This is a genomic window from Bacillus sp. FSL E2-8887 (assembly GCF_038007205.1).
In the GTDB taxonomy this organism is placed as follows: domain Bacteria; phylum Bacillota; class Bacilli; order Bacillales; family Bacillaceae_G; genus Bacillus_A; species Bacillus_A mycoides.
Genome location: NZ_JBBOWS010000001.1, coordinates 749,728 through 807,398, shown reverse-complemented (window position 1 = coordinate 807,398; position 57,671 = coordinate 749,728). Strand labels below are relative to the sequence as shown.

Genomic DNA, 57,671 nt, shown 5'->3' with positions numbered 1-57,671 from the left:
AGCATTTTTGCTAAATCGATATAGTCTCGGTATTCTGTTTGGAACTTTTCCCAGTCCATATGATTTTCTTCTTCTGTATCCCACGTTTCAATCGCTTTCCATACTTCTTTTCGGTGATCGTCACTTGAAAAAGCAAGTTGGAAAACGTGAAGAATAAAAAGGCGCTCTTCTTTTTTACTCGTATCAAATCCGTACAATGTTGCTGCATCAAATAAAAATTTTATTTTAATAGTAAGTAATAACGGGAAATCGGCAAGGCCAAGGAGAATACCACCTGCTCCTGTTCCTGCCCCTTCTGCCGCTGCGACTTTTTTGTACTCATCCATTTTTTTACGTACTTCATCGTCTCGTCTTTGCAGTGACCAGTTCGTTTCTTTTAGCTTCGGTTTTATGAAGTTTGATCCAGCACTAATTGTTTGCACCATCATCCGAATCGTTTCTGTTAGTACCTTTTGCACTTTCGCGGGCACTAGTTGTTGCACTTTCACCTGCACTTTTTTAGAGAACCGTGTCATCATAGAAGAATCTTTCATGAATGTAGCTTTCCACTGCTCCAATTCTTTTATAACCTTCTCTTCATATGTAATCATAGGTTCATTCCTTTCAGTTTAAACGCTCAATGCGCTTTGCACCGTATTGATAAACGAAACCAATACTAAATAATATGCTTACTACAAATAAAATGCCGGTCATTATGAAATCTTTCGTCGCAAGTGCAAATATAACTGTAAATACAACGCTGCCGATAATAAGAATCGCATTTAATAAAGTAAGGAAATCTCTCTTCTTCTCGCCTCCCCCTACCGGATATAAATCAAGCCAAACTTTCATACGGTGATGTTTCCAAAGGGTTAAGAGCTGGTAGCCGATTAAGTATAAGAAAACAAGGCTTACGATAAAACGTCCATATAAAAATGGGATAAAGTAAAGAATAATTCCCCCAAGAACGAGTAAACGCATATATAATCCGAAATAGTTACCCGATCTTAAAAATGTTCTCGTATATAAGTATAAATATGTACGTTTCTCACCAATCATCGAAAGAATGAAATCAAGCCATTTCCTACGTGATACTCTCTCTTTTAACGCTGGTACATCAACGAACATATTCGCAATGCGGTACAGCAGCATCATTTTTTTACCTTCTTCAGAAATTAAATACTCCCAGTTTAGCGGCTTTCCTTTCACCTTTTGATGCATAACAGCAAGGTATAGTGCCATAAGAAAGACAATTACACCGGTAAAAATGAATGAAGTACGTTCTACAAGGACGTACACAAATAAGCCGTTTAAAATAAAGCGAATGAACCAATCTGCTTTTTGAACGCTTTGATCTGTTAAAAATGATTTTTCCCACGCTACGAATAAATTCCACGCTTTTACAATGACAAACGCGATCACAATCCATATGTAATTGGCACCTGTTTGTTTCATTTGCTGGAAATATAACGGGGCAAGCGCAGCTGCTACCATTGCGATTATGTATAACTGAATCATAAACGTAAAGAGAAATGCCTTCGTAAAGTAAGGCTTTAACTTTTCTTCAACTGGAAGCAAATACACGAGATCCGCTTCTTTTAATAACGTTTGGATGGACCCAGCTGTTAATACGAGGCCAAGTAAGACTGCCATAACAAACGCTGTCGGAAACGAAGGTGTTAACGTTTGTAACCATTGCTGGTAATAATACGCTCCTGCGCCGATGATAAATACGAAAATAAATTTCAAATGATCATTAAATACGTATTTACTATATGTACGAACTTCTTTTAGAAAGTGCCGAAATCGTTCTTTCCATAACGCTGTGCTATTCATAATCTTCTTCCTTCGTTAACGCAATATAAATATCATCAAGCGTTGCACCAGGCATATTAAACCCGGATTGAAGTTCTGATAATGTTCCCATCGCTCTCACTTCACCTTGATGCAAAATAATGAATGAATCACAATAGCGCTCTGCTGTCGCTAAAATATGTGTACTCATTAAGATGCCCGCACCACTCTTTTTCATTTGATCCATCATTTGAAGAAGTGATTGAATCGCTAACGGATCAAGCCCAACGAAAGGTTCGTCCACAATGTAAAGTGATGGTTCAACTAAAAATGCACTCATAATCATCACTTTTTGTTTCATCCCTTTTGAGAAATGAGACGGAAACCATTTCAAACGATTTTTCATGCGAAACTCTTGTAATAGTTGTCCTACGCGTTCTTCATATTGTTTTTCATCTACACCGTACGCCATCGCTGTTAATTTCAAATGCTCTTCTAACGTTAACTCATCATATAATACTGGCGTTTCTGGAATGAAGGAGAAACTAGAACGGTACGCTGTCATATCATCACGAATTGTTTTCCCATTAATTGTGACAGTTCCTTTTTTCGGCTCCATTAAACCGATGATATGTTTAATTGTCGTACTTTTCCCGGCTCCATTTAAACCGATCAAGCCAACAAGTTCGCCTTTATTAACAGAGAACGAAACATTTTGCAGTACAGGTCGTTTCGTATATCCTCCTGTAACATTTTCTACACGCAATAACTCGCTCATACGACACCACTTTCTTCATTTATATTCATTCACTTTTGTAAGAAATGTATATATTCATCTTACCAAAAATCATGGTGCACTACATAGTATCGATGCCTTCAAAAAAAATTTTAAATTTCTTGGCATATATTTTTACGAAAGCGGACATCATAATTAGTGAAGAAGGAACACATTGAAAAAGCAACCACCAATTGATGAGTACAACAACATAGTGAAGTCATCATGAAATGGGGTGTCCAAGTTGGACAATGAAATTTACACATAACCAGATAATTTGTTTCATTTTCGAAACGGGGTGTCTCCGAAAGAGCATATACTGTTTTAAAAAATAAACAATTTCATTTTAAAAAAAGATTGCAATTCATTTCACTTGAAAATGGGGTGTCTACGGCAGAAACTTTAGCCGATTTACCGTGCATTTCTTAAATAAATGAGGTGTCTGCGAACCGTAAATTATAAAAAATGCTTTTTCAATCCCTCTTCAGAAAACAGGAAGCTGAGTCAGCTTCCTGTTTTTCGTGTTTGTTCTCCTATGTAATTATGGTAAAATACGGCTAAGACTATTTGAAAGGATGAGATCGATGAATCATACAGCGGACAATTGTATTTTTTGTAAAATCATTGACGGGCAAATTCCTTGCTCAAAAGTATACGAAGATGAACATGTACTTGCATTTTTAGATATTAGTCAAGTAACAAAAGGACATACTCTTGTTATTCCGAAAGTTCACAAACAAGACATTTTTGCGTTAACGCCAGAAATCGCATCACATATTTTTGCGGTCGTTCCAAAAATCGCAAATGCAATGAAAGCAGAATTTAATCCAGTTGGTTTCAACCTACTTAACAATAACGGCGAGAAAGCTGGACAAACTGTATTCCACTTCCACCTTCATTTAATTCCACGCTACGGTGAAAACGATGGTTTCGGTGCTGTTTGGAAATCACACCAAAATGAATACACAATGGAAAATTTACAAAACATCGCAAGTACAATTGCAAATAGTGTGAAATAGTGCCACTATAATAAGAAGTAATACATAATAAGCCGATTCCTCTGGCATTTATTGTATGGCTTCTTTCTTCACAAAAAATGCCGGGGGTATGATTTTTTGTGCATAGCATGTACAAGAGAGAAAAGCTCACTTTTCTTCCCCTTGTCTTAAAGATATGCACACTTTTATACATCATGAATACGAACGAAAAATAAGGAGGTTTCCTTTTATGTCAAAAGCTAAATCCTTTATTACAGGTGTACTTTGCGGCGGAGCAGTTGCTGGACTAGCCGTTCTTTTCTCAACTCCTTCTTCTGGTAAAGCTATGCGCGGTAAGCTGAAAGAAAAAGGGACTGATATAAAAAAGACTTTAGCTGATATTACAGCTGATACAAAGTTATTAAAGCGTCAAATCGTTGAAACTGCTTCAGAAGGTAAAGAAGTATTCCAAGAACTAAAAGACGATATGCATGACACGCTTTCTAACTGGAAACAAGATATTTCTCAAAACAAACGACATATTGAAAAAGAAATTTTAGACATTCAAAAGTCAATTGAGAAACTACAAGAAGCCGTTCCAGAAAAAGCGTAAACATATTCCTGCTTAGTTTTTTGCATATAACAAATATTTTTCATACGAATTGACCTTAACACGGCATATCACATAGATATGCCGTGTTTTTATGCATTTACAATATATGTTATCCCTTAACATGTAAAGACAACACATGTATTCTTGACTCATAAAACGCTTCCATAGTTATGCATGATTTGTATAGAATGTTGTTTTTCCGAAAAATTTTCACAATTCTCACAAAAAGACTTTATTAATTTTTATTTTACTGGCATAATAGATAATAATGAAAAAAGAATGTTAAAGTGGGTGAGTAAATGAAAAGTGGAGAAAAAAATTACTCGGTAAAAGAAGCGATGATTTTCAGCCAACGTATTGCTCAATTATCGAAAGCGTTATGGAAATGCGTAGAGAAAGATTGGCAACAGTGGATTAAACCTTACGATTTAAACATTAACGAGCATCACATTTTAACCATCGCTTATCATTTAAAAGGGGCTTCTATTTCTGAGATTGCTAAGTTTGGAGTCATGCACGTATCAACGGCGTTTAACTTCTCTAAAAAGCTTGAAGAACGCGGCTATCTTGTATTCTCAAAAAAAGAAGATGATAAACGAAATACGTACATTGAAATTACAGACAAAGGGGAAGAATTACTACTTCGCTTAATGGAGGAGTATGATCCTGAAAATAATTCTGTTTTTAATGGGGCACTTGAACTTCGTAATTTTTACGGTAAGTTCCCAGAAAATATCGAACTGATTGCAATCCTGCGTAATATTTACGGACAAGACTTCATCGATATTTTTGAGAAATCATTAGAAGATATCGAGGAGAACTTTACGGAATCCGATCAAAAGTTAGTTAAGAAATAATCTATTTATTTTTTCGCAATCATGCGTAAGAATTCATTCATAAGTGGCTTAAATAAACCTTGTTTTGCTAGCGCTTCCGCAGTTTCGTGTACTTCGAGCTGATGTGGAAGCGCTTTTTCAAATTGATCTAATAGCGCATCAAACAATAGAAGGCCTTCTGCTTTCTCCACTACATATTGTTCGTTCAGCTTTTCACAAAGTTTTAGTATACGTTCAATGTCTTTTTTACGAGCTTTTTTCTTTATGATTAAAGAATAAAATGGACACTTTTCTTCATCAATCATTTTAAATAGTAGGTCTACGTAGTATTCAGCTTGTTCTAGTCTTCTTACAACGTCCATTTTCTCCCTCGCTTCCTAACACAAAGTCTTCTATTTCTGAATTTTGTAACACGAACAAAATATCGTATGATACAATATATAAAGTATATGTATTTTAGCCAAAAGGAGGTCTCGCCTCATGACTCTTATAACCGTTGTTTTTGTTGCATTCGCACTTCTTGTTATATTTTACACGAATTTCATGACACATACACTGTGTGAGCGAAAACAAATATCTGCGAGCCGCCAGCCCGGTGTCTTTCGAGTTATTAATGTATGTATTACCATTCTATTAATTTCTAGTTATGTAGAAATTATATTTCATGGAAAGTGAGGAAGGAAGCCCCTTCCTCATTTTTTTCCTCTATAAGCAAATTATACCTACTATAACTAATAAAATAAACAGTACAAGTAATAAAATAAGTTTTGAATTCATCCCCCATCCCCTCCTCTTTTCTGTATATGCGACATCCGCCCAATATGGTACCCTTTCAAAATCTGACACAAACTGGTTAAAATTTCTTTATCAATAGGAAAACCCGTCGAAATATGATATATTAAATTTTGTACATATTGCTTATACTATGAAATAAACGACACGCATCTAAACTTTATCCTAAAGCCTCGGTAAGCCCTGTTAAGCGTGCTTTTACATATAAAAAAAGCAAAGACATCAGTGAGACTTAATCAGGTTCTTATGAACGAAAATAACCTATCATAAGGCGTTTCTTCATTCGTATGGGATAAATTAAAAATACATAATAGTAGGAGTGTTTATTGAATGAAGAAAGCTATGCTTGCCTTAGCCGCAACAAGTGTAATCGCATTATCAGCATGTGGAACATCATCATCAGACAAAATTGTTACATCTAAAGCTGGTGACATCACTAAAGAAGAGTTCTACAATCAAATGAAGACACAAGCTGGTAAACAAGTACTAAATAACATGGTTATGGAAAAAGTACTTATTAAAAACTACAAAGTCGATGAAAAAGAAGTAGACAAAAAGTTCGATGAAATGAAAAAGCAAGTCGGTGACCAATTCGATACACTAATGAAACAACAAGGCCTTAAAGAAGAAACAGTTAAAAATGGCGTTCGCGCTTCATTAGCTCAAGAACAAGCGATTGAAAAAGCAATTACTGATAAAGACTTAAAAGCAAAATTTGAGGACTATAAGCAAGAAATTAAAGCAAGCCATATTCTTGTAAAAGATGAAGAGACTGCTAAAAAAGTGAAAGAAGAACTTGCACAAGGTAAATCTTTCGAAGAGTTAGCGAAAAAGTACTCTGAAGATCCAGGTTCAAAAGAAAAAGGTGGCGACTTAGGATTCTTCGGACCAGATAAAATGGTAAAAGAATTCGATGAAGCTGCTCGTAAGCTGAAAAAAGATGAAGTAAGTGAACCAGTAAAAACACAGCATGGTTACCATATCATTAAAGTAACTGAGACTCATGCTGACGCAACTTTCGATAAAGCAAAAGCTGACATCAAAAAAGAAGTAGTTCAAGAAAAAACACAAGATGCTCAATTTATGAATGATCTTATGATGAAAGAAATCAAAAAAGCTGACGTAAAAGTTGACGATAAAGATTTGAAAGATCTTTTCGAAGAGCCAAAAGCTGACGCTAAAAAAGACGAAAAGAAATAATGAAGTGAAAAAAGCTTGGGTAGCCCCAAGCTTTTTTATTTTGTAGTAGTTTTTTACCGATAAATCGATATACTCCCCCATCTTACTCCATTCAACACAAAAAAACCTTGATTTCGTACAGCACGAAACCAAGGTTTATCTTATTATCATTGATTAAATTAAAAAACTATGTTAAATTAGTACAGAAACGCATTCGCTAAAAATAAAAGAATGTATTTATCCGTATCTTAATTGTACACCAAAACACATCTTCAGTCAACCTCTATTTTTCACTTTTAAAGGAGTGCTTACGTATGAACAAAAAACTTGATCAAGAGCAAAAACGATTGGATAACGTAATAGAAACGATTACGGAGCAAATTGATAAACTGGAAAGCGAAACTGGCAGACGCCGGGCAGAAGTAATTAACATTCGTAAACACTTTTGGGATGATGTAAAAGTTAATACTGATACTTTTGACGATTATCTTGAAACAGTTATCAACTTAAGACAACAAGCTCAGTCACTAGCCGTAACACAAATTACCCATAAGCACACCTTTAATCGACTTGCCGCACTACGCCGTATGCATAAAGCACCTTACTTCGGACGAATTGATTTCAAAGAAGAAGGAGAAATTGGTGCAGAACAAATTTATATCGGCGTTGCTACACTTACCGATGCAAGCGGAGAAAACTTTCTTATATACGATTGGCGCGCACCAATTTCAAGTGTTTACTACGATTATCCACCAGGACCGGCTGAATACAGCACACCAGGAGGCGTAATCTGCGGTAATGTGGAGAAGAAATTACAATATATAATTCAGAATGGCGAGATTGATTCAATGTTCGATACGAGCCTCACAATTGGCGATGAAATTCTGCAACAAGCGCTCGGAAAAGGAACAAACAAACATATGCAAAGTATCGTTGCTACTATTCAGCGCGAGCAAAATGAAATTATCCGTCACGATGAAGGGCGACTACTTATCGTTCAAGGAGCTGCTGGTAGCGGTAAAACGTCAGCTGCCCTGCAGCGAATCGCCTACTTACTATATAAATATCGCGAATGGCTAAAAGCAGATCAAATCATTCTCTTCTCCCCTAACTCCATGTTCAACAGCTACGTATCTAACGTACTGCCAGAACTCGGTGAAGAGAATATGCAGCAAGTTACATTCCAAGAATATTTAAACCATAGACTAAGTAAGTCATTTGACGTTGAGGATCCTTACGAGCAATTAGAATATATGCTAACTGAAACGAATAGCGCAAATTATAAAACTCGAAATGCGAGCATTCGATTTAAAGCATCTACTCAATTTTTCGAGATGATTAGAGCGTACAGACAATCTCTTGAATCTTCAGGCATGCTATTTAGAGGAATGAAATTTAGAGGAAAACTGATTGCCTCTGCTAAAGAAATTACAGAGCAATTTTATAATACTGATTCCTCCCTCCGCTTCCATAATAGAATCGAGAAGTTAACGGATTGGCTAAATAAACAAATAGACACAATTGAAAAAACAGAACTGAAAAAGCCTTGGGTAGAAGAAGAAATTGAACTACTTAGTAAAGATGAGTATCAAAAAGCTTATAAATACTTACAGAAAAAAGGCGAGTTTGATGACAACTCCTTTAATGATTATGAAAAAGAAACGAAAGTACTCGGTCGTATGATTGTCCGTAAAAAATTAAAACCGTTACGTAAAGGCGTTCAAACACTACGTTTTATCAATTTTACAGGCATATATAAACAACTCTTCACAGATGCATCATGGGTTACTGGAGAAAAGCCTAAAGAATGGGACGAAATTTGCTCATTAACTGTGAACATGCTTGATGAAGGAAAGCTACATTACGAGGATGCGACTCCATTTTTACTTTTAAAAGAATTAATTGAAGGCTTCCAAACGAACAGATCAATTAAACACGTACTCGTAGACGAAGCACAAGATTATTCTCCGTTTCAGTTCGAGTTTTTAAAACGTCTCTTCCCTGCCGCAAAAATGACAGTGCTCGGAGACTTTAACCAAGCAATATTTGCCCATGCGAGTGAAGCAGTGAATTTCAATACACTTACTAGCTTATACGGACCAGATGAAACAAACGGCATCAACTTAACTCGTAGCTATCGCTCAACAAAACCGATTATTGAATTCACACGCTATCTCGTACCGGAAGGAAAGAATATTAACGCCTTTGAACGTGACGGCGAGAAACCTACAGTGACTAAAGTTTCTGATTACAGCGAACTGCATGATCGTATCACTTCTAAAGTTGCTGAACTACAAAAACAACAGCACAATACGATCGCAATTATATGTAAATCCGCAGCTGAAAGTGCCGCTGCATACGAGGCACTCAGTCATATCGAGAATATTAAACTTGTGAAAAGTAACTCAGCCGAGTACGAGCAAGGCATCGTCGTTATCCCTGCTTATTTAGCAAAGGGTATCGAATTTGATGCTGTCATTATTTACGATGCTTCTAAAGATGTGTACAGTGATGAAAGCCTACGTAGATTGTTCTACACTGCTTGTACGCGCGCGATGCATGATTTACAGCTTTATAGCGTTGGTGAGGTTAGTCCTTTTGTAACAGGGGCTGCTTCGGAAAGTTTTGAACTTGTAACGAAAACACCTTGATCATCATCAAGGTGTTTTTTTCATTCTAAATGACATATCTTTACGTCGATATACACTCAGCACAATCCCCATTAAAAGCGCATGAAATAAAGTTGGTGTTAATCCATAACTAATAAAAGGTAATGATATAGAAGCAATCGGTAATAATCCTATGATCATGCCAACGTTATAAATGAACTGGACTACAAAAAGAGTCACTCCGCCAACGAGAAGCAATTTACCATAACCATCATTTATTTTATAAGATATGACCATTATCCTTGCTACAAAAAGAGAAAGAATCAAGACAAGGATTAGCGCAAGCACATATCCATAATAATAAGTCAAACTAGCAAATACAAAATCAGTATGTGCAGCAGGGATAGACTTTACATTTCCATATGTACCAAACCAACCTGCTGACGACATTACCTCTTTTAAACGCATATACATAAATCCTGGACCATCCGCATTACGCTCTGGACTTAAATACCCTAAAATTCTGGCCATCCGGTATTCTTTTACTGAGGACCAGGAATAGAATACTCTGATAATAAATAAACAAATTGGTACAATTGTAATAATCAATGCCTTTTTCTTTCCTAACTTACTCCACCAAAGCATAACGAATACCATCGTGACATAGATGAAAATTGGCGCAAGAACCGATACAGTTAAAAATAAATACAAAGAAAATAAGTACAAAATCAGAAGGTGCCTTACCTTTAATCTACTGTTATTAAAAAAAGAAGCCCAAGCTAACAGAAAGAATGGTACTGCCATTAAACATCCAATTTTGATGGGACCAATTTGTATTAACGCTTCTCCATTCATGAAAGCATTCGGAAAACATTTTATCATTAACAGAATAAGTGCTCCGATTGTATAAAACAGCCATCCAAGTCTCTCTAATTTCCGATAATCAATCAGCATCATCCCAAAAGCTGTTGCAATGCCGAGAATAACAAAAATCACCTTTTTTATTAGTAAATCATTCGTATGTCCAAGAGCTACTAGTGGCAAAAACCCTAATCCCATAGCAATCACTAATAAACTAATAATGAACCAATCAATCTTCGGCTTATGAAGTTTGTTAAGTTCCCTGCCAAGCTTGATCGGACTTCCCATTTGTTCAACAGCCTTATTTTCAGCAACTTCCTCACTTAATCCTTTTTCTGTCCATGTGTTCTTCGCCTGTTTTAAGTGAAAGTCTAGTTCAGTTGCTACAAAGCTCTTTGCTTCTTTTGATTTAATATGATTCGTAACTTCGCTTACAAAACGCTCCCCTTTTTTATTCAATTTCGCCTCACTCCTGTACTAAGCCTTTTAATATAAATTGTACCTTCGTAGCATTTTTTTCTGCCTTTCGCAGCATCTTTCTTCCCTTATCATTTAATTGATAATATTTCGCTCCAGAATGATCCCAACTTGATTGGATAAAACGATTCTGTTCTAGACGATGTAATACGGTATATAAAAACCCTTCATTTCCTTCGAATTTCCGAATCCCTCTCCCTCTTAGTAACTGTGACAATTCGTATCCTGTTTTTTCATGACTGAGGAGTTGTAAAATCGCTAAAGAGATGTCCTCTTCCTTTTCGTTTGAAGCATTGATTTTTTCTCGCACCTGCTTTCGATGTTGATCAGAAAAACTCAAATGTTTAAACGTTGTATTCTCCATTGATTTTCGCAGGCCTTTTAATTGATCTTCCATTTGATTATTCCTCCAATCCTTTCTTCAAAAGCTCCTTCGCTTTTTTCAGTCTCGTTTTTATCGTGTTTTCTTTCACTTCTATTACAATAGCAATCTCTTTAATTGATAGTTCTTCATAATAAAATAGATAAATGACTTCTCGATATTTTATCGGTAAATTCATTACTGCAGAAGCCAGTTCACGGTCCTTCGCATTTTGAATAACAGTTTGTTCGACACTATCATTTTGAACCCTAATATAAGCAGCTTCATCCTCTGTCACGATCACCTTTTTGTTATACCAACTTTTTATGTGGTCCTTACATTGATTAATCGCAATTCTCCATAACCACGTTTTCACATTCGATTTCCCTTTGTATGTATGAAGAGATTTATAACATTTCACAAATATATCTTGCGTTAAATCCTCAGCGACTTCTTTATTATTCACATATGAATACACAAGCTGTAAGACTTCTTGTCCATACTTGTTCATTATTTCATCGATAAGGAGTTCCTTATCTTCTATTTCAAACGCTTCTACCGTTAATTCATCCACATCATTTCCTCCTTCCCATTTATTAGACGACGCACTGTATGGAAAAGTTTTATAAATTCATAAAAAAAACGGTTGGAAATGTCCATACCGTTTTGTTCATCCTCTACTATTTAATTTTTTCTAAAACAAAACTTTTAATATTCCCCGCACTTTTTATAGCTTGCGATACGTCTGTTTTATTAAGTTCTTCAAAATAAGGATATCTGACTTCAATCGCATAACTATTTAACTCTGCACAATCATCTATTAAATCATTGAACTCCATATTAAATTCAGCACATTCCTTTACTAACAGCAATGAATTATGCGTTTTAGACGGATGAGTTCCTTTAAACGTTAAATACCCCTTTAGATATTTCTCAGCACACTGTTGACAATGATAACAGATAATTGCAAAATTAATAGGTATTAAAGACAATAAATGATTAGAAGCTCTAAGATCTGAATCTGCAATTTCAAACCATAAATTTGCCTCACTGAAATTTTTCATACAATACCTTACCTTCTTCAGCAATCTTGTATTCCATTGTTACAGGATTACCAGAACGCTCATTAAATTCTTCAGAACCGTAAACAAGTAAATCGACTGGTGTTTTCATTACATCGAATATACTTAAATTCAATTTCTTTAAGGCTTCTCTTTTCCTCTTACCAATACCATCAACCACTACACACAAATCAAAATCACTATCCTCATTAGGCATACCGTAAGCATGAGACCCAAATAAAATAATTTTATTAACATCAGAAAGAGAGGAAGTCATTTTATCTACTAATTGATTTAACTCTTTTTGAACATTAGTATTCATTCCATTCACCTCTTTAAATTAATCCTGCTCAATAAATCCTAACTGTAGAAGCAAATTAATAAATTGATTCATTTCAACTCCAATACACTACTACAATTGTTAAGTTATTCAAACGGTATAATAATACTTATTATACCTTTCGTATTCATATCCTGTTAAGCAACAAAAATCTACACTCAGTTAATTTCAGTACACTCTATACAAATATAATAAAACAAAAAACCGCACGAGGGCTCTCCCTCACGCGGTTTATTTTTAAGCTAACGCAGCTGCCTGCTCTTGTTGATCTACAGGAATTACAGCGTCTGTTAATGCTTTTTCTAATTCAGCTGTGTATTTCATTTGCTCTTCTTTGCTCCAGCCTAGTTTCGCAGCCATGTAGTTGATTACTGCTTCTTTCCACTCATATACCCAGTGGATGTTGAAGAATACAGCGCCTCTGCGGCGTACGAAGAAGTCAACTGGTTTCGCTGTCATTTCGTAATCCATTGCGTATACAAGCGGGATTAGAACGTCTAGCGGCATGTTGTATTCTTTCGCTTCGTCTTTATGTTTTTTCGCTAAGTCAAACAGTACGTCAACGTTAGAGCCGTAGAATTTCGCGAATTTTTCCGCTTGTGCTGTCGTTAAACCATATTTCGTACCTTCGCCTGCTTTTTTCGCAACAAATGCTGGGAATCCGTGTGAACCACTTACATGACCACCAGAGATTGGCATATGTTTCGTATCGCTCTTCTTATATGCGCTATGGCCTTCTTTTTGTAATAGATTCGTTACGTAGTCTACTACCATTTCAGCCATTTTGCGGTATCCTGTTAATTTACCGCCCGCGATTGTAATTAAACCAGATTCAGAAGTCCAAATTTCATCTTTACGAGAAATTTCAGATGCATTCTTACCTTCTTCATAAATTAGCGGACGTACACCCGCCCAGCTTGATTCCACATCTTTTTCTGTAATTTTCACGCTTGGGAACATGTAATTAATCGCATTAATGATATATGTGCGATCTTCTGTTGTCATGTGCGGTACAGCTGCGTCTTTATCATAGAACGTATCTGTTGTACCTACGTACGTTTTTCCTTCGCGAGGAATCGCGAACACCATACGTTTATCTGGTGTATCAAAGTAAATTGCTTGCCCTAATGGGAAACGTTTTTGGTCAATTACTAAATGCACACCTTTTGATAACTGAAGTACTTTCCCTTTTTTAGAGTTATCTTTTTCACGAAGTGTATCTACCCAAGGACCAGCTGCGTTTACAATTTTCTTACCGTAAACTTCATACACTTCTCCGTCTAGTAAATCGATTACACGTACACCGCATACTTTTCCATCTTTATATAAGAAACTGTCTACTTTTGCGTAGTTAACAGCTTTCGCACCATGTTCAATCGCTTCTTTCATTACTTCAATTGTAAGACGCGCATCGTCTGTACGATATTCTACGTAGTAACCGCCGCCTTTTAATCCTTCTTGTTTTACAAGAGGCTCTTTATTTAGCGTTTCTTCACGGTTAAACATCTTTCTGCGCTCGCTTCGTTTTACACCTGCTAGAAAGTCGTATACACGAAGACCAATTGATGTACTGAATGACCCGAACGTGCCGCCTGTATGGAACGGAAGTAACATCCACTCCGGTGTTGTTACATGGGGACCGTTCTCATATACGATCGCACGCTCTTTCCCCACCTCTGCTACCATTTTCACTTCAAGTTGTTTTAAATAACGTAAACCACCGTGTACAAGTTTCGTTGAACGACTTGATGTACCTGCTGCAAAGTCCTGCATTTCAAACACAATCGTTGATAAACCGCGTGTTGCCCCATCTAATGCAATACCAGAACCAGTAATACCTCCACCAATTACGATCACATCTAACTCTTGTTTATTTACTCCATTTAATACGTCTTTACGTTGTTTACTTGAAAATTTCATGGTAATTCCTCCCTTTGATAACGAAAAAAGAGACCACAAGCTCCGCTATAGATTTCGCCTCTATAGCGTGTTGTGGTCTCTCCAAATCTCCTACCGAATTATTAACTTGTCATCATTATAACACTGTTTATGATTATTTGAAAGCTTTAGTTGCTTCAATTGCTTTTTTCCATCCAGCATATAGCTCTTCGCTTGTTTCCGCTTCCATCGTTGGTTCAAAGCGTTTGTCCATATGCCACTGTGCTTTAATTTCATCTTGGTTTTTCCAGTATCCAACCGCAAGACCAGCTAAGTATGCTGCACCTAAAGCTGTCGTTTCATTGATCACTGGACGCTCTACAGGAACGTCTAAAATATCACTTTGGAACTTCATTAAGAAGTTATTCTTAACTGCCCCGCCATCAACGCGTAATGTATTTAGTTCAATACCTGAATCTGCTTCCATTGCGCATAGTACATCTTTCGTTTGGTATGCTAAAGATTCTAGCGTTGCACGAATGAAATGCTCTTTCGTCGTACCGCGTGTTACACCAAACATAGCGCCGCGTACTTCACTATCCCAATACGGTGTACCTAGTCCTACGAATGCCGGTACTATGTATACACCTTCAGTTGATTCAACACGGCTAGCGTACACTTCGCTCTCGCTCGCATCTTTAAACATACGCAGTCCGTCACGTAACCACTGAATTGCAGAACCAGCTACGAAAATACTTCCTTCTAATGCGTAATTCACTTTACCATCTAAACCCCATGCAATTGTTGTTAATAGGCCATGCTCAGAAGCTACTGCTTTTTCGCCTGTGTTCATTAACATGAAACAACCAGTTCCGTAAGTGTTCTTCGCCATACCTTCACCGAAACAAGCTTGTCCAAATAATGCTGCTTGCTGGTCACCAGCTACACCTGCGATCGGTACATTTTGACCGAAGAAGTGATAATCAATTGTTTCTCCATATATTTCAGATGATTGACGTACTTCTGGAAGCATGCTCTTTGGTACTGTTAACATGTCTAGAAGCTCATCATCCCACTGTAAGTCGTGAATGTTAAACATTAATGTGCGTGATGCATTTGAGTAATCTGTTATGTGTGCTTTCCCGCCAGACAATTTCCATACAAGCCATGTATCAATTGTTCCGAATAATAACTCGCCGTTTTCTGCTTTTTCTCTTGCACCTTCAACGTTATCTAAAATCCATTTTACTTTCGTACCAGAGAAGTATGCATCAATTAAAAGACCTGTTTTTTCGCGAACCATCTCGCTATAACCTTTTTCTTTTAACTCATCACAAATTTCAACTGTTTGACGAGATTGCCATACGATTGCGTTATAAATTGGTTTTCCAGTCGTTTTATCCCATACAACCGCTGTTTCACGTTGGTTCGTAATACCGATACCAGCGATTTGTTCTGGCTTCACATCTGCTTCGCTTAAGCAAGTTGCGATAACTGCTAAAATAGATCCCCAAATTTCTTGTGCATTATGCTCAACCCAGCCTGGCTTTGGAAAATGTTGTGTAAACTCTTTTTGAGCTGAATGAACGATTTTTCCTTCTTTATTGAAAAGAATTGCGCGTGAGCTTGTTGTTCCTTGGTCTAATGAAAGAATATATTTTTTCATATCAGTTTCCCCCTATGCTACTTTTCTACTATTTGTAGTAGCTTCACTTTTTTTACTTGTCATATAAGAGATTGCTAGTACAATCACAGTTGTAATAATCACATAAATAAGTGCTGAATTTTGTTTTCCTTCAAATACAACTTGATGGAATAATCCTGCAAGTGATCCACCTAAAATTGGACCAACTACTGGGATCCATGCATACTTCCAGTTTGAACCGCCCTTTCCTGCAATCGGAAGGAAGAAGTGTGCAATACGCGGACCTAAATCACGAGCTGGGTTGATTGCGTATCCTGTTGTTCCACCTAATGATAAACCAATACTTACAATTAAGAAACCAACGATAAATGGATTTAAACCATCTGCAAATTTATTTGCTCCAATTGCTAATATACCAAATACTAAAACGAATGTTCCAATCATTTCACTTAAAAGGTTTGTAAATGTGTTCGGAATTGCTGGACCTGTTGCAAATACACCTAACTTTGTTCCTGGATCTTCTGTTTCTTTCCAGTGTGGTAAGTAATGTAAATATACAAGAACTGCCCCGATAATTGCCCCAATCATTTGTGCTGCGATATACATAGGTACATCACTCCATGGGAACGCTCCCTTAAACGCAAGTCCTATCGTTAAAGCCGGATTCAAATGTGCCCCACTAATTGATCCAACTGCATACGCTGCCATAGCAACCGCTAGACCCCAACCCATTGTAATTACAATCCAACCAGAATCTTTCGCAAACGATTTCTTTAAACTTACACCAGCGCAAACACCGCCACCAAGTAAGATTAACAATGCAGTCCCTATTAATTCCCCTAAAAATGCTGACATAAAATCCCTCCACAATCAATTTAAATGCTTTCGAAAAGTGATAGAGGTAAAATGAATGGCCATTCGTTTTTTTCAAAAGAAAAAGATCCACAGCTTACATGCTTCTATATAATATATATAGAAACAATAAAATGTGGATCTCTTCTTTTCTCCGTCACGTTTATTAACTTGTCTATAATGTTAACCCTTAATGAAAGCGGTGTCAACAGAATTTTTTCACATTTTCGTCACTTTTTTTGGTAATGTTTCCATAGTTCTTTTTTCGATGTCGTAATTGCTGTCGCACCAGCATTTAACGCTCTTTCAACGTCTTCTACCGTTCGAATAAAACCACCTGCTAAAATTGGTACACCTGTACGCTCTTTCACCTCAGCAATGACACCCGTTAACGCACCAGGAAGCACCTCTATATAATCCGGCTTCGTCTTTTCTAGCAAATTACAGCTCTTTTCCATTGCGCTAGAATCAATTAAAAAGATGCGTTGAATGGAGACGACACCTTTTTGCTTCGCCTTCATAATTACGCTCGCCTTTGTCGATAATAACCCGTACGGTTTATATTCTTGGCATAAAAACTCCGTCGCATGCCCATCACTTTGTAATCCATGGATCAAATCCACATGTAAAAATACTTTTTTATTATGCTGCTTCGCGAGCGACACAACACTCTTCAATTGACCGACATGAATATCTAAAATAACAATATACTCATACGAACTATGTAATAGCTTCTCCAAATCTTTAATTTGCCTCACTGCCGGCAAAATCTTTTGCTCATGAAATTCCATTCTAAACGTCCCCTTCCTATCTATCCTTTATAGTACACAATTTGGGTGAAAAGAACAGCTAGTGTAGGGGATTTCTTACAAATCTTTCTCTTATCTATATATTTTCTTCAACTTATCAGAAACCGTACCACCTATAATCATTAATAGGAGCGGTAAAAAATTCATTACATATGGTGCATCTGCGACAATTGTAATGCTTGCTCCTGCAAACTTATTTAACGCCCATACAACGATTTTTGTAATAAATAAAAATACGCCCATCATAAATAGACTATCGAAAAACACCTTCCATTTCGGATACGCTAATTGCTTACTATCCTCAATTACTTTTTGCGTCAACTCTTCATCACTCCTCAATAACTCATCAATTGTAATACCGAACAGATCACTTAAATGAATAATAATTTCAATGCTCGGATAGTTCTTTCCCGTCTCCCATTTCGAAACAGACTGCCTACTTACATGAATTTTTTCAGCCAAATCATTTTGCGACCAATTTCTTTTTTCCCTTTCTTCTTTTAAACGTTCACTAAAAATCATACTGTGTTTATCACCTCTCTATGTCTAGTATGGTCAAATAAATGATGAAGAGTAAAGCTAGTTATCGTTGCATAGGTTGTGCAACTTGTGCGTTACATCTAAAAATGACGCTATGTATCATGTCGATTTCATATGCTTTTCTTCTATAATAATTTCCCGAACAATAATCGTGCTTCTTAACATTGTCGCTTTGTGTCAGTAAGTCGATATATTGAAAAAATCGTTGATATATTTTAGGAAATAAAAAAAGTGGATAACAATACGTTATCCACTCTCCCCTAATTATAATAAAACCGAATCCTTATCATTCTCCAAAAAGAAAATCGTTTTGTTGATTTCTCAACTTATACTAATATGGATAGCGCCAGGGAAATTAATGAAGAAATACAATTAGAACTAACAAAAAACCCTGTAAAATTTATTACAGAGTTTTTTGCCAACTATTTATTGTTTTGCATAACGAATACGAACGTTATCGTCCATATGATAAATTTGTAATGTGTTTCCATCATAGTTTTGTAATTTATACATCATACTATCATTTGTTAGCTTTACTTCTTGACCGTCTTTAACTGCTTTTGTTACTTTTAAAGATAACTGGAATGATGGAACATCTACCGCATATGTTCCTGTTAAGTAGTTATCTTTATTCGGATAAGAACCGTTCGCATAGGACTCAAATGTTTTATCACCTTTTAGTACTAACGTAGTTTTTATGCCACTACCGTAATCAATACCCCAGTTACCAATAATCTCAGTCCCATCTTTGATGTTCTTCTCCATGTTTCCATAACTAATTCCTAACTCTTCACTTGTACCAACTGTACCTACAAATACCCCCGTTTTAGCTTGGCTTTTATCTGTTTGAGCCTGACTATCAGTAGTTGGGTTTGTCGATATAGAACTACTTGTTGTACTAGTAGATTTTTCTGTGGCTGTATCACCTTTTATCTCGGATCTTAACTTATCGAATGTAGGTTTCCAAATACGTTTTGCTTCCTCTAGTTTTGCATTTGCTTTATTTAAGATTTCCTTATCGGTCTCTAAGCTGAAGCCTTTATCGTTGAATAACTTCTCTATTTCACCGAATGTTTCTCTTAGTTTACCTGTCGCTTTTTCAATCTCTTTTTGTTCTTCTTTATGTTTTTGCGGTGCGTAAATCTTCTCTATCTTATCAAATACTTTATAGATGTCTTTAATACTATCTAATACCTCAGCTTTTGATTTACTTCCATTTCTCAAATCTCTTACAGAAGCATCATAGTAATCAAATCGTCTTAACATATCCTGTTCAATATCTAATAAATATTGTGCATAATCTTCATCTAAAACTCGAACCTTTTGAACATCTTTACTTTCTTCTTTCGAATTAGTTGATTTTTCTTTCGTTTCAGCAGCCTTAGATTTACTTGTTTCTTCTGTCTTTTCTTCTTTATTTTCTTCTTTATTTTCCGAATCTTTTACTGTAACACAACCACTTAATAATATGGCAACTGGAACTGCAGCAGCTATTAGTTTTTTCACTTTCATACCTCATACCCCTTTAAGTAATTTATTCTTAGTTAGTTTTGCTACCGATACTCTTCGCTGCTTCTTCAAACAGTTTTGAGCCTTCTTGTGCTTTACTTAATGATTGATGCATTTTACTCTCGTCTTCTTGGTCTAATGCATCAAAGAGAAGTTGAAAACAATCCGCATACAGTTCCATCGACTGCTTTATCTTCGCCTGTTCTCCTTGTAACTCAGGAGGTGCTTGTAGATTCTTCAATTTCGTTGCGGTTGCCTTTGCTCCACCTAAACTCAGTTGTACTTCACTTTTCTTTTGTTTGTATGATTTTACGTCTGAATCTGCTATTCCTTCAATTAATTTCATTGTATCTTCAATTTGAGTGGCACTGTTTATAATATCTGCCTTGTACCTTTCAACATCTGAACCAGTTACCTTACCAGTTGAAGAATTAGAAGAAGTAGAATTATTTGAAGAAGAACTTTGTTGACTACTTGATGAACTACTGTTTGTATCTTCACCTTTCGCTACAGATAAGCTATCCTCTTTCTTGCTATCCGTTGACTTACTCTCTTTTTCAGCAGCCTTACTCTCTCTCTCTACCTTTTGCGTTTCTTCTTTCTTTGGTTCAGCTTTCTTACCATCAGTTTCAATTGTAATACAACCACTCAATAACATAACTGGTAACGCTAAACTTACTAATTTCTTTGCTTTCATGATTACTAATACCCCTTTATGTGTAAAATTCAGTGCAAACAAGTTAATATACTTAACTAATAAATCCCCCCGAATAATTTATTAGAATCTACTATCCATAGATTTCCTGTATATTCATAATCTTTCCATATATATCATTTTACAGAGAATTACATATTTGGTCAAAGGGATTTATGTAGTCTTTGAAGGGAAATTTACTAAATGAAAAGAAATTTTATTCACAAAGAAAAGAAGCTAACAATAAATTGTTAACTTCTCAGCTGAAAGTAAAATATTATCTTTCCTTATCTTCTAATATCTAGGTTGGGATTGAATATTTGTAAGATGAACATCAAACATATCAATTATTTCAAGAAATCTATCAGCTTCACGGAAAACATGGTCTGCTAATAATGGATGAATGATACTCTTTATTTTACATTGCTCAATTAAATCACGTGCTGTTTTCTTAAAATCCCGAAGAGATGTAACCGACACACGATTTTGATCTAAAAATTGATCTAAAAGAGGGACTGTTTGGGATTGTGGTTTCATAGATTCTAAGTCAATTGCTTGATACATCAATTCATCAAAATCATTGCTAAAATTCCGTGCTGTGTCTACAAGCTTTCTTTCCGATGGATCAAGAAGATGACCAATAAATTTAGCATGGTCTGCCATAATCCTTAAAAAGAAAACATTTTCTTTAATAATAGCATCAGGAAGAGCATCTAATTTACCTTCATTTAATTGTATTAAACGTTTTCTAAAATAATCAGCTTCCCTACTTGTATGGTCAACTAAAAGCGGAAAGTTATTTTGTCCTGGCAATTTACATGTGAGAATTAATCCTAAAATTTTTCGTTTAAATCCCCAAATATTAGTTGCGGCTTGTTGTACTTCTGAATTAAATCTTTTTATTTGCTCAGGATCTGTTTCATTTGTATAGGAATGCGCTATTTGTTCGATATGTTCAAACAATCGATAAAATTGATTAGCCTCTTCAATTAGTTGAGTATCCTCACATCTAAACCCTAAGCGAAGAAAAAAAGAATGCTCCTTCATGATTCTAGACCAAAAACGAATTTCATTTAATGAACGCTCAACAAACATTACAGATGTAACACCTGTATCAGGATGTAATGATGTTTCATCCCTATGCATTGTTAATCCCCCCCAGTAAATACTGCGCTAGTTCCATTCTTATGAGTAAAAATATATATAAATACCATCAATAAAAGTTCATGATGAATATTGTATACATGTAAAATTCAACTTGTATAAGCTTAGCTTGATGAACATATACTGCTCCTCCAGCAAAAAAGGCTACCAGCTAGATGTAAAGTTCTACTAGTTGGTAGCCTGTCAAAATTTCTATTAAAGCAATACCGAATCTTTATCACTATCCTGATTCCGTTTCTCTCGCTCTTCTTCTAAACGCTTCATATATACTTCGCCTTCTTTTTCGATAAAATCATTATCCATCTCTTGCTCTTTTTTCGAAGTATATAAAACCATGTAGCCACTCAATACGATCCCAATGATTACAAGATAAATCCACCATGGTAAAGTTTCCACTTTCGTTCATCCCTTTCCTTAGACAAGCCTTATTAGTTTCACTTTATGAGGAAAGAAGTGGATTTATGCTTAAAATTTTATTGTGGATTCTTCGCGAAGAACGCTTGTACATATTCCATAAACTCTATTGGTTCCTGGCGAAACGGTGCGTGGTATCCTTTTTCAATGATATGGAACGTACTATTTGCAAATAGCTCGTGATACAGTTCACCATTTTTCCAAGAAACACTCTTGTCGTGTCGTCCCCATATAATTAAAGTCGGTACCTTAATTTTATCGGCTTCCATCGCAATGCGGCGCTCTCTCATTTTCGTAAGCTGATCATAATGCTCTTTATCATCGCGACTATTTTTCACTTCATTTTTATTATAATCCGTAATCTCTGTTACAGTTTGTAAGTCTGTCGATAGTGGCGGCACTTCATAACTTTCTTTTTGCTGGAAAGACTCTATTCCTGTAGAATCCGCTAAAACGAGATGCGTTACTGCATCCGGATATAAATATGCTAAATTTAGAGACATCTCTCCGCCCATCGAATGACCAAGTACTGCGAATTGATCGTATCCGAGTTTCTTCATTAACTTATAATATAAATTCACTTGCGTGGGAAACGAATACTGAAAATCAATTGGTTTAGAAGAACGCCCAAACCCTAAAATATCAACCGCAATAATCGTATGATCCTTTACAAGTTCCGGATAAATATCATTAAACCCATCTGAAGAACCACCGAACCCGTGAAGCATAAGTAAAGGCGGTTTCCCCTCACCAATTTGCTTAAAATAAATCGTCTGCCCATCAATCTGCGCCATACTCTCTTTCGTATTCATCCTCATCATCACAGTATCTTTCACTTCTCCAACCTTCGCAATCGGCTTATCAACAAAGTTACATACGATTAACAAAACGAGCACAATACCGCTAATGAAATAAAATTTAAACCGTTTCAAAATTCCCGTCTCCTTTCTCTTGTTGCTATTTAAAGTTTTTACATTTTTTGGTTGTTTTATGATTGTTTTTAATTGTAACCAATACAGTTACAATTATGTTAAAAAAATATTACTCACTGCCATTATTAACTGTTACTTTGTAACTATTATAGTTACACATTTAAAGTAAGTCAATTCTTTTCTCTACATGTCCTAATAACAAAGAAAGGGACTTCAACATGAAGTCCCTTTCTTTGTTATTAGAGTTGGCTTACTCCGCCGTCGCCTTTATTATCTGCAGGTGCTCCACCTGTATCACCAATATTAACGTAGTCTGGTCTTGCTGGTGCTCCTCCCGTGTCCCCTATATTAACGTAGTCTGGTCTTGCTGGTGCTCCGCCTGTTTCTCCTATATTTAATGCTTGATTTGTAAATGAACTATTAGCTCCAATTGATAACGCACCTACTAATGCAATCCCCAACATTCCAAAGTGAATCTTTTTCATTATTTTAGCGCCCCTTTTTTTAATAATTTTTTTTGAGCTTTATGACTCATGTAAAAATAATGACTTGCTTTATCGTGATTCTCTTCTTTATAAAACCTTAAGGCTAACATTTCAGCGTATTCCTGTATACACTCCCATAGCTCTTCTTTTTCAAAATAAGAAATACCTTCTAAAACTACTTGCTCTAAGCTTAATGTAGGTGATTTGTCATTTACACTTTTCAAAATCATAAAACGATATTGAAACTCTTCCTTATTTAACTCTTTACAAATATCCAAACCTTTTTCAATCAAATCTGCCACCAATTGATATTGTCCTAATTTATAACATTCACGAGCTTCAACAAATAGCGCTTTAAAGAATTTCGGCTGTTTTTTTGTAACTTCGGATGCATGACGAACTGCAAGTTCCGATAAATCTTGACTGGCATACAAAAAGGCTAAATTATGACGCACCATTAAAATATATTTTTCATAATTTACCTTTTGGAAAATATCCATAGCAGCATTAAAGCTTTCTTCCGCGAGTTCGTAATTTTTCAAATCAATACAACACAGACCAAAAGCATTTTCACATAGCGCTATATTTATTTCGCAACCTATATGTTTTTTGAACTCCTCTTTTGCTTTTCTCAAATAATCAATTGCATTAACTTGTTGATACGTCTGATAGTAAAAATTACCCATACGATAATCAAACTCAGCATTCTCTAAAGAGTGCGAAACGTATTTCAGTAGTATATTTGCCTTTTCATAACTTTCCTTTGCATCATTATATTTAGACATTGAAGTACAATATATCCCTTTAAAAAAATGATAATAATATGCTAAAAATCCTTCAGTTGGAACTTCAAAAGATTCTATTCTTTCAAAACTATTTTCTTTTATATTTAACCAATCCGTCAGCATTTTATATCTAAAATCTAATAACGTAAAATACAAAGATAATTCCTGATCCACGTCCAACCCACTAATCGTACTATCAATTTCTTCTTTCATTTCCGTTGCTTTCTCTATGTTTTGCTGCAACATTACACGATACCAATTATCTAAAGAATGTTTCATTTGCTCCTTCGTTACTACATCTGTTCCCATACCTTCGCATCCCCTTTTCTCCAAATTCAAAAAATTAGAATTTTTATACAATTATCCAAATTGTATATTACCACCTCTTTTCTATGTATTGAAAAATAATTGTCAGAAAATTTATAATTTAAATGAATTATACCAAATATTTCTATTTTAAAAACTTGAGAAACATTTTTCAGAAAACTTTATAAACCAAATAAAAAAAGCAAGCAATTCCAGCTATCAACTAAAACTACTTGCTCTTCTACTTATTATTTCTACCTTTACTCTTTAATAAATTCCTTCGTACTTCTCACTGTATCAATCGGACGAACTAATTTTTCGATTTCTTCACGCTTTGGCTCTAAGAACGGAGGTAAAGATAATTTCTCTCCAAGCGTTTCATAAGGCTCATCTCCCATAAAACCAGGGCCATCTGTTGCAAACTCGAATAAAATTTGCGGCGCAACTCTTGCATATAATGACTCAAAGAAGTGACGATTTACATAACCAGATGAAGGGAGTCCAACTCGACTTAGTCGCTCAATCCACTCTTCTAATACAGCGCGATCCTCTACACGGAATGCTGCATGATGCACTGTACCAAAACCTTGTTGCGCTTCTGGAAGAACTGTATTATGTTCTACAATGACTGAGGCACCATTTCCACCTTCGTTTACTTCAAACAAGTAGAATTCTCCTTCTTGAGCAATCTCTTTAAATAATAGAACTTTTTCTAGTACTTCTTTGAAATAACTGAAATTCGCGATACGGATAAATACAGGTCCTAAGCCAGTAATTGCATATTCTAATGGAACTGGCCCGTCTTGCCAAGGTGTACCTGATTCCACCCCTTTATCAAATTCATCTGAGATTAATTGATAGTGTTGATCATCAAAATCAGCGAAAGAAAGAGTTTTCTTACCAAATTGCTCTTTAATTCCTGTATGTTCTACTTCAAGACGGTCAAAACGTTTCACCCAATACTCTAGTGCTGCGTCAGTCGGAACGCGGAATGAAGTTTTTGAAATTTCATTTGTACCGTGTACTCCTTTTGGAACACCTGGGAAGTCAAAGAATGTCATATCTGTTCCTGCACTACCTTTATCATCTGCAAAGAATAAATGATACGTTTGAATATCATCTTGGTTTACTGTTTTTTTAACTAAACGCATTCCTAAAACGTGAGTGAAAAATTCATAGTTCTTTTCTGCACTACTTGTAATTGCTGTAACGTGGTGTATTCCTTTTAATTGGTTCATTTTATATTCCTCCAATGGTTTTAAATTTTATATTTTCTCTTCTATTATTTCTCTTCAATAGGTGCTAATTTCGCTTCAATTTCTGCTCGCTGTTCTTCTAAGAACGGCGGTAAATCAAGTTTTTCTCCTAAATGCTCTACATCTCCATCAACTGTAAATCCTGGTCCATCTGTCGCAATTTCAAATAGGATTCCGTTTGATTCACGGAAGTATAAGCTTTTAAAGTAGAAACGGTCGATAATGCCTGAAGAATGGAAACCTTTTTGTATCACCTGTTCTTCCCAGTAAGCAAGCTCTGCATCGTTCTTTACACGAATTGCTAAATGATGGATGCTACCGCGGCCTGGCTTTTCAGTAGGACCATCTAAATATTTCACAACGATTTCTCCGAAGGCTTCTCCTTTAATGGACTGGAAAATCGCTTCTTCGTCGCTTCGGCTAACTTCTGTATAACCAAATATATCTGTTAATGTATTCGCCAGTTTATCAAGTCTACGCACTGTCATTTCCACTGAACCCATTCCTTGAATTTGATGTTCAGCTGGAACTTCGGATTTCTCCCACGTTTCCCAGTGCTCCACTTTTTCTCCGTTTGAAACGAGTAGCACGAGACGAAGACCTTCCGCATCCTCAAATTGCAAAGCAGGACGATTTGCATATGTTGTCATTTCACTATGTTTCACATCAAATTTCTCAAATCGTTCTTTCCAGTAATGTAAGCTTTCCTCTGAAGGAACGAGTAATCCGATTCGCGTAATTGCATTCGTACCACGGTATGTTTTTCCTACTAAAGGAATTTCGAAAAACGATAGCTCCGTACCTGGACTTCCTGTTTTATCTCCATAAAATAAGTGATACATTGACGGATCATCTTGGTTTACCGTCATTTTCACACGGCGTAAACCAAGTACGTTTTTATAAAAATGATTATTCTCACTTCCGTTTTTTGTAACCATTGAAATGTGATGATGCCCTTTAATTTCATACATTGATAATTCCTCCGTTTCATTTTACTAGTCAAGTGATACATAAAAAATAATATTTCCAACAAATAATATGGTTATTAACTTTTCAATTTATGCTCATTATGTTTTTATAGCTTAGTCGTATTTTTTTACTGAATAAGCTGCACTGAATCCATTTATAAATTACTTTGTTTTGTATACCGAAAGCAACTGAGTGTATGTTTTTCATATGACTCAATCGCTTTCGTTACTATCACTTTACACCTCAAGTGATTAGAAAGCAAGTGAAAAATCTCGAATTTGAGATATTTTTTAGTTGAATAACATTTTTGGCTAGAGAATGGTTTGGTAAATATAAAAAACATTAGTGGAGAAAAGAACCGTCAATCTTGATTAAAGTTGCAACGTCATCAGCAAAACATCATCAAGCCAGGAGCTTTCTCACCTATGAAATATCAGATGGGCAAATTAATGAAATGAAAGGGTACCTTGATCGTAGTGGTTGGTGATATGAGGTTAAGTAAAATACCAGCTGTCATGTTCGACGACTTTTTTTATGTTCGTTTAATTATGCTTCATACGCCATGCTATCTGGAAATTCTTCGTTCTTTCTAAGACATCGTACAATCCTAGTACACGCACAATTAAAATAATGTTCTCTCATATTTAATGAATCCACTGGAGCTTGCTCTAGGTCATAAAACATTCGTTCCTTTTTATTATAGTGCATCTTACCTATTTTAGCGGGTGATTCAGAAGGATAGTATTGATAAACAACTATCTCTTCATCCTCAAATTCTTTAGTCATTAATAAACATATTGCCATAAATAAGACCCCCTTTATTTATATTGAATTTCATGTTTGGAGTTGTCTGAGAAAAATAATTTCCTGATTTCTAGTTTGAAGTTGTTGAAAATGACTAGCCTTCTTTTAAAAATTCAATGTTGATTCTATCAACTTCAATTTCAACATACTTGTTAAAGTATTCACTGTGTTCCGGGAATATTTCATCTTCGTCTGTAATAATAATCCCTGCATCAATAAACTCATGATTTAATATCCCACTGATACGATACTTGAAAGAATTATCCACTCTCTTTAAATTTTTCACTCCATCTATTCCTTCATTTATTTCAATATTATCAAAAACTGTAATGTCGAGAATAACAGGATAATTTTTTCCTTCTTCAATTTTATATGGACAAACAGTGGAGAAACCCGTAAATACTACACCGTTAATATTTATTGTAACTTCCTCTTCGATTAGCTTATTGGTTTTTTCTACATACGCTATATATTTCATGTTTTTTCCTCCCTTTCCCAATTGAAATTATGAGATAAAAAAATGTAAATATATACAATTCAGATTATATCGAGGGGCATTTATATAAAATAAAACCTGTCTAACAACAAATAAAGCCAATTTTTATGTGAAATAGTAAACAAAACCACCTATCAAAAAGGTGGCTTTGTTTATTTTCATACTTTAGATTTTCGTTAATCCCCACATACTGAATTCGTAATAATATTCCGTTCTCTCAATACATACGCCGAATTCTAAATCATCACCAACTAATACAAAATCCGTATAACCAGTTAGAAATCTTGATATGGTTGATAACTCTTCTAAATTATCAAATACTTCAGCAATGTTCAGCTTAACTGCTTCAATTTTACCACCCTTAGAGAAAAAGAGTCTCCCTTGATTAACTGGAAATTTAATAGTTTTAGCTGTTTCTTTTAACAGTGCTATTGATAGTCTTCTGTTTTCTTCATAATCAGTGCTACCAAAATTTTTTATGTTTGAATTTTGTTCTAGCATATTAAATAGTTCTTTACAAAATAAATCATTAGATTCTGCATCCATAAATGAGTCCATAGAAATCGTAACAATATTAGAAAGTTCGTCTATAAGTTCTTTTCTACTAGTATTTCTTTTTGCTTTCATTTTTAGAATTTCGATTCGGCTTTTATTCATATTACTCAAAAATGTTCACACCTTTAGTTTCTTATTTTTTTCCTTTTTTCTTGTATCCTTCAAAATCTTCCGGATAATGTCCAGGGTGTTGATTATATCTTCCTTTTTCCAGTGGGCTTCCTTTTTCATTCTTGATATTAGAATATTCTTCTACCCACCTATGTTCACTAGTTCCATCAAAGATTTGAGTAGGTTTTTGGCGTGGAGTAGAGTTGGGGATTCCAGCGTTACGTCTAGCTTTACGATATGCGCCATTACTAGTTAATAATTTGTCCTGTCTCTCAAGATGAGCTTTATAATTTTCAGTAGCCCTAGCAGTTTTAGCAGCTTTAGTAGCTTGAGCTGCATCTGCAGTCATTTTCACACCTTTTCCAACCTTAGCGAGTTTTCCAAGAGGTGTGATTCCAGCTACTGCCATTCCTCCTTCGAAGATTCTATCCCAAGTGGAGAGTTTTTCTCCAGTAGAGGGGTCAATACCGTCCCAAGCACGTTTAATATCGTATTCACCCGTCAATTCTCCGGCTATATCACGAGCTAATTTTCCACCATCAAATTCTTTTTTTCCGAGGAAGATCTACCACACATTGCGCCTTCTTCCAATGTAACATCTTGATTATCTGCATTACGGAATTTTTCGGCAATTCGTTTCAGATCTTCTTCTACTTGTATAATTGAATTGACAGATGTAAAAGCTTTTGGTCTCGCATCATTGAACATTTGAACGAATTATTGATTAGAGGCACCAATCCATTGAAAACACAAATGATCAATTTCATTACATAAATTATTATGTATAGATTCTAATGCGATTCGGGTATTACTTGCACGATTAGCAACTTCTTCTAGCATTTCAGGTGTCACTTTGATTTGAACCATTTCTTTCCTCCCTTTCCCCAATTAAAATCATGAGATAAAAAGAAAAAAATGTAAATACAGAAACTTTAGATTAGTATAATAATGTGTATGTAAAATAAAATCTGCTTAATTGCAAATAGAACCTATGTGTATGTGAAATAAAGTTAATAAAATAAAAGAGCATCCCCAAACGGAAATGCCCTTTTATTTCAGGTTTAAATTACACCCATTCCTTTTAACATCTCAATTAAACTAGTATAGAAGTATTCACATGCTTCTGTCTCAGAATTAAATGTCTTAAGATTACTCTTTGTTCCTCGCTCACTATAATATTTTATATTCTTTTCGAAGATATTTAATGAAATCACACTTGGTAAATTTACATCTCCTCGAACCATTTTACCTTGTTGTCTTTAGATTTTCGTATTCTCATCAAACTTCTTTACCAGTTAAATTATCAACAAATCTTATTTTTCCATTTTCAGAAACTAATTGTAAATCACTACCTATTGGTAGTTCGTATATTCCCAGAATGGCCGGTTCAATATTTGCTACAGTATTAAAATCACATACTACTAAATTATCAGGATTATTAATATAATCATCATCATCAATTTCTGAAAAGAATCTCCAACCATTATCTACCGCATCTATTGATTGCTCTCTCAATATCCATTTCAATTTTCCTGTTTCATTTATTATATTTTTTGAAACAATACAGGCCCCAGCTTTTTCAATAAATTCAATAGGCTCTTTTTTATTCATATTTTTCCATCCTTTCAATTAAACTTGCTCCATATGGGAATTTTCTAGCGTATTCAATAGCTGAAAATCCTGTACTATCTTTAGAAGTTAAATCTAAGTTTGGTTGAGAAAACCACAAATTATATAACTTTTCTAATACTTCATCCAATTTCTTTTCTATTTGCGATTTTTCTTCTTTTGAAAGAAACGAATCAATTTCTCTATTACACCATCTCGAACTTGATCATAAGACCATTTTTGCACCTGTATTTTTTCTCTTATAGCTTTTAATTCTTCTATATTTTCCTTCGAGTATCTCGGATATCCTTCCTGACTTCGCTCTGTTTGACCATACTTTAAGCAAATCGAGAGTCACCCCTAAATGATCCGCAATAATTTTCGGTGTATACATTTCCGATTTTAGTTCCAATTTTCATTTCACCCCTGTTCTCAAACATAAATCTTCATAAAACACCCTATATGTCTTCTATACATCTAGATAAAACAAAAAGAGCATATCCCTTTCGGAATTGCCCTCTCAACTTAAAAAATAATATCAATTTCCTTTTAAAATTTGATCAATCTCTTTCTCATTTTCACTTATTAAATCATAAAATCCTACATGAATATCTTCTTCATACAACCAACATAAATCAGTACCATAAGGAGCATCAAAAATTTCTAACATAACTGGAGCTATTTCTAATATAGAGCTTGCTCCTAATACTTGAAAATTACTAGAATCATTTACATATTCATCATCATCTTCCGAAGAATAAATAGTCCACCCATTTAATTGAGGAATTTCTGATTTTTCCCTAAATGTATAACGTATTGATTTTCCAGCTACAACATTTTTAGAAACAATAAAGCCCCCGTAATCAGAATTATTTACTTTCATATTAACACTCCTCAATAATAGTTAATAAATCATTTCTCCAAGAATACTCTTTAGCATAATCTACACATGATTTTCCAGATTGATCTTTCAAATTATAGTTTGAACCATTTTTAATAAGTAATTTATACATGTCTTTATTGTCTTCTGTAGACAATTTATTTATCGTAATAGCATACTTCAAAGGAATAGCATTATATTTATCCAAAGCATTTATATTAATTTCATTATCAATAAGTAATCTTGTTATCTCTAATTCATATTCTATTGTTGGGCGTAAAACACAAAAATAAAACATATGCAATGCATTCCTTTTATCTTTAGCTGTAGTGTAATTAATATCAATACCCTCTTCTAGTAAAAATTTTATAATTTTAAGTTTTTCACTAGAATTTTTATTATTAGTCATAGCCATGCACAATAAATTAATATCTAAATCACTATCAATTTGATTAATATCACCATCATAAAATTTTTTGAAATCTTCAAAAGTTCCTTCTCTAACTGCATCAAAAACATTTAATATTTTCATTCCATCATCTTCCTAACTACTCATATTTATGACTTCTATTTACAGAGGGCTTTTCTAATCTGAAATTATCCGAATTAAACTGAAATTCTTTTAACTCTTTAAGAGTAATCTCACGATTTTTATATTTCTCAAACATATTCTTATAAGTATTTCCTTCTGTATGACCAAAATCTACTTTATTTTTTCGTGCCTGTCCAGGTTTCCAGTCAAGTACCTCACTAGTATTAGGATCCCGTAAAATCCCATCTGGGTCTATCTGTTTATCAAAAACATCTTTTTCAAATTCATATTTCTTTTTACCAGATAACTGTGGTCTACCATTAGGCTTTCCGTTTTTAATATAGGGACCATTTTCTAAAGCTTTATCTGAACCCTTAACTTTTTTAGCTGTATTTACAGCCTCAGTAGCCTTAGCAGTCATTTTAACTCCTTTTCCTACTTTAGCTATCTTTCCAAAGGGTGTAAGGCCGGCTACAGCCATGACACCTGCCCCAGCACGTTCCCACCCCGAAAGTTTTTCGCCAGTAGATGGATCAATACCATCCCAAACACGACGAACATCATACTCACCACTTATTTCTCCAGCTATATCCCTGGCTAATTTTCCACCATCAAATCCTTTTTCCTCCGAAGAAGGTTTACCACACATTGCCCCTTCTTCCATTGTAACATCTTGATTATCTGTGTTACGGAATTTTTCGGCAATTCGTTTCAAATCTTCTTCTACTTTTATAATCGAATTGATAGATGTAAAAGCTTTTGGTCTCGCATCATTGAACATTTGAACGAATTGTTGATTAGAGGCACCAATCCACTGAAAACACAAATGATCAATTTCATTACATAAATTATTATGTATAGATTCTAATGCGATTCGGGTATTACTTGCACGATTAGCAACTTCTTCTAGCATTTCAGGTGTCACTTTGATTTGAACCATTTCTTTCCTCCCTCTCCCAATTAAAATTATGAGATAAAAAGAAAAAATGTAAATACAGAAACTTTAGATTAGTATAATAATGTGTATGTAAAATAAAATCTGCTTAATTGCAAATAGAACCTATGTGTATGTGAAATAAAGTTAATAAAATAAAAGAGCATCCCCAAACGGAAATGCCCTTTTATTTCAGGTTTAAATTACATCCATTTCTTTTAACATATCAATTAAACTAGTATAGAAGTATTCACATGCTTCTGTCTCAGAATTAAATGTCTTAAGATTACTCTTTGTTCCTCGCTCACTATAATATACTTCCCATACTCTATTCTGTTCATTTAAACAATACGATTCGTTTGGTAATCCACCCTTTAAACTATATAAATCCTTTGGCACCTCTTCTTGTAATAATTTCTGTTCTAACTCATTTTTTCGCATGTTTAGAACCTACCCTTTTCAATAATTCTTCTTCAATTATTTCCTTTTAACTATTTCATTTCATTTTTAATAAAAAAACAGCCCCACTAAGCTTATTAACACTTAATGAGGCCATTCTATTCACAATCTTAATTATGGAACGTCGGCTTATAGAACGAACGGTTATCAAGCGCAAAGACACGCTCAGTGTATTCACCTGGTTTTGTGCGTCCTAATGCGCGGTCCATCATGTTCATTTTTGCATCTAAGTTATCGATGTAGTGCAGAATTTCTGCTTCTTTCACTAATGGTGGTTTTGGGCTACCCCATTCTGCTTTTCCGTGATGGGAAAGGACGATGTGCTGAAGGATTAATACTTCCTCTGCATCGATTTGTAGTTCCTCTGCTGCTTTACCAATTTCGTTCACCATGATAGAAATGTGGCCTAGTAAATTTCCTTCTAACGTATACGTCGTAGAAATTGGTCCAGATAGCTCAAATACTTTACCAAGATCGTGTAAAATAACGCCCGCATATAGTAAGTCTTTATCTAACGATGGATACAGAGCCGAGATAGCTTTCGCTAAATCTAACATTGATACAACATGGTAAGCTAGTCCAGATACGAACTCATGATGATTTTTCGTCGCTGCTGGATATTCTAAAAATTCGTTTTGATGCTTATTTAACAAATGTCTTGTTAGACGCTGTATGTTCGGGTTTCTCATTTCAAATATGTATTGCGTAATTTTCTCAACCATATCTTCTTTTTTTATTGGAGCTTTTTCTACAAAGTCTGAGATGTCTGTTACTTCATTTTCATTCGCAACACGAATTTGTTTCACACGTAATTGAATACGTCCTTTATAGTTTAGAATATCTCCAGCTACTTTAACGATTGTTTCCGCTACATATTGTTTCTCAACTTCTGGCGACACGTCCCATAGCTTTGCTTCAATATCTCCACTTGGATCTTGTAAGATTACTGTTAAAAACGGCTTGCCATTGCTTGCGAGACCTTTTGTCGCTGTTTTAATTAACAAGAAAACATCGACTTGTTCACCAACTTCATATTCTACAATTTTCTTTTTCATTCGAATTCCTCCACCAAATCAGTTACTTTTAGTATAGCATACTACAACTCATTTTCTTTACGCTTACGTGTTAATTTTATAATCTCATTTTCTGTAAAATACGTTAATAAATGCGCATGGCATGTAAAGAAGATAACTTGTCTATCTTTCGCAATTTCTTTTATAAGTTCAATCGTTCGATTCGTCCTTACCGCGTCAAAATGTACGAAGCTATCATCAATAATAAATGGATAATCATGCTCAAACGTTTTCGCTAGCGCGAATCGCAATGATAAATATAACTGCTCCGCTGTCGCTTGGCTTAGTTCATGACTGTAAAAACGCATACCATCGTTACGTTCGACAATGAAAGGTTCCGCTTCTGACGGTGAGAATATTTTACTATATCTCCCGCCTGTTAAATACACGAAATACTCTTCGGATTTTTGTAAAATACGCGGAAGATGCACTTCATGATAATACTGCTTCGTTTTCGTTAATACTGTCTTTGCGGCCGCATATGCAGCCCACTTCTTCACTTGTTCACGCACTTGCGCTTTTTTCATTTCCCACTCATGTAGTAAATCACCATACGTACTGCCTTCTTCTAAATTCGCAATTTCTATTCGATGCTTCGCAATACGCTCTGTCAGTTCTTTCTCTTGCGCCAGACAGCTTTGCGCGGCTGTAATTTCTTGCTTTAATTTTTCATCATAACCGTCAGCCTCATAATGCTCAGCTAATGACAAACTCGTTAAGCGCTGTTCTAACAAATCAATTTGAGGTAATAAACGCCCCACTTGCTTATCCGCGTCTTCACGTTTCTCTGCCAATTTTCCTGCTTCTAAAAACATCTCTTCATCTGTAGATTCTGCGATATGCCATAACCCATCTCGCTCTACTAGTAGTTGTTTTAATTGCTCTTGCATGAACTCATATTCTTCTTGCCATTCCGCCAGCTTCTCTTTCAGCTGCTTACAAGTTTGGCGCTTCTCTTTTTCATTTTGCATACGACTTTGCGCCTCATGCAAATTGCTATACTCCGTGCTACCGATAACAGTTTCTAGTTTATGCTCAAAGTGCGAAATCATTTCATACAATGAAGATTTCCGCTTACTTTGCTTCTCTAAATCACGATATAATTGCTGCATTTTTTCAATACGCTCAAACGCTGGCAATATGTGCGCATACGTATAAAATTCTGGGAACATATAGCGCGTTTTATACGCATCTACTTGTTCTCCTATTTGGAACGTTTCTCTCTCCCATTCCTCATAAGATGAAACGACTTTATCATATGTACGTTCCATTTGCTGTAATTTATACGACTCTCGCTCAAATAATTTTCGAATCTCTTCATCCTTTTCTAACCTATAGCGAACCGACATCACTTCTTCACTTTGACGTCCGCCAGCACTTTGCTGAAGAGTAAGAAGCTCTTCTTGTAATCCACCTGATGGATCTTTATATAAAACAAGAGCAAGGACAATCCCTACAAAAACAATCACACTAATAAATAACAGCACGCGGTTATCTATAAATAGACTCGTGAATAAAACAAGCGTGTTAATAAGAAGTAACAGAAGACAAACTCTTTGCCACTGTTTTTTCTTTTGCATAGCCGCTCCTGCTTTTTCCTCATACTTGCGCTTCATTCTTTCTGCGCCCATACCTAAAAATGCAGCATCTTGAAATGATTTTTCTTTCTCAACTAACGTATTTCGTTCTTCATCAGCTAACATTTGCTGACTTATTTGTCTTATGTTTTCTTCTTGCTCTTCTAATTGCTCTTGAGCCGTTTTAAAACGTTCATCTAGTTGTGCTTTTTGCGTTTCTAACTCTCTCGCCTTTTGCACAGTTTGCGTAATTAATTCTTTCGTCGCTAAACTTATATCAAATGAAAGAACAGTCTCTTGTTCAAAAGTAGCGCCAATTTGTTGCTCTAATTCTGCGATTTCTTCTTTTATATTCGCAATACTTCCCGTCATATCACGCATTTCTTGGCGTGCATTTTCATAAGACATATGCTGCATACGAAGTTCTTCTACATAACTTTCTTTTTGTAAAAATGCTTCATCTATTTCTGTGGAATCAATTTCTGATTGCACTGTTTCTATCTTTTTTTGAAGTGAATCTACTTGTACTTGCAGCGGCTCCATCTTTGCCTTTACCGCTTCATAGCGCGCCATCCCGTTTACAGGAAACTGCCCGTGCTCGTTTTCTAACACTTTCTCGTGCGCACTCTTTTCAATAACGAGAGGTTCAAGCGCTGCTAATATTTCATAGTCTTGCTTTCGTCTTTCGGCTGACTCTTTTTCCGCACGAACAAAAGTAAGTTTCTCTTCACTTTCTTTTAACTGCTCGACCTGTTTTTCATACGTGCCAATTTTCCCTTGCCACTCTTTCATCTTTTCCTCAATTTTCTTCATCTCTTGCAGTGACACGTTAATTTCAGGATTACGACCACTTGGCTTAAAACGCTGATTCATTTCTTTTTCTAATTTTTTATCTAACTGCAATAACGCATCACTTCCGACTGCGCTGGCCGAAAATAAATAATTGCCGATATCCGCTTCGCCGAGCTGATGAATATTTTGCAAACCATGCATATCAAATGAAAAAACAGAATCAAATAAGCTTTCATTCACACCGCTTAATATATCGTTTAAAATATCTTCGCCGCCAGTTTTCCCGCCTTCAAAATAAACGGTCACCGCGCCTACTGCCGTCTTTGGCAATCGTTCAATTTTCAAACGGCCGTACTTTTCTGTTTGAACAGTAACTGCTCCGCCATACTTCCCGCCTTCTTTCGGCTCATAACGGCGCTGTCCTCTCGTCGGAAAACCGAATAAAATACTTTTCATAAACGAGCGAATTGTCGATTTTCCCGCTTCATTTTCACCGTACAACACCGTCAGCATTGACAGATCCATTTCCACATTTTCTAGTTTTCCATAGCCATAAATATGGAGTTTTTCAATTCTCATTTTTTATCCCTCTCTTGCTGGAATAATTGCTCTAAAATAATATTTTCCGCTTCCTTTTGAATCTCTTTCTTCTCTTCTTCCGTAAAAGCTTCAATGCTATTACGTGCTACAGGAGATGTCCAAATGGTGCGCAATACTCCGTCCATATTTGTGAAAGCTTCTAACTCTTTCAGCACACTACCGACGAAATGATTTTCTTCTTTCAAACGTTCAATTTCCGCAAAAGAAACCGTCTCATTTTTCCACTTCATCGCATACACAAAGTCTTTTCGCTCTTCGCCAGCTGCTACAATATGAAAAATCTCTTCCACACGCTTGTCTTCACGTAAATAAGGAGAAAGTGGTCCCTGCCCTGTAAATACGACAGTTAAAAGCGTGCCTTCCTCTTCTCTTCTGCATTCATTCATCGCACTTGACGCGCTCGTCATAAGATCATCAACAGTTTCAAGTCCATCGATACTAACTTCAATCTCATCCCACACAACATCCGCCGTATGGAAAAATGAACAATGCGTTCCTTGTTTCGTAAGTTCAATCAGGTACGCACCTTTCTCCCCTGTTTCCTTACGATGACGCCCTTGTATATTACCCGGATAAATAATGCACGGCTCTTCTGATAAAATTTCACGTTTATGTATATGACCAAGAGCCCAATAATCAAACTGCTTTTCTTTCAGCTCACGAATTTGAAACGGTGCATAACGATTATGCTCTGCATCCCCTTCCACACTTCCGTGAAGCATTCCAATATGGAAAGGCGCATCACTCATTTTCGTATACTGCGCTGTCATATTATCCGTTACCGCTTGCTGCAAATAACTAAACCCGTAAATAGAAGCTACAAGCTCACCATTTTTATAAAATGACTTCTCTTCCACATAAGGCTCCGTAAACACGTGAACATTTTCCGGAAACTCAATTGCTGCCCAGCTTCCCCCTAAATGATCATGGTTACCGTGAATAATAAAAACAGGGATATCATACTGCGAAAGTCTCTTCATTTGCTCACGCACAAACACTTGCGCTCTCAAACTTCTCGTCTCCGCATCATACAAATCCCCGGCTAGCAATACGAAATCAACGCGCTCTTGAATAGCTTTATCAACAATACGCTCGAACGATTCAAACGTACTCTGCTTCATTCTCTCCCAAACAGACTGTGCAACATTCATCTCCATCCCTTTAAACGGACTATCCAAATGCAAATCAGCCGCATGTATAAACTTCACTTGTTTCACAAATAACGATCCTTTCTATAGTTCAAAAGTTTCATCTTATCCGCATGAACACAAACAATAAATGCTCAATTGTTGAAAACTAGTAATAAGCAGGAAATAAAAAACCCCCCACTAATTAAAGTTTCACTTTACCCCGTATTAACGGGCAGTAGGCAAAGAAGCCAATCTGAAAGTAAACTGCCCATAAATACCCGATTGGTTCAACTAATAACTAGTGGGGATGAAAAGACTCCCCACTAGTTAAAGTTTCACTTTACCCCGTATTAACGGGCAGTAGGCAAAGGAGCCAATCTGAAAGTAAACTGCCCATAAATACCCGATTGGTTCAACTAATAACTAGTGGGGATGAAAAGACTCCCCACTAGTTAAAGTTTCACTTTATTGTAACACGCAATGTCATATATTTCTTTGCATATTCTAGTGATTTATGACAAAATAGTTATAAGATTCTGATTTTAATTATTGGAGGGAATTTTCATGGGAGTATACGTTCTAACAGTCTTTGAAAAAGATGGTTCAAAAGCATTAGACGAATCATTCGAGGCAGCAACTGAAAAAGAAGCGAAAGCAAAAGGTGAATCTATTTTACAAGAAAAAGGATTGTACGAAAAAACACATCGTTGCACATCTTCTGCAGGTAAGCTCGTTTTATTCCAGCGCTAAAAAAAGAAGCGTCATCCGCTTCTTTTTCACTCTACTATATCTTCGTCACACCACGTAAACGCCACATCTAGAATACGATTACCGATACGTACGCGCTTATTCCATTTTCCTGTTTGGATCTGATGTTGCAATTCCGCTTTCATCTTTTCCGTCCAGTCGTGAATCGTGTCACTACGGTCGTACGGATATACGCCTGGAAACTCTTCCTGCAGAAGATGCAAGCTCTCTGCATCAAAATGAAAATGGAAGAAGTAGTTTGCTGTAAGCGATGGTTCTTGCAATCGTAAAAAATGATCATCCACTTGCTTTCTATTTCTATAGAAAGTAAAGATATTCACTTTACCGCTCGTAATTTGGTCAATTTGAATTTCGTGCTTCTCTATAATCACGTCTTGCCCACCTCGTTATATACTACCCTTAGTATATATGTCTTTTGCAACAAAGTTAACCATTTTCGCGCGAAATTCATTTCCTTCATTATATTACCCGTACCTCCAAGTACAATCAGGACAAATAAACAAAGTTGAAGGGGAGCGATCACATGTATTTCGGAAGCAAAGGTTGGTATGTAAAAGAACTTAAAAAATTAGGGATTCGTACTTACGAAGGTAAAAAACTAGAATCTTATCGTACACATATTTTATCTAGTTTACTTGAGAGAATGAAGAAAGCTTCGGCTTAATAGATGTAGGAAGCGACTACGGTTGCTTCCTTTTTATTTACTAAATAAAAAGGAAATCATCATACCTTAACTTTACCGTTATACTTCCTTGATAGAAACCGCCCATTATCAACTGAATTTCTAGTACCAAATACTCTTCCAGATAATCATTTGTATATATTTTAAATTCTCCATACTTATTAACTCGTCCGCTTCCAACATACATATCACTACTTGTTATGACAATTGTTGAATGGGGTTCTGCACGGCCCAATATACGATTATTACTATAGTCCAAAGCATCCACATTTATTTTTTGATGAATATTATTAACTGAATCTCTACATTTATTTTCACACAAATTAACATTGCTTTCTTCAGCCCTCGATAGCGCTCGATTCCTACTAGTCTTTTCTGAAGAGAAAGCAACATTCCCCAGCCAACTAAACCTATCAAATGTAGTAATAAGTAGAAACATCTACGTTAACTCCCCCATTCTTCCAATACTTCCATCTCATTTTTTATCAACTACGGTCTTTTAATGAACTTACAGCAATACGTTTTATGTTGAGGTAAAAGAAAATAGCTTTGGTTTTCCATTCAATTTCGCACTGTTAATTTGTACAGAACACATAGCATACTGTTTTTCACCCCAGATGTAATGACAACACCACACAAAAGAAACCACGATCCATTAAATGTAAATCCACCTTCAAATATATTAATAATAATTATGTTGCCAATTATTAAGAGAATCCATGAAATGGAATACTGTTTTCCATTTGTAATATATAAAATTCCATCCTCATAACAGACTGTAATTCCCCCACCTTGCCAAACACCAATAGCGAAAGAAATAAGCGTAACTGCCAGTAACTCTGCTTGTAAATCCCTAGTCATTTGTTGCGGCGCCGTATAAGTAATAATCCCTATCATCATGAGAAAAGTTATAATATCTATCCAGTTTAATTTTCTTTGTTTGCTTTGCAGCCAAATAAAGAAAATTAATACAGGAATTAAAAGCAAAGTTTCCATTTAATTATTCTTCTTCCTTTCCTACATTAGAAACGTCTATAATTGTAATGCAATTAGATTGTTCTTAAATCTCTCATACTTTCTGAAGCATAACATGAGAAAGAAATAAAAAAATCGTACAAAAGGGCAAGCCTATAATGTACGATTGGGCATATATAATGTTTTAAAAATGAATTAACTTCCTTTCAATAGATACAGCTACTGCTTCTGACCGTGAATTAACACCTAATTTATTGTATATATTTGTTAAATATGCTTTTACCGTTCGCTCAGCTATTCCCATATCAAATGCAATTTCTTTATTCTTATATCCGCGCGCAATAGCTTTCAGCACAAACAATTCTTTAACCGTTAAGTTATTTTCTGCAACCTTATCAGCATGTACTTCTTTCCTTTTATACTTCACTATCTTTTCCATAATATTTGGTTGTAGTAAAATCTCACCTCGAATAGCCGCTTCCAATGTTCGAAACAAATTCTCTCGATCCGTATCTTTTAGCAAATATCCTTTTGCCCCTAACTCAATTCCCTTTAACATTAATTCATCTTCGTTATAAGTAGTTAATATAATAATCGGCGTATGATTTTGTTTTTTATTTAAAGCCTCAATTGTTTCTAAGCCACTCATTTTAGGCATATTTAAATCCATTAAAATGACATCAGGTTTCTTTTTTTCTATGAAAGAAAGAGCTTCTTCTCCGTTTGCAGCCTCACCTATAATTTGAAATGAATCACTCGTTTCTATTATTAATTTCAGACCTTCTCTTACAACGAAATGATCATCTACAATTAATACGTTATGTTTCATGGCTATCTCCTTCTTTATTTATAGGCACTTGAATATACACTTTCGTACCTTTCATCTTTTCACTCAATATATGTATTTCTCCCTTAATCAATCGAACACGCTCATTTAGACCAATTAAACCATAATGTCCAGGATTCTTACCGATATATCTAGTGTCAAAACCAATTCCATTATCTTCAACTTCAATAGTAAGTTTTTCAAGATCATCGATATATTCAACATTTAAATTTACATCTGCTGCCTGTGAATGTTTTGCGATATTCGTTAAACATTCACTAATTACATATAAGCAGTGCTCTTTTACTACGCTTGAAATATACGGTGGACTTTGGATAGTAAATCTCACATTTATAGACGTAGCTTCAGAAAAACGTTGAATCTCTTCTTTTACTGCTCCATTAAATGAATTAGTAGTATGACGCAAATCATCAATATAAAGTTTGTCTCGCTCTTATCATAGTTTGTTTCATAATCTCTTGAGATCGTCCTGTATTCCCTTTTTGCATATGGGCATCTATCGCTTCCAATTGCATAATTAAGCTTGCTAAACCTTGCGCTAACGTATCATGTAAATCTCTTGCCATACGCTGCCTTTCATTAGCTAATGTCAATTCTTCCACTCTCATATATGCAGACTCTAACTCTTGAATATAGCTCTGTATACGATTACGTGCATCAAATTGCTGCTTATTAATATAAGAAAAAGGAATAATAATTGCTAACACTAAAAGAAACATAGAGATAAGAATAGCTAATTTATTCACACCATAATTGATACTAATTGCAGCACAAAATATTGCATACATAAGAGTAAAAACTGCCATTACTTTAAATATATTGTTATAAACATATAAACTTTGGGCGATTAAAATAGGAGTTAATCCAACAAAAATCGCTATCGAAGCATTTGTTGCAATAAACGCAGCCAAAAACACAATGAAAAGTTGTACAAAAAAGAAGTACAACAATTGCCTATTTTTTAATGAACTCGCATACCAATGAAAAATAGTATGAATAACAATGACTATTGTAAAGAAAAAACTATCCATAGAGAAAATATTATTACGAAATTCTAAAAGTACTGAAGCTATATATACGAGTGTAATCCATAAAATAATAAACCTTCTTGGAATAAATACCACTTCCAATACATTTGTATCCAAATCTATATTTAAACTTATTTTTTTCATATCTGACCTCCACCATTACATTATACAAGATGCAACTTACATTTTGATAAAGTGAAGGCTTTTACATACAGCCCGACTCCCACAAATAGCGGGATAAGTTACTTATTCCTCTTCATCCTCATTACCAAATACAAATATGAAATATTGTATATCGAAATGCATTGATGTTTATGTAAGATTATTATTCAGCAATCCATACAATGCTACATAATTAATGTATATTTTAAAAGTTTGCACAATCAAAATCTCCTCAAAGTATAAACGACGACTTTCTGTTCCCTTTTATTTAGTGCTAATGAAATAATCATTTAAACTGAAAATGCTATAATAAACCCAATCAAACTAAGGGGGAACAACTATCTTGCACGGAAAACACATTCAATTTCATGAGTTTGGTAACCCAAAAGATGTATTACAAATTGAATATAAAAATATAGAACCATTAATAGATAATGAAGTTTTCGTTCGTATGTTAGTTAGGCCGATTAATCCATCTGACTTAATTCCAATAACCGGAGCGTACGCTCATAGAATTCCTTTACCTAACATACCTGGTTATGAAGGTGTCGGCATTGTAGAAGATGTTGGCGCGGGCGTTACTAGAGACCTTATCGGTAAACGTGTTTTACCGTTACGCGGGGAAGGTACTTGGCAAGAATATGTGAAGACATCAGCTGATTTTGTAGTCCCTATCCCTGATTCCATCGATGATTTTACAGCGGCACAAATGTATATTAATCCCCTTACGGCGTGGGTCACATGCACAGAAACGCTAAACTTAAAACAGAATGATATTTTATTAGTAAATGCTTGTGGATCCGCTATTGGTCATCTTTTTGCTCAGTTATCACAAATTTTAAACTTCCGATTAATTGCAGTTACGAGAAATAATAAGCATACAGAAGAATTACTGCGCCTCGGTGCCGAATATGTAATAGATACTTCCACTGCCCCGCTTTATGAAACAGTTATGGAGTTAACAAACGGGCTTGGTGCAGATGCAGCGATTGATTCTATCGGGGGATCGGATGGAAATGAATTAGCTTTCTCCTTACGTCCAAATGGGCGCTTTTTAACGATCGGCCTTCTATCAGGAATACAAGTTAACTGGGCAGAGATTGTCACGAAAGCAAAGGTGCACGCGAATATATTTCATTTACGACATTGGAATAAAGAAGTATCACCATATAAATGGCAAGAAACGTTTCGTCACTTAATTCGCCTAGTGGAAAATGAGCAATTACGTTTCATGACAGTCCATTCTACATATGACTTAGCAGATGTGAAAAGTGCGGTTGATATTGTGCAGTCTGCTGAGAAAACGAAGGGGAAAGTATTTTTGACGAGTTATTAAATGCTATTGAAAGATCTATTTTGATTGATTTTTTCAAAATAGATTTTTTTATGTCTTATAAACCCTATTTTAGTATCACGGCTTCAACTACCTAAAAAATAACATTGTCAACAGAACTTAAATTGGTTATCATAAAAGCGAATATAACAGGAGATGAGCAGATGAATATAAACGAAAAGAAATCTTTTTCAAAAGTTTCTCGGCGGAAATTAGTCGATGAGGTGTTGGAACGTTTACAAGAAAAAATCTTTTCTGGCGAGTATGAAGTTGGTGATCGCCTCCCTACAGAGCCGCAATTAATGGAAGAGTTAGGTGTAGGGCGTTCGACGCTGCGAGAAAGTATAAAGATATTAGTACATGCCGGCATATTAGAAGTTCGACAAGGACAAGGTACTCGTATTGTCTCACTAAATACAACACAAGATTCATTTGAAAAACGATTGCAAGCAGCTAATATTAATCATGTGTATGAAGCAAGAAATATGTTAGATAAAGAAGTAGCTATGTTAGCGGCACAGCGCCGAAGTGAAGAGGATCTTTTATATTTAAAAGGACATTTGAATAAACGAAAAAATGCCCTTCAAGAAGGAAATTATGTAGCATACATAGATGCAGACATTCAGTTTCATCTAGCAATTGCAAAGGCGAGCAAAAACGAAGTTCTACTTGATTTGTATCAATCTTTCGTACCTGCCCTTCGCCACATTTTAAGCCAATTAATATTAAATACAGTGAACTATGAAGATAACTCTGAAATTCATGAAAAATTATTCCAAGCTATTTTAAAACAAAATGCCGAAGAGGCACGAACATACGCCGTTCAAAATTTGGAGCTGAAATAAGCTCCTTATATATTACACTTAAACATCAGATGATATACTCAATAACATCTGATGTTTATGAGAGGAGAAAATCAAATTGAAACATCAAGGACGAACTTATTTGTATATACTAGCACTATTTTTTGTTTCCATTAATTTACGTATCGGAATTACATCTATTTCACCTTTATTAGAAACCATCCGACAAGACTTAAATATAAGCAATTTTTCCGTTAGTTTTTTAACAGCTATTCCTGTTTTTTGTATGGGGACATTCGCCTTACTGACTGGGAAGGTAATTAGGAAATACGGGGCAGAAAAATCAATTATGGCTTGTCTTATTTTAATTGGCTTTGCTACATGTATGAGGGCTTTTACCTCTTCCATTTCCACATTATTCACGAGCTCTTTATTTATCGGCATTGGAATTGCACTTGCAGGTCCGTTACTATCAGGTTTTATTAAAGAAAAATTCCCTACGAAAATCGGCTTAATGATTGGAATATATTCAGTAGGCATGGGAACTGGCGCTTCTTTAAGTGCAGGATTAACGATTCCTTTACAACATGTATTAAAAGACGATTGGAATATGGCACTCGCTTTTTGGGGTGTACTTACTATAATCGCTATTATATTTTGGTATCCGGTTATGAAACGAAAAAAGAATACGAGCACACAAGATAAAAAGAATAATAGTTTACCTTTAAGAAATAAAAAAGCATGGTTGTTCACAATCTTTTTCGGACTACAATCAGGAATCTTTTATTCCATTACGACTTGGCTTGCGCCGGCAAATCAAAGTATGGGTGTGAGTAGCGAACAAGCGGGTACTCTTATAACTGTTTTTACAGTGATTCAAATGATATGCAGCTTTTTAATTCCAACATTAGCGGATATTTATAAAAACCGCGCACTTTGGTTATTAGGGAGTATATGCTTCGTACTCGCAGGTTTATCGCTTATGATTTATCCACTAACTACACCATGGATCCCTTCTATTTTACTAGGTATCGGGCTCGGCGGCGTATTTCCACTCGCTCTTATGCTACCGCTATATGAAACAAAAACTTCAGAAGATGCGAGTGCATGGACTGCTATGATGCAGTCAGGAGGATATATTATGGGCGGATTCATTCCTGTCCTAGCAGGAATCGCTCGTGATTATTTTGATGGTTATACGCAAGTTTTTATTATAATGGCACTTTTAAGCTTCATTTTATTCCTATTAACTTTAGTCATGAAGAAAAGGAAAAGAAATGCAGAAGATCTTGTCTCAGCTTAAATTCAAAATGTTAATATATGGTATAATTTAATTAAAAACGAAAGGAGCTTCTAACATGTGGTTCATTTCGGCAATCGCGCCTGTTGTAATAGTTGGTGGAATTGTAGTATTTGTAATTAAAAGATTGGAACATAAATATAAGAACGGAAAATTAGGTAAGAAAAAATCTCAAAAAGCTCAACTGTTATTAGATAGTTTAATACCTATGGGAATGCTTGTTGGCTGTATGATTGGTTTGATTTTCGGTATGTTTTTTCCGGATTCCTCACTACTTTCCATTAGTTTAGGATCTGGAATAGGCTATTTATTTGGTTATTTCGCCTATGAAATTTATAGCAAGACAGGTAATGATTTTTCATAATCCAAAAGAAATAAGTGAGGACAGTACATAGTAGCCATATACAATATGTACTGTCCTTTATTTTTGCATCAACACTATCACCTTCCCTTTCATATCCTATACACCTTTTGTATTGATTTCCCTCTCCTTATCTCAAATAACAATTTTATTATTTATCATAAAGTTAACACTCTCGTTAAACATATATAAAGATTGTTGTATTTCTTACTTTTCTCCTTGAAAACAATATATACTACATTTGAAATAAGCGGGTACGTCTGCTTATTATCTAAATTCCCGTGCAATACCCCCTCACGAAATGCTAGGAGAAATCCTAGCATTTTTTACAATAACGTTTGACGAAAAAGTTTTGGCACTTTAAACATATGTAAATTATAGTTTCTTTTCAACTTTATCACTTAAACCGTTATATCATTTGAGTGAGCTAGTACATCCGCCCTCATCTTATTTTTTCCACTTATAAAAATCCGTCCACTCTTCTTCATTTTAACTTTAATCACGAAACAAAAAAATCCCCTCAAAGCATAAGCTTCAAGGGGTGAGCCTGTATTTTTACTTACTTATATACGTACAGCTGTACCACTTACAGCAACCATTAACATTCCATCACGAACAACTTCATAATCTACGTCAATACCAACGATAGCGTTCGCACCTTTTTGTTTTGCAAGTTCTTTCATTTCATCCATTGCGATATCACGAGCTTCTTTTAGCTTGCTTTCGTAAGAACCAGCACGACCACCGACAACATCACGAACGGAAGCGAATAAGTCGCGGACAATATTTGCACCCATAATAGCTTCACCATTTACAATATCGATATACTCAATAATTTCTTTACCTTGAATTCCAGACGTTGTTGTTACAATCATGACTGACACTCTCCTAATAACTTATAGTTTTTTGATTAGCTTTCTTATGTCTTTATTATGACATGGAAAAAGTATCTAATCTATTGAATTACCTTACAGGAGTGTGACAATTTTGTAAGAATGAAACGCCTATTATTTTTAATAAAGCGCCTTTACATTCGGATACATAAACGATTCTCTATTTTCTTTCCAGTCCTTTTCTACTTCTTTAAAAGTTGGTCGCCCTACTTCTTCCTTGTTTTTCTGTTTACGAAACCATTTCTTCACATACTGATCTCCATTTTTATTTTGAACTGTACAAAGAAAACTATTACTACTATCCTTTACTATTTTTACAATCACGAAAAGACACCCTTCCCTTTTTAATATCATAATAGAACTTGATCTTTTACTATAAGCCCTTCCTCTCTTATAGTCATACGACTCCTCGGCCGCGCCAAAGTTGTAAGATCAAAAACGATATTCACTATGTTTACATTTTTCATCATTGATATGTGAAGTAAATATTATTTAAAGAAATCGGAGTTATAAGCATTATGCTTATCAAATATTTTATAGATTTCTAACTTATCATCTAATTTTGCATCTACTAAAATTAATATATTTCCATCGTAAATGTATTCTTCATATTTCTTAGCATGTTCTTCGGGAATTCCTAATCCGATAAATGCGCCTATTAAACTTCCAGCTCCTCCGCCAATACCGGCTCCTCCAATAGCTGCTGCGATAGGTCCCGCTGCTACGATTGGACCCATTCCAGAAACAGCAAGTATACCAAGACCTGTTAATAAACCACCAAGTCCACCTGCTACTCCTCCTGCCACAAGCCCTGTCGCTGAAAAGATATCCGCTTTATGTGCCGTTTCACTATTCACTTTTTCACCCGATTTTTCTTCCAGATGTTCAATTTCCTTTTGATCCTTCGCAATAGCTGAAATGTTACCCGCCGAGTATCCTTTATCTTTTAATTCATTAATAACGAATGCCGCATCATCAATTGTTCTAAAAATACCTACTATTTTTCTATCTACATCCATAACTATTAATCTCCTAAAGTTTTATATAATGTATCTTTATCTTTCTTCATTTCTGTATACACTAACCTTCTTATTAACATAACCATTTACGAAAAAAGCGAATAGTAACAGCATTACAAGCGAACTACTTAACAAGTAAATTAAATCAAATGTAATATCAATCATCATTTCATTCATGTATACCAGACTCCTTTTTATTTAAAGTAAAAGTATATTTTTATAGACTAGAAATCTTACAATTCATCTTCAGTCAATCTCTTTGTAGTATATGTATACCCTTCGTAACCCTTTCTAAACCTAAAAAACTATAATTATATTTTTTCTTATTTATATGTTTAACATTTTTTAAAACGGGTATGTTTATATTGTTATGCTTACTATATGGAAAGGAATATTTCGATGAATGCAATCCAATCTACTACTATTCTTTATAATGAAACACCTACAATAACGCAGATTCATCATTTTTATGCTTTAATGACAACATTTCAAACTAATTTATTTATAAGTAAACATGGAACACTTACTTCTATTAAAAGCTTAAGCACATTAATATCCTTTTTCCTTACTGTAAAAAAGAGAGAGCTTGTATTATTTATCTTTGAAGGAATAGATGCAAAAAAAGCTTTAAGCACACTCTTTCCTTCTTAAAAGTTTTATTATCCCCCTATTCCCTCGATCGTTACTTTTCATATATGTTTATATTTCAAAATGATTTCCTCTATTCAAAACGAGACCCCCTTATACAATAGGGGGATTTCTAGTTTGCCCTTATGAAAACTGATATAATATATATTACGTTTTTCATTCTTTACAATAGAAAACTTTTAATAACCTTGAAGGTAGGAATTTTTAATGAAATCGAAAGCAAAATTTAGTATTCGCTACAAAATTATGGCTGGTTATTTAGTTATGATTTTGTTCTTACTTATTTCTTTCATTATGTTAAACAATGAGATTTCCAATTTACAAAAATCTCGTAATTTTATTATTGATCACGATTTTAAAGTTCTTAATTTAACGAATCAAGTGGAGAAAGAATTGCTAACAATTGAAAATAAAGCGAAAGGATTTATTACTTCTAATAATGCAAATTACGTGCAATCCCTTAACACTGCGGAAAAGGATTACGAAAAACATTATCAAGATCTTTTTGCTCTATTAGAGGATAACCCCTCTCAGCAAGAAAAATTAAAACAGATTAATGAAAACATCAATAGTTGGATTAATAAAGAGATTCACCCATTAATTACAAATCACAATAGTAATAACATACAAGCAATCGACACGACTCAAATTCAGTCATTACAATCGCAGATAACTAACTTCCGTGGTGTAGAGGAGCAACTAACGAAAAAAAGAGCTGCACAATTAGATACTGAAAATAATAAATTAGAGATTTGGTTATACAGTTTATTGTTCTTACTTTCTTGTATTTCTATTATCATTTCACTCTATATTTCGAATTCCATTACAAAAACGATTAAAAACGTAATTCAAGCTATTAAATCCATTTCTTCTAAAGAAAAAATTACTGAAAGAATTCATGTAAACACGCGGGATGAAATAAAAGATCTTGCTCATACAACGAACCACCTACTAGACGAAATATCTAAAAGAGAGTGGTTACAAACCGAGCTTGCAGAATTAATTTTAATGTATCAAGGTGTACCTTCTATTGAGATGTTAGGTAAAAAAATTCTTAGTGGAGTTATACAAAAAACGCAAACCTCTTGCGGTGCATTCTATGTACGTGAAGAAATTGAAGAAACTGTCTACTATGTGAAGAAAGCTTCTTTCGCCGATCAAGGTTCTGATGTTGGAAAACAATCCATTAAAATGGGTGAAGGTTTAATTGGGCAATGTGCTTTAGAAAAACAAAGCTTTATTCTTCGAGAAATACCAGAAGAATTTCGTTATGTCACTAGCGGCTTATTAGAAATACGCCCTCAAAACCTACTAGTCGTCCCTATCTTATTTGAAGATGAAGTGATCGCAGTAATGGAGTTAGTAAGTGTAACTGAGATTTCAGACTTACATCAAGATTTAATTCAACAAACCGTTGATAACCTAGGTCTAACCATCCATAGTATTATGGGACGTATGCGAATTCAAACTCTTTTACATGAATCACAAGCAATGACAGAAGAGTTGCAAGTTCAATCAGAAGAATTGCAAACGCAAGCTGAAGAACTACAAATGCAAGCCGAAGAGTTACGAACAACGAATGAACAACTAGAGTCTAGAACTGAAGAGGCCGAGCAAAAGACAGCTGACTTACAAATTACTAAATCAGAATTAGAAGAAAAAGCAAGTGAAATATTACGTAGCTCAAAATACAAATCAGAATTCCTAGCAAATATGTCACATGAATTACGCACACCGTTAAATAGTATTTTACTATTATCTGAAATGTTAAGAGAAAATCATGATAATCATTTATCCGATGATGAAATTGAATTAGCAACCGTCATTCATTCATCAGGAAAAGATTTACTTACTCTAATTAATGACATACTAGATTTATCTAAAGTAGAAGCCGGAAAACTAGACGTCATTTTTGAAGCAACGAACATAAGTGACATGGCAGCAAATATGCATCAAAACTTTTTACATATAGCTGCACAAAAAAATGTCGAATTTACTATTGAAGACAGTGATATTATTCCTGATTTATTTTATACAGATGCAAAACGGATTGAACAAATTATTAAAAACTTATTATCCAATGCATTTAAATTCACGGAAAAAGGATCCGTCTCTTTACATTTCGATTCGATAGAAACAACCAATTTGAGTAATGAAATGCAGTCTATAAGTAATGATTGGATTACAATTTCAGTAAAAGATACTGGTATTGGTATCTCTAAAGAACAGCATCAACTTATTTTCGAAGCCTTTCAACAGGCAGATGGAGCAACGATTCGGAAATATGGTGGTACAGGCTTAGGATTATCTATTTGTAAAGAGTTTGCTAGATTATTGGGTGGTTGGATTACGTTAGAGAGTAATTTAGGAGAAGGCAGTACTTTCACAGTATATATTCCTAACCTTCCAAATGGGTTAAATGATATACAGTTATCCAAATTAGAAGTCGCAGCAACGATAGAAGATGTTATTCCTGCTGAAGTTATTGAGGAAACTATCGTGACGCCAGAAACAAATAACGTCTTCCAAGAGAAAACTATTTTAATTGTCGATGATGATCATCGAAATATATTTGCATTACAAAACGCATTAGAAAAACAACATGCCAACATTATTACTGCACAAAACGGCATAGAGTGTTTAGAAATACTAAAAAACAATACAAATATTGACCTTATTTTAATGGATATTATGATGCCGAATATGGACGGTTATGAAACGATGGAACATATCCGAATGAATTTAGGGTTACATGAAATACCTATTATCGCATTAACTGCTAAAGCAATGCCAAATGATAAAGAAAAATGTTTATCTGCTGGCGCTTCAGATTATATAAGTAAACCATTAAATTTACATCAACTCTATTCGGTAATGAGTGTATGGTTAATAAAATAAGTGAGGTTTAGTTTAAGTGGAAAATAAGTATTATAATTTTGATCCATCCGTAGATATGGATAAGCGTACGAACTTAGAAATTGAATTACTATTGGAAGCGGTATTTAAACTGTCAGGATTTGATTTTCGCCAATATGCTCGCACATCTATTTATAGAAGAATTTGTAATAGAATGCAGCTCTCTAATATCCCTACCATTTCAAAATTAATTGAAAAAGTAATTCATGAGGAAGGGTTTTTAGAACAGTTATTAAATGATTTCTCCATTAATGTAACTGAAATGTTCCGTAACCCTACTTTTTTTAAAGCGTTAAGAGAGCATGTTATTCCTGAATTAAAAAAGTATCCTGAAATTAGAATTTGGCATGCTGGATGTGCAACTGGTGAAGAAGTGTTATCAATGTCCATCTTACTTCACGAAGAAGGATTAAGTGAAAAAGCTGTTATTTACGCAACAGATATGAATACAAATGTGTTAGAAAAAGCAAAACAAGGCATCCTTCCGTTAAATAAAATGCAAACTTATACGAAAAACTATTTACAAGCTGGCGGTACACAAGCATTTTCTAACTATTATTCAACAGATAATCGTTTTGCTTATTTTAATCCATCCCTTTTACAAAACATTATTTTTGCGCAACATAATTTAGTAACTGATCAGTCTTTTAACGAATTTCATATTATACTTTGCCGTAACGTTTTAATTTACTTTACGAGTAAACTTCAAAACCAAGTACAGCAACTATTTTATGAAAGTTTAGGCCACAATGGATTCCTATGTTTAGGAAATAAAGAAACTCTTCGTTTTTCACATATAATGCCGCATTATATCCAATTTAATCCTAACGAACAAATCTATCAAAAAATACAATAAAAAGCGTATGAAATCCTATGTTTGGATTTCATACGCTTTTTATTTCGCATTCGTTTGTATCATAATTAGACACATATCATCTGATTGTGTTTTCTTCTGTTCTTCCTTATAAAACCCTTCTATCTCTTCTTCTAAATCTCCCCATTTTCTTTCTGTAAAAGCACGTAATTTCTCTTCAGACTCAAATTCATCATTTGCAATTGATTCAAGAACACCATCTGTAAATAATACAATTTGAGCGTTCTTCTCAAAAGGTATGACTGTCTTCTCGACTTTTATTTCATCAAAAAATCCTACCGCACAACTCCCGCGATTTAGTTCTACTACATTCTCTTCATCAACTAAAACGTATCCAGAAGGATGTCCTGCATTTACATATTCAATTGTTCTCTTTTCTGTATCAACTACTAAGTATATCGCTGTAAAATAATATGGAATATTGTCATTCTCATTATGTAAAAGAGTCATATATTTATTTAAGTCTTTAATGACAAGTTCCGGATCGATTAAACATTTAATCGATTCACGTAATACAGACGAAATAAACATACAAACTAATGAAGCAGATACACCATGTCCCATCACATCTAATAATATAATACCGTAGCGGTTTTCATCGATTTTATACCAATAATACATATCTCCAGCTAGTTTGAATGAAGGTAAGTAACTTGCTTCAATTTTTATATGATCTTCTCTTAATGGGCTACTTAATAAGTTTCTTTGTACTTGTGTAGCTAAATCTAATTCATTACGAAGGTTTTCTTCTTGTTCTTTATGCCAATTTAATTCCGATTTCAAGCGTAATGCTACACGCATACGCGCTAACAATTCAACTTTATTTATAGGTTTCGTAATATAATCCATTGCGCCTATATCAAGCGCTTCAGCTAATTTATTCGCATCTTCTAAAGCTGTTACAAAAATAATAGGAATATCTTTAAACTTCTCCTCGTTTTGTAATCGCCTACAAACTTCAAGTCCATCAATCTCAGGCATCATGATATCTAATAGTATTAAATCAATTTCATTATGCCTGGAAGAATCTTTTCCAAAATGGGTGTATTCGAAAAGCTCTTGTGCAGAATTAAGCGATACAAGATCCTGATATCCGGCTTGTTTTAAAATTTTTTCAATTACAAAGATGTTAACCGGATTATCATCGACAATTAAAATGGACACAAGTTATTTCCCCTTTTCTTATTTAAAATGTAAATCTATTATCATTCTCTATTTTTCTAGTATTGCATACTCAGTTATAAAATAAAAATTTCCTACTCATACGTATTTATACAGCAAAAGAACAAACCCCCTAGAAATGAGAGTTTGTTCTTTCACTCTATAAAGTGAAACTTTAATCAGTGGGGGTTTTCTTCATCCCCCCACTGATTATTAGTTGAACCAATCGGACTTTTATGGGCAGTTGATCCCCCACCTAAATTCTTTGCTTTCGCTGCATTTTGAGGTGGGGGTCTTACTGCCCATTAAAGTGGGGTAAATTTCCACTTTTAATTTAACACCATTGCTTTGTCATTTAAAAGGCGATCTAATTCTTCCATATGATTTGTTTCATCTGCGATCATATCTTCTAACTTTACAACTAACTCTGTCATATTTAATTTCGCTGCCTGTTCTTTTCTCGTTTCATAACGCTTAATTGTTTCATATTCTGATTGTCTAGCTGCTTCTAACATTTCTCTAACATCTTCTACTTGTTTCACTGGTAAAGGGATCGTAGTAGGTGTACCACCTAGCGTCTTAATTTTCTCCGCTAAATATAGGGCATGTCCTTGTTCATCACTAATTTCAGATTCAAAGAAAGGTTTTAACACTTGTCTATATATACCAGAAACCGTAGCTGCATTATGGTTATACATAATAATTGCCGAGTATTCTCCTGCTAAATCTTCATTCAATCCTTCGATTAGTTCTTTCACATCGTGTGACATTTTAATATCTCCTCCTATACTTAATAACTACCCCTTTTTTCATGTTTTAAACATAATTATTTTTAATTTTTTATGTATCTAAAAACGCGGCTTGCTTCAATTTACTTATCGCTTGTCTTTTAATACGAGAAACGTGCATTTGTGAAATACCTAACCGCTCTCCTGTATCCTTTTGATTTAAATTTTCTCCAAATATATAATGAATAACACTCTTTTCCGTATCATTTAATACGTTAAAAATATCATCTAAAACGAGACGTCTTTCTGTCTGTTCATATCCTTGCTCTACTTCACCTACAGATTCAATTCTCGCTACCGAACTTCCATCAGATGAATTTTCAACTACATCATCTAAGGAAGATACTTGATAATTATTTTTAGCATCCATAATTTCTAGAACTTCCTCTTCGGATAGTCCTAAATGATCTGCAATCTCTATAATCTTCGGTGAACGTTGTAGGTGATCTGTTAGCTCCTCTATCGCAAGTTTAATTTTCCCGCCTAAATCTTTAATTCGCCTTGGAACATGAACGCCCCAAGTTTTATCACGTAAATACTTCTTTATTTCCCCCACTATCGTAGGTATTGCAAACGGTTCAAAAGCATTCCCTATCGAATAATCATACCTTCTTATTGCGCCTAAGAGCCCTAACATCCCTACTTGTATAATATCCTCATGCATCGGCCCACCTTTTGAATAGCGGTATGCAATGGAATATACGAGATTTTTATAGTGATTAACCAACCTTTCCTGCGCTTCATCACATTGGTTTTGTTGGAATTCTGCAATTAGTTTAATAACGTCTTCTTTAGTAAGATTTGTAGGTTGAGATTGGATTTCCATCATTCTCCACCTGCTCTCTTTGTATATATTTTGTCATTAAAACTGTCATGCCCTCATCATGCATAATTTGTATATCATCCATTAACGTATTTATTAAATATAAACCTAAACCATTTTCCGGCAAATGTTCTACTGGTTTATTAATATCATACGGACCAACTTTACTTTTTAAGGTGCTAAAATCAAAGCTAACCCCATTATCCGCAACCATAATTTCTAATCGATTTTCATATAGACCAAAGACAATTGTAATTTCTCCAACGTCTTCTTTATATGCATGTTGTACAATATTTGTACATGCTTCACTAATAGCAATTTTCATATCTTCTATATCGTCATAAGCAAAGCCCATTCGATTCGCAACACCAGCCATTGTTAAGCGAATAATAGCCACATATTCTGCTTTTGCAGGAATTTTCATTTCTATTGTTTCAAATTTCTCCATCATCCCTAGTCACCTTCTTTCTACTTTTTCAAAATCGGAATTCAAATTTAATATTTCTGTTAACCCTGTAATATCAAATAATCTTTTTAGTCTTTTAGATACACCAATAAACTCTAGTTTTCCATCATTTTTCTTAATTGCTTTTAATAGAGCTATAAAAACACCTAACCCTGTACTATCCATATACTCTACCTTAGTAAAATCTACTACTATATAAACCTCTTTCTCGCTTGCAATAGGCATTACCTTATTTTTTAAATCTGATGCCGTATACGCATCAATCTCACCATTAAGTTGTACTGTATAACCTAAATCATTTTGCAAAATATTTATTGCCAAATTCATCATTTCCGCCCCCTTATCTCAAACTACTACTATTTAATTACCCATAAAAATTAGTTTTAAACATATTTTTTCATTTTAATTATAAATAAATTTTCTACACCTTTCTCAGCTTAACACTAAAAAAAATACTACCAAATGTTTAAACCTTATAAATTTGTGTATGTATAATGTATAAACATTATTTTTAGGGGGATCTATCTATGGAAGAGCACAGCTTTAAAAAGGGAGATTTTGTTCAATTTTCTTATCGACACGATCATGCTACAAAATTAATTGGTTCCATTATTAACATACTAACGAATACAATTGTAGTTGATATAGGTAATAGCGAGGACTTATCTCATATAGAACCGAGGCAGGTCGTAAGAATAAATAATTGTAAAAAAGTAACGATAGCTTAATATGTAATCTCAATCAGTGGGGCCATCCTCACTGATTCCTATGTAAAATACATTAAAAAAGCATCCAAATTATTTTAATTGGATGCTTTTTTATGTATTTTTATCAGTTTATTAACTTTATAGCTACATATAATAAACTTAAGATTACTATTCATTATCATACTTACGCTTTCCGTAGCATTCTAGAAAAGAATGTAACGATTAAAATAAAGACGATTGCACCTAATAAAGCTGGAAGAATAAAGATGCCTCCCCATTCAGGGCCCCAGTGACCAAATAAGGCACTACCTACCCAAGATCCGATTAATCCAGCAATAACATTACCAACTATACCTAAAGGAAAGTCTTTTCCTGTAATCATTCCAGCTAACATACCAATAAGTCCACCTACAATACACGTAATAATAAGTCCCACAATTAGACCTCCTATATATTTTTATAATGGATTTATCAAGCTTTGGCGTTTAACCAAAGCTTGATAAACATGTATTATTCTTTGTTATCCAATCCATCACTTATCTTTTGTTTCACTTTTCCGACTTTTTCTTTTACAGTTCCCTTCGTCTTCTCCCACTTCCCTTCATTTTTCAACTCTCTATCTTCTGTAACTTCACCAATTCCTTCTTTTACTTGCCCCTTTTTCTTTTCAACTT

The 57,671-nt window shown here is 34.7% G+C and carries 66 protein-coding genes and 3 pseudogenes (2 of these 69 only partly in view); 16 read left to right on the top strand and 53 right to left on the bottom strand.

From position 1 onward, the window contains the following. The 3 genes in view from ecsC to ecsA are tightly spaced (at most 13 nt apart) and all read right to left on the bottom strand, a layout consistent with a single transcriptional unit that may run on beyond the window. On the bottom strand, positions 1-590 hold the 5' portion of the coding sequence (gene ecsC, locus NSQ08_RS03945) for an ecs operon protein EcsC (RefSeq protein WP_002030211.1). 118 nt of this gene lie to the left of the window's left edge; 590 of the gene's 708 nt are visible here — the first part of the coding sequence; the start codon lies at positions 588-590; the stop codon falls past the left edge of the window. A gap of 13 nt (positions 591-603) precedes the next feature. After that, positions 604-1,815, bottom strand: coding sequence for an ABC transporter permease (locus NSQ08_RS03940; RefSeq protein WP_002087166.1), 1,212 nt, complete (start codon positions 1,813-1,815; stop codon positions 604-606). Continuing rightward, complete coding sequence (ecsA, locus tag NSQ08_RS03935) at positions 1,808-2,551, bottom strand: ABC transporter ATP-binding protein EcsA (RefSeq protein WP_001292616.1); 744 nt, start codon at positions 2,549-2,551, stop codon at positions 1,808-1,810. Before ecsA ends, NSQ08_RS03940 begins: the two co-directional genes overlap by 8 nt. Before the next feature lie 581 nt (positions 2,552-3,132). On the opposite strand from ecsA, the gene NSQ08_RS03930 reads away from it, so the two are divergent. The 3 genes from NSQ08_RS03930 (at position 3,133) to NSQ08_RS03920 (ending at position 4,995) form a co-directional block, all read left to right on the top strand. Next, positions 3,133-3,567 carry an HIT family protein gene (locus NSQ08_RS03930; protein ID WP_001016832.1) on the top strand — a complete coding sequence of 145 codons (435 nt, stop codon included), beginning with the start codon at positions 3,133-3,135 and terminating at the stop codon, positions 3,565-3,567. A 208-nt stretch (positions 3,568-3,775) separates the two neighbouring features. Next, positions 3,776-4,138: a YtxH domain-containing protein gene (locus NSQ08_RS03925; protein WP_002011120.1), complete on the top strand. Its 363-nt coding sequence runs from the start codon at positions 3,776-3,778 to the stop codon at positions 4,136-4,138. Positions 4,139-4,437: 299 nt separating this feature from the next. After that, on the top strand, positions 4,438-4,995 hold the full coding sequence (locus NSQ08_RS03920; protein WP_002150075.1) for an HTH-type transcriptional regulator Hpr: 558 nt from the start codon (positions 4,438-4,440) through the stop codon (positions 4,993-4,995). Between the two features lie 5 nt (positions 4,996-5,000). Here NSQ08_RS03920 and NSQ08_RS03915 read toward each other — a convergent pair whose 3' ends face one another. Then, positions 5,001-5,336: a DUF1878 family protein gene (locus NSQ08_RS03915; RefSeq protein WP_002150076.1), complete on the bottom strand. Its 336-nt coding sequence runs from the start codon at positions 5,334-5,336 to the stop codon at positions 5,001-5,003. A gap of 118 nt (positions 5,337-5,454) precedes the next feature. Here NSQ08_RS03915 and NSQ08_RS03910 point away from each other — a divergent pair, with 118 nt between their 5' ends. The 3 genes from NSQ08_RS03910 to helD all read left to right on the top strand — a co-directional run bounded on the left by NSQ08_RS03910 (position 5,455) and on the right by helD (position 9,596). Continuing rightward, positions 5,455-5,649 carry a hypothetical protein gene (locus NSQ08_RS03910; RefSeq protein ID WP_000172693.1) on the top strand — a complete coding sequence of 65 codons (195 nt, stop codon included), beginning with the start codon at positions 5,455-5,457 and terminating at the stop codon, positions 5,647-5,649. A 447-nt stretch (positions 5,650-6,096) separates the two neighbouring features. Continuing rightward, a complete protein-coding gene (gene prsA, locus NSQ08_RS03905) occupies positions 6,097-6,966 on the top strand; it encodes a peptidylprolyl isomerase PrsA (RefSeq protein WP_002186490.1) in 870 nt (289 codons plus the stop codon). A gap of 293 nt (positions 6,967-7,259) precedes the next feature. Then, a complete protein-coding gene (gene helD / locus NSQ08_RS03900) occupies positions 7,260-9,596 on the top strand; it encodes an RNA polymerase recycling motor HelD (RefSeq protein ID WP_340771764.1) in 2,337 nt (778 codons plus the stop codon). Positions 9,597-9,602: 6 nt separating this feature from the next. Here helD and NSQ08_RS03895 read toward each other — a convergent pair whose 3' ends face one another. The 33 genes and pseudogenes from NSQ08_RS03895 to NSQ08_RS03740 all read right to left on the bottom strand — a co-directional run bounded on the left by NSQ08_RS03895 (position 9,603) and on the right by NSQ08_RS03740 (position 38,530). Further along, positions 9,603-10,874 carry an FtsW/RodA/SpoVE family cell cycle protein gene (locus NSQ08_RS03895; protein WP_340771760.1) on the bottom strand — a complete coding sequence of 424 codons (1,272 nt, stop codon included), beginning with the start codon at positions 10,872-10,874 and terminating at the stop codon, positions 9,603-9,605. Positions 10,875-10,881: 7 nt separating this feature from the next. After that, on the bottom strand, positions 10,882-11,289 hold the full coding sequence (locus NSQ08_RS03890) for a PadR family transcriptional regulator (RefSeq protein WP_340771757.1): 408 nt from the start codon (positions 11,287-11,289) through the stop codon (positions 10,882-10,884). 4 nt (positions 11,290-11,293) lie between these two features. Beyond that, positions 11,294-11,827, bottom strand: a complete 534-nt coding sequence (locus tag NSQ08_RS03885; RefSeq protein ID WP_340771753.1) for a sigma-70 family RNA polymerase sigma factor — start codon at positions 11,825-11,827, stop codon at positions 11,294-11,296. 106 nt (positions 11,828-11,933) lie between these two features. Continuing rightward, positions 11,934-12,317 carry a HEPN domain-containing protein gene (locus NSQ08_RS03880; protein WP_113769069.1) on the bottom strand — a complete coding sequence of 128 codons (384 nt, stop codon included), beginning with the start codon at positions 12,315-12,317 and terminating at the stop codon, positions 11,934-11,936. Beyond that, positions 12,301-12,636 (bottom strand): nucleotidyltransferase domain-containing protein, encoded by a 336-nt coding sequence (locus NSQ08_RS03875; RefSeq protein ID WP_002087180.1) that lies wholly within the window; start codon positions 12,634-12,636, stop codon positions 12,301-12,303. The genes NSQ08_RS03880 and NSQ08_RS03875 overlap by 17 nt, the downstream gene beginning before the upstream one ends. 255 nt (positions 12,637-12,891) lie before the next feature. Beyond that, positions 12,892-14,574, bottom strand: coding sequence for an aerobic glycerol-3-phosphate dehydrogenase (gene glpD / locus NSQ08_RS03870; protein WP_002134793.1), 1,683 nt, complete (start codon positions 14,572-14,574; stop codon positions 12,892-12,894). 133 nt (positions 14,575-14,707) lie between these two features. Beyond that, positions 14,708-16,198, bottom strand: coding sequence for a glycerol kinase GlpK (glpK, locus tag NSQ08_RS03865; protein WP_002011107.1), 1,491 nt, complete (start codon positions 16,196-16,198; stop codon positions 14,708-14,710). A gap of 12 nt (positions 16,199-16,210) precedes the next feature. Continuing rightward, positions 16,211-17,032, bottom strand: coding sequence for a glycerol uptake facilitator protein GlpF (glpF, locus tag NSQ08_RS03860; RefSeq protein WP_002134791.1), 822 nt, complete (start codon positions 17,030-17,032; stop codon positions 16,211-16,213). Positions 17,033-17,259: 227 nt separating this feature from the next. Next, positions 17,260-17,820, bottom strand: coding sequence for a glycerol uptake operon antiterminator GlpP (gene glpP / locus NSQ08_RS03855; RefSeq protein WP_000394293.1), 561 nt, complete (start codon positions 17,818-17,820; stop codon positions 17,260-17,262). Positions 17,821-17,910: 90 nt separating this feature from the next. Continuing rightward, positions 17,911-18,360 carry a helix-turn-helix domain-containing protein gene (locus NSQ08_RS03850; protein WP_002087188.1) on the bottom strand — a complete coding sequence of 150 codons (450 nt, stop codon included), beginning with the start codon at positions 18,358-18,360 and terminating at the stop codon, positions 17,911-17,913. A gap of 444 nt (positions 18,361-18,804) precedes the next feature. Then, on the bottom strand, positions 18,805-19,890 hold the full coding sequence (locus tag NSQ08_RS03845) for a DUF3994 domain-containing protein (RefSeq protein ID WP_340771733.1): 1,086 nt from the start codon (positions 19,888-19,890) through the stop codon (positions 18,805-18,807). A 28-nt stretch (positions 19,891-19,918) separates the two neighbouring features. Then, positions 19,919-20,584, bottom strand: a complete 666-nt coding sequence (locus NSQ08_RS03840; protein WP_340771730.1) for a DUF7018 domain-containing (lipo)protein — start codon at positions 20,582-20,584, stop codon at positions 19,919-19,921. 291 nt (positions 20,585-20,875) lie between these two features. Next, positions 20,876-21,727, bottom strand: coding sequence for a DUF2935 domain-containing protein (locus NSQ08_RS03835; RefSeq protein ID WP_000554485.1), 852 nt, complete (start codon positions 21,725-21,727; stop codon positions 20,876-20,878). A 213-nt stretch (positions 21,728-21,940) separates the two neighbouring features. Continuing rightward, entirely contained in the window at positions 21,941-22,141 is a 201-nt protein-coding gene (locus NSQ08_RS03830; protein WP_002087191.1) for a sporulation YhaL family protein, read from the bottom strand. A gap of 77 nt (positions 22,142-22,218) precedes the next feature. Beyond that, on the bottom strand, positions 22,219-23,091 hold the full coding sequence (locus tag NSQ08_RS03825; RefSeq protein ID WP_002188611.1) for an alpha/beta fold hydrolase: 873 nt from the start codon (positions 23,089-23,091) through the stop codon (positions 22,219-22,221). A 239-nt stretch (positions 23,092-23,330) separates the two neighbouring features. Next, positions 23,331-23,576 carry a Phr family secreted Rap phosphatase inhibitor gene (locus NSQ08_RS03820; RefSeq protein WP_002087197.1) on the bottom strand — a complete coding sequence of 82 codons (246 nt, stop codon included), beginning with the start codon at positions 23,574-23,576 and terminating at the stop codon, positions 23,331-23,333. Then, the gene (locus NSQ08_RS03815; RefSeq protein ID WP_012260500.1) at positions 23,576-24,670 is read right to left on the bottom strand and encodes a response regulator aspartate phosphatase; all 1,095 of its coding nucleotides are present in this window, start codon (positions 24,668-24,670) and stop codon (positions 23,576-23,578) included. Before NSQ08_RS03815 ends, NSQ08_RS03820 begins: the two co-directional genes overlap by 1 nt. A gap of 257 nt (positions 24,671-24,927) precedes the next feature. Further along, on the bottom strand, positions 24,928-25,905 hold the full coding sequence (locus NSQ08_RS03810; RefSeq protein ID WP_002125749.1) for a ring-cleaving dioxygenase: 978 nt from the start codon (positions 25,903-25,905) through the stop codon (positions 24,928-24,930). Positions 25,906-25,949: 44 nt separating this feature from the next. Continuing rightward, positions 25,950-26,894: a ring-cleaving dioxygenase gene (locus NSQ08_RS03805; RefSeq protein WP_193652894.1), complete on the bottom strand. Its 945-nt coding sequence runs from the start codon at positions 26,892-26,894 to the stop codon at positions 25,950-25,952. Positions 26,895-27,438: 544 nt separating this feature from the next. Beyond that, the gene (locus NSQ08_RS03800; RefSeq protein ID WP_098271482.1) at positions 27,439-27,696 is read right to left on the bottom strand and encodes a hypothetical protein; all 258 of its coding nucleotides are present in this window, start codon (positions 27,694-27,696) and stop codon (positions 27,439-27,441) included. A 94-nt stretch (positions 27,697-27,790) separates the two neighbouring features. After that, positions 27,791-28,174, bottom strand: coding sequence for a hypothetical protein (locus NSQ08_RS03795; protein ID WP_340771714.1), 384 nt, complete (start codon positions 28,172-28,174; stop codon positions 27,791-27,793). 183 nt (positions 28,175-28,357) lie between these two features. Then, complete coding sequence (locus NSQ08_RS03790; protein ID WP_340771712.1) at positions 28,358-28,858, bottom strand: YxiF family protein; 501 nt, start codon at positions 28,856-28,858, stop codon at positions 28,358-28,360. Between the two features lie 22 nt (positions 28,859-28,880). Next, positions 28,881-29,725 (bottom strand): annotated as a pseudogene (locus tag NSQ08_RS03785) (WXG100 family type VII secretion target). Between the two features lie 411 nt (positions 29,726-30,136). Then, the gene (locus NSQ08_RS03780; protein ID WP_012260495.1) at positions 30,137-30,469 is read right to left on the bottom strand and encodes a DUF2185 domain-containing protein; all 333 of its coding nucleotides are present in this window, start codon (positions 30,467-30,469) and stop codon (positions 30,137-30,139) included. After that, the gene (locus NSQ08_RS29870; protein WP_012260494.1) at positions 30,462-30,617 is read right to left on the bottom strand and encodes a hypothetical protein; all 156 of its coding nucleotides are present in this window, start codon (positions 30,615-30,617) and stop codon (positions 30,462-30,464) included. The genes NSQ08_RS03780 and NSQ08_RS29870 overlap by 8 nt, the downstream gene beginning before the upstream one ends. Next, a pseudogene (locus NSQ08_RS03775) lies at positions 30,600-30,878 on the bottom strand (MerR family transcriptional regulator); the annotation flags it as partial. The pseudogene NSQ08_RS03775 and the gene NSQ08_RS29870, both read right to left, overlap by 18 nt. Before the next feature lie 126 nt (positions 30,879-31,004). Further along, positions 31,005-31,349 carry a DUF2185 domain-containing protein gene (locus NSQ08_RS03770; protein WP_012260493.1) on the bottom strand — a complete coding sequence of 115 codons (345 nt, stop codon included), beginning with the start codon at positions 31,347-31,349 and terminating at the stop codon, positions 31,005-31,007. Position 31,350: 1 nt separating this feature from the next. Continuing rightward, positions 31,351-31,878: an ankyrin repeat domain-containing protein gene (locus NSQ08_RS03765; protein ID WP_012260492.1), complete on the bottom strand. Its 528-nt coding sequence runs from the start codon at positions 31,876-31,878 to the stop codon at positions 31,351-31,353. Between the two features lie 16 nt (positions 31,879-31,894). Further along, positions 31,895-32,818 carry a WXG100 family type VII secretion target gene (locus NSQ08_RS03760; RefSeq protein WP_340771701.1) on the bottom strand — a complete coding sequence of 308 codons (924 nt, stop codon included), beginning with the start codon at positions 32,816-32,818 and terminating at the stop codon, positions 31,895-31,897. Between the two features lie 192 nt (positions 32,819-33,010). After that, the gene (locus tag NSQ08_RS03755) at positions 33,011-33,253 is read right to left on the bottom strand and encodes a hypothetical protein (protein ID WP_340771698.1); all 243 of its coding nucleotides are present in this window, start codon (positions 33,251-33,253) and stop codon (positions 33,011-33,013) included. 128 nt (positions 33,254-33,381) lie between these two features. Then, complete coding sequence (yhaM, locus tag NSQ08_RS03750) at positions 33,382-34,326, bottom strand: 3'-5' exoribonuclease YhaM (protein ID WP_002030183.1); 945 nt, start codon at positions 34,324-34,326, stop codon at positions 33,382-33,384. A gap of 41 nt (positions 34,327-34,367) precedes the next feature. Then, positions 34,368-37,292: an ATP-binding protein gene (locus NSQ08_RS03745; protein WP_328068931.1), complete on the bottom strand. Its 2,925-nt coding sequence runs from the start codon at positions 37,290-37,292 to the stop codon at positions 34,368-34,370. Beyond that, positions 37,289-38,530: a metallophosphoesterase family protein gene (locus tag NSQ08_RS03740; protein WP_340771687.1), complete on the bottom strand. Its 1,242-nt coding sequence runs from the start codon at positions 38,528-38,530 to the stop codon at positions 37,289-37,291. The genes NSQ08_RS03745 and NSQ08_RS03740 overlap by 4 nt, the downstream gene beginning before the upstream one ends. Positions 38,531-39,007: 477 nt before the next feature. Here NSQ08_RS03740 and NSQ08_RS03735 point away from each other — a divergent pair, with 477 nt between their 5' ends. Next, positions 39,008-39,193 (top strand): YhzD family protein, encoded by a 186-nt coding sequence (locus NSQ08_RS03735; RefSeq protein ID WP_000539551.1) that lies wholly within the window; start codon positions 39,008-39,010, stop codon positions 39,191-39,193. 26 nt (positions 39,194-39,219) lie between these two features. On the opposite strand, the gene NSQ08_RS03730 is transcribed toward NSQ08_RS03735, so the two are convergent. Beyond that, entirely contained in the window at positions 39,220-39,582 is a 363-nt protein-coding gene (locus NSQ08_RS03730; RefSeq protein ID WP_002011092.1) for a hypothetical protein, read from the bottom strand. A gap of 152 nt (positions 39,583-39,734) precedes the next feature. Here NSQ08_RS03730 and NSQ08_RS03725 point away from each other — a divergent pair, with 152 nt between their 5' ends. After that, a complete protein-coding gene (locus tag NSQ08_RS03725) occupies positions 39,735-39,875 on the top strand; it encodes a YflJ family protein (RefSeq protein ID WP_000273535.1) in 141 nt (46 codons plus the stop codon). Positions 39,876-39,915: 40 nt separating this feature from the next. On the opposite strand, the gene NSQ08_RS03720 is transcribed toward NSQ08_RS03725, so the two are convergent. The 4 genes and pseudogenes from NSQ08_RS03720 to NSQ08_RS03705 all read right to left on the bottom strand — a co-directional run bounded on the left by NSQ08_RS03720 (position 39,916) and on the right by NSQ08_RS03705 (position 42,887). Further along, entirely contained in the window at positions 39,916-40,332 is a 417-nt protein-coding gene (locus NSQ08_RS03720; RefSeq protein WP_340771682.1) for a hypothetical protein, read from the bottom strand. A gap of 122 nt (positions 40,333-40,454) precedes the next feature. Next, a complete protein-coding gene (locus NSQ08_RS03715; RefSeq protein WP_340771679.1) occupies positions 40,455-40,889 on the bottom strand; it encodes a hypothetical protein in 435 nt (144 codons plus the stop codon). A 163-nt stretch (positions 40,890-41,052) separates the two neighbouring features. Then, positions 41,053-41,697 carry a response regulator gene (locus tag NSQ08_RS03710; RefSeq protein ID WP_016093159.1) on the bottom strand — a complete coding sequence of 215 codons (645 nt, stop codon included), beginning with the start codon at positions 41,695-41,697 and terminating at the stop codon, positions 41,053-41,055. Continuing rightward, a pseudogene (locus NSQ08_RS03705) lies at positions 41,687-42,887 on the bottom strand (sensor histidine kinase). Before NSQ08_RS03705 ends, NSQ08_RS03710 begins: the two are co-directional and overlap by 11 nt. 361 nt (positions 42,888-43,248) lie before the next feature. Here NSQ08_RS03705 and NSQ08_RS03700 point away from each other — a divergent pair. The 4 genes from NSQ08_RS03700 to NSQ08_RS03685 all read left to right on the top strand — a co-directional run bounded on the left by NSQ08_RS03700 (position 43,249) and on the right by NSQ08_RS03685 (position 46,705). After that, positions 43,249-44,241 carry a zinc-dependent alcohol dehydrogenase family protein gene (locus tag NSQ08_RS03700; protein WP_340771673.1) on the top strand — a complete coding sequence of 331 codons (993 nt, stop codon included), beginning with the start codon at positions 43,249-43,251 and terminating at the stop codon, positions 44,239-44,241. Between the two features lie 161 nt (positions 44,242-44,402). After that, entirely contained in the window at positions 44,403-45,083 is a 681-nt protein-coding gene (locus NSQ08_RS03695) for a FadR/GntR family transcriptional regulator (protein ID WP_002087217.1), read from the top strand. A gap of 76 nt (positions 45,084-45,159) precedes the next feature. Then, the gene (locus tag NSQ08_RS03690; protein WP_340771669.1) at positions 45,160-46,344 is read left to right on the top strand and encodes an MFS transporter; all 1,185 of its coding nucleotides are present in this window, start codon (positions 45,160-45,162) and stop codon (positions 46,342-46,344) included. Between the two features lie 55 nt (positions 46,345-46,399). Then, entirely contained in the window at positions 46,400-46,705 is a 306-nt protein-coding gene (locus NSQ08_RS03685; protein WP_340771666.1) for a hypothetical protein, read from the top strand. 560 nt (positions 46,706-47,265) lie between these two features. On the opposite strand, the gene NSQ08_RS03680 is transcribed toward NSQ08_RS03685, so the two are convergent. The 4 genes from NSQ08_RS03680 to NSQ08_RS03665 all read right to left on the bottom strand — a co-directional run bounded on the left by NSQ08_RS03680 (position 47,266) and on the right by NSQ08_RS03665 (position 48,791). After that, complete coding sequence (locus NSQ08_RS03680; RefSeq protein WP_000637510.1) at positions 47,266-47,577, bottom strand: YbjQ family protein; 312 nt, start codon at positions 47,575-47,577, stop codon at positions 47,266-47,268. 138 nt (positions 47,578-47,715) lie between these two features. After that, the gene (locus NSQ08_RS03675) at positions 47,716-47,919 is read right to left on the bottom strand and encodes a DUF4028 family protein (protein WP_061674059.1); all 204 of its coding nucleotides are present in this window, start codon (positions 47,917-47,919) and stop codon (positions 47,716-47,718) included. 164 nt (positions 47,920-48,083) lie between these two features. Then, positions 48,084-48,614, bottom strand: coding sequence for a general stress protein (locus NSQ08_RS03670; protein WP_002011077.1), 531 nt, complete (start codon positions 48,612-48,614; stop codon positions 48,084-48,086). A gap of 36 nt (positions 48,615-48,650) precedes the next feature. After that, positions 48,651-48,791, bottom strand: a complete 141-nt coding sequence (locus tag NSQ08_RS03665; RefSeq protein ID WP_002011076.1) for a hypothetical protein — start codon at positions 48,789-48,791, stop codon at positions 48,651-48,653. A gap of 222 nt (positions 48,792-49,013) precedes the next feature. On the opposite strand from NSQ08_RS03665, the gene NSQ08_RS03660 reads away from it, so the two are divergent. The 3 genes from NSQ08_RS03660 to NSQ08_RS03650 all read left to right on the top strand — a co-directional run bounded on the left by NSQ08_RS03660 (position 49,014) and on the right by NSQ08_RS03650 (position 53,034). Then, positions 49,014-49,265: a hypothetical protein gene (locus tag NSQ08_RS03660; protein ID WP_002011075.1), complete on the top strand. Its 252-nt coding sequence runs from the start codon at positions 49,014-49,016 to the stop codon at positions 49,263-49,265. Positions 49,266-49,469: 204 nt separating this feature from the next. Beyond that, a complete protein-coding gene (locus NSQ08_RS03655) occupies positions 49,470-52,160 on the top strand; it encodes an ATP-binding protein (RefSeq protein ID WP_340771655.1) in 2,691 nt (896 codons plus the stop codon). Positions 52,161-52,176: 16 nt separating this feature from the next. Next, complete coding sequence (locus NSQ08_RS03650; RefSeq protein WP_002140680.1) at positions 52,177-53,034, top strand: CheR family methyltransferase; 858 nt, start codon at positions 52,177-52,179, stop codon at positions 53,032-53,034. 39 nt (positions 53,035-53,073) lie between these two features. Here NSQ08_RS03650 and NSQ08_RS03645 read toward each other — a convergent pair whose 3' ends face one another. The 5 genes from NSQ08_RS03645 to NSQ08_RS03625 all read right to left on the bottom strand — a co-directional run bounded on the left by NSQ08_RS03645 (position 53,074) and on the right by NSQ08_RS03625 (position 56,620). After that, positions 53,074-54,216, bottom strand: coding sequence for a fused response regulator/phosphatase (locus NSQ08_RS03645; protein ID WP_098636866.1), 1,143 nt, complete (start codon positions 54,214-54,216; stop codon positions 53,074-53,076). A gap of 326 nt (positions 54,217-54,542) precedes the next feature. Beyond that, positions 54,543-54,983, bottom strand: coding sequence for a ferritin-like domain-containing protein (locus NSQ08_RS03640; RefSeq protein ID WP_002011070.1), 441 nt, complete (start codon positions 54,981-54,983; stop codon positions 54,543-54,545). Between the two features lie 70 nt (positions 54,984-55,053). Then, positions 55,054-55,830: an RNA polymerase sigma factor SigB gene (gene sigB / locus NSQ08_RS03635; RefSeq protein WP_002166217.1), complete on the bottom strand. Its 777-nt coding sequence runs from the start codon at positions 55,828-55,830 to the stop codon at positions 55,054-55,056. Further along, a complete protein-coding gene (rsbW, locus tag NSQ08_RS03630; RefSeq protein ID WP_061674064.1) occupies positions 55,793-56,275 on the bottom strand; it encodes an anti-sigma B factor RsbW in 483 nt (160 codons plus the stop codon). The genes sigB and rsbW overlap by 38 nt, the downstream gene beginning before the upstream one ends. Positions 56,276-56,281: 6 nt before the next feature. Then, the gene (locus NSQ08_RS03625; protein ID WP_193652909.1) at positions 56,282-56,620 is read right to left on the bottom strand and encodes an STAS domain-containing protein; all 339 of its coding nucleotides are present in this window, start codon (positions 56,618-56,620) and stop codon (positions 56,282-56,284) included. A 197-nt stretch (positions 56,621-56,817) separates the two neighbouring features. Between NSQ08_RS03625 and NSQ08_RS03620 the strand changes: the two genes are divergently transcribed. Next, a complete protein-coding gene (locus NSQ08_RS03620) occupies positions 56,818-57,018 on the top strand; it encodes a methyltransferase (protein WP_002140674.1) in 201 nt (66 codons plus the stop codon). A 163-nt stretch (positions 57,019-57,181) separates the two neighbouring features. Here the strand turns inward: NSQ08_RS03620 and NSQ08_RS03615 are convergent, their stop codons facing one another. Both NSQ08_RS03615 and NSQ08_RS03610 read right to left on the bottom strand, forming a co-directional pair. Beyond that, positions 57,182-57,433 (bottom strand): GlsB/YeaQ/YmgE family stress response membrane protein, encoded by a 252-nt coding sequence (locus NSQ08_RS03615; protein WP_000522906.1) that lies wholly within the window; start codon positions 57,431-57,433, stop codon positions 57,182-57,184. A 74-nt stretch (positions 57,434-57,507) separates the two neighbouring features. Beyond that, positions 57,508-57,671, bottom strand: the 3' portion of a protein-coding gene (locus NSQ08_RS03610; RefSeq protein ID WP_000004264.1) for a CsbD family protein. The gene runs 37 nt beyond the window's last position; only the last 164 of its 201 coding nucleotides appear in the window; its start codon lies beyond the right edge, outside the window; it ends in the stop codon at positions 57,508-57,510.

Bases quoted from the DNA above. Each gene is read 5' to 3' on its own strand.
- sigB (WP_002166217.1), bottom strand. From the start codon at position 55,830: ATGATGGAAATCCAATCTCAACCTACAAATCTTACTAAAGAAGACGTT.
- glpD (WP_002134793.1), bottom strand. From the start codon at position 14,574: ATGAAATTTTCAAGTAAACAACGTAAAGACGTATTAAATGGAGTAAAT.
- NSQ08_RS03640 (WP_002011070.1), bottom strand. From the start codon at position 54,983: ATGTCACACGATGTGAAAGAACTAATCGAAGGATTGAATGAAGATTTA.
- NSQ08_RS03655 (WP_340771655.1), top strand. From the start codon at position 49,470: ATGAAATCGAAAGCAAAATTTAGTATTCGCTACAAAATTATGGCTGGT.
- rsbW (WP_061674064.1), bottom strand. From the start codon at position 56,275: ATGATGGAGAAATTTGAAACAATAGAAATGAAAATTCCTGCAAAAGCA.
- NSQ08_RS03695 (WP_002087217.1), top strand. From the start codon at position 44,403: ATGAATATAAACGAAAAGAAATCTTTTTCAAAAGTTTCTCGGCGGAAA.
- prsA (WP_002186490.1), top strand. From the start codon at position 6,097: ATGAAGAAAGCTATGCTTGCCTTAGCCGCAACAAGTGTAATCGCATTA.
- NSQ08_RS03940 (WP_002087166.1), bottom strand. From the start codon at position 1,815: ATGAATAGCACAGCGTTATGGAAAGAACGATTTCGGCACTTTCTAAAA.
- glpP (WP_000394293.1), bottom strand. From the start codon at position 17,820: ATGGAATTTCATGAGCAAAAGATTTTGCCGGCAGTGAGGCAAATTAAA.
- NSQ08_RS03665 (WP_002011076.1), bottom strand. From the start codon at position 48,791: ATGAATGAAATGATGATTGATATTACATTTGATTTAATTTACTTGTTA.
- NSQ08_RS03925 (WP_002011120.1), top strand. From the start codon at position 3,776: ATGTCAAAAGCTAAATCCTTTATTACAGGTGTACTTTGCGGCGGAGCA.
- NSQ08_RS03920 (WP_002150075.1), top strand. From the start codon at position 4,438: ATGAAAAGTGGAGAAAAAAATTACTCGGTAAAAGAAGCGATGATTTTC.
- NSQ08_RS03805 (WP_193652894.1), bottom strand. From the start codon at position 26,894: ATGTATGAAATTAAAGGGCATCATCACATTTCAATGGTTACAAAAAAC.
- yhaM (WP_002030183.1), bottom strand. From the start codon at position 34,326: ATGAAAAAGAAAATTGTAGAATATGAAGTTGGTGAACAAGTCGATGTT.
- NSQ08_RS03620 (WP_002140674.1), top strand. From the start codon at position 56,818: ATGGAAGAGCACAGCTTTAAAAAGGGAGATTTTGTTCAATTTTCTTAT.
- NSQ08_RS03625 (WP_193652909.1), bottom strand. From the start codon at position 56,620: ATGATGAATTTGGCAATAAATATTTTGCAAAATGATTTAGGTTATACA.
- NSQ08_RS03835 (WP_000554485.1), bottom strand. From the start codon at position 21,727: ATGCATAGGGATGAAACATCATTACATCCTGATACAGGTGTTACATCT.
- NSQ08_RS03820 (WP_002087197.1), bottom strand. From the start codon at position 23,576: ATGAAAAAGATTCACTTTGGAATGTTGGGGATTGCATTAGTAGGTGCG.
- glpK (WP_002011107.1), bottom strand. From the start codon at position 16,198: ATGAAAAAATATATTCTTTCATTAGACCAAGGAACAACAAGCTCACGC.
- glpF (WP_002134791.1), bottom strand. From the start codon at position 17,032: ATGTCAGCATTTTTAGGGGAATTAATAGGGACTGCATTGTTAATCTTA.
- NSQ08_RS03800 (WP_098271482.1), bottom strand. From the start codon at position 27,696: ATGGCAATATGTTTATTAATGACTAAAGAATTTGAGGATGAAGAGATA.
- NSQ08_RS03680 (WP_000637510.1), bottom strand. From the start codon at position 47,577: ATGATTGTAACAACAACGTCTGGAATTCAAGGTAAAGAAATTATTGAG.
- helD (WP_340771764.1), top strand. From the start codon at position 7,260: ATGAACAAAAAACTTGATCAAGAGCAAAAACGATTGGATAACGTAATA.
- NSQ08_RS03875 (WP_002087180.1), bottom strand. From the start codon at position 12,636: ATGAATACTAATGTTCAAAAAGAGTTAAATCAATTAGTAGATAAAATG.
- NSQ08_RS03845 (WP_340771733.1), bottom strand. From the start codon at position 19,890: ATGAAAGTGAAAAAACTAATAGCTGCTGCAGTTCCAGTTGCCATATTA.
- ecsA (WP_001292616.1), bottom strand. From the start codon at position 2,551: ATGAGCGAGTTATTGCGTGTAGAAAATGTTACAGGAGGATATACGAAA.
- NSQ08_RS03880 (WP_113769069.1), bottom strand. From the start codon at position 12,317: ATGAAAAATTTCAGTGAGGCAAATTTATGGTTTGAAATTGCAGATTCA.
- NSQ08_RS03915 (WP_002150076.1), bottom strand. From the start codon at position 5,336: ATGGACGTTGTAAGAAGACTAGAACAAGCTGAATACTACGTAGACCTA.
- NSQ08_RS03810 (WP_002125749.1), bottom strand. From the start codon at position 25,905: ATGAACCAATTAAAAGGAATACACCACGTTACAGCAATTACAAGTAGT.
- NSQ08_RS03765 (WP_012260492.1), bottom strand. From the start codon at position 31,878: ATGAAAATATTAAATGTTTTTGATGCAGTTAGAGAAGGAACTTTTGAA.
- NSQ08_RS03815 (WP_012260500.1), bottom strand. From the start codon at position 24,670: ATGGGAACAGATGTAGTAACGAAGGAGCAAATGAAACATTCTTTAGAT.
- NSQ08_RS03670 (WP_002011077.1), bottom strand. From the start codon at position 48,614: ATGGATGTAGATAGAAAAATAGTAGGTATTTTTAGAACAATTGATGAT.
- NSQ08_RS03850 (WP_002087188.1), bottom strand. From the start codon at position 18,360: ATGATTTTTAGTGAACGTTTAAAAGAAGAAAGGGAAAAAAGAAATTGG.
- NSQ08_RS03710 (WP_016093159.1), bottom strand. From the start codon at position 41,697: ATGAAACATAACGTATTAATTGTAGATGATCATTTCGTTGTAAGAGAA.
- NSQ08_RS03745 (WP_328068931.1), bottom strand. From the start codon at position 37,292: ATGAGAATTGAAAAACTCCATATTTATGGCTATGGAAAACTAGAAAAT.
- NSQ08_RS03840 (WP_340771730.1), bottom strand. From the start codon at position 20,584: ATGAAAGCAAAGAAATTAGTAAGTTTAGCGTTACCAGTTATGTTATTG.
- NSQ08_RS03735 (WP_000539551.1), top strand. From the start codon at position 39,008: ATGGGAGTATACGTTCTAACAGTCTTTGAAAAAGATGGTTCAAAAGCA.
- NSQ08_RS03725 (WP_000273535.1), top strand. From the start codon at position 39,735: ATGTATTTCGGAAGCAAAGGTTGGTATGTAAAAGAACTTAAAAAATTA.
- NSQ08_RS03770 (WP_012260493.1), bottom strand. From the start codon at position 31,349: ATGAAAGTAAATAATTCTGATTACGGGGGCTTTATTGTTTCTAAAAAT.
- NSQ08_RS03715 (WP_340771679.1), bottom strand. From the start codon at position 40,889: ATGGAAACTTTGCTTTTAATTCCTGTATTAATTTTCTTTATTTGGCTG.
- NSQ08_RS03795 (WP_340771714.1), bottom strand. From the start codon at position 28,174: ATGAAATATATAGCGTATGTAGAAAAAACCAATAAGCTAATCGAAGAG.
- NSQ08_RS03760 (WP_340771701.1), bottom strand. From the start codon at position 32,818: ATGGTTCAAATCAAAGTGACACCTGAAATGCTAGAAGAAGTTGCTAAT.
- NSQ08_RS03910 (WP_000172693.1), top strand. From the start codon at position 5,455: ATGACTCTTATAACCGTTGTTTTTGTTGCATTCGCACTTCTTGTTATA.
- NSQ08_RS03755 (WP_340771698.1), bottom strand. From the start codon at position 33,253: ATGCGAAAAAATGAGTTAGAACAGAAATTATTACAAGAAGAGGTGCCA.
- NSQ08_RS03890 (WP_340771757.1), bottom strand. From the start codon at position 11,289: ATGGAAGATCAATTAAAAGGCCTGCGAAAATCAATGGAGAATACAACG.
- NSQ08_RS03660 (WP_002011075.1), top strand. From the start codon at position 49,014: ATGAATGCAATCCAATCTACTACTATTCTTTATAATGAAACACCTACA.
- NSQ08_RS03685 (WP_340771666.1), top strand. From the start codon at position 46,400: ATGTGGTTCATTTCGGCAATCGCGCCTGTTGTAATAGTTGGTGGAATT.
- NSQ08_RS03720 (WP_340771682.1), bottom strand. From the start codon at position 40,332: ATGTTTCTACTTATTACTACATTTGATAGGTTTAGTTGGCTGGGGAAT.
- NSQ08_RS03930 (WP_001016832.1), top strand. From the start codon at position 3,133: ATGAATCATACAGCGGACAATTGTATTTTTTGTAAAATCATTGACGGG.
- NSQ08_RS03780 (WP_012260495.1), bottom strand. From the start codon at position 30,469: ATGAATAAAAAAGAGCCTATTGAATTTATTGAAAAAGCTGGGGCCTGT.